The following is a 57671-nucleotide window of genomic DNA, read 5'->3' as shown; positions in this document are numbered from 1 at the left end:
TTATAGTTTTAAAATTATCATCTGCGGTCTATTCTTTTTACCATTATATGGCATTATTCTGAATTTTATCTTAAAAAAATTAATTATAAAATCGCAGTAAATTAATCGGTTAGCAATTAATAATTGCTGCAAGAATCATCATTTAGCGCTTATCTGATTCCTGATAAGTGCTAAATGTCAGTATTCCCCCCTTTAATATTTTGTTCCTCAATTTTTTCAATCGTATCAAAAGATTTGTCTATCACAGAATAAATTATCAATTTCATTGAAGATTTTTGCTAAAGTTTGTGTGATAATGCATATTATTAAAAATAATAACAAATAGATTCATTAGAATTAGAAATTGCAAGGATTGGGTGAAAGAATGAAATTCATAAAACCTTTATGTATGTTAAGTTTGTTTTTGACGTTATGCGCTTGTGATGATCAAAAAAAGAAAACTACTGATTCGGAAAATATCAATAAAAGTGAAGTAACTACCACCAAAAGCGAAGTAACTACGGCTAAAAGCGAGGTAACTACGACTAACACCGAAGATACGACTACGCAAGACACGGTGACAACCTTACCAATTAATAATGCTTTTAATCCTACTCCTGAATTAATTGAAAAATATAAAGGTAAAGATCTAAAGGTAATTGATAGTTCAGAAGTTATTCTGGATGGTTCAAGTACTTTAGTCGTGACTTTTTCAGTGCCTATCAATCCTAAATTGAATTTTTCAAATTTATTGAAATTGGTTGATAAAGAAACTGGTGTGGTTGATGGTGCGTGGGAATTGTCAGAAAATGGAACAGAATTAAGACTACGTTATCTCCAACCAAACCGTAAATTGACATTAACGATAGATAAAATGGTATCAGCCATCAACGATAGCCATTTACCAACGGTTTATCAAACCGAAATAACCACTCAAGATCGCCAACCAACAGTTGGTTTTGCAAGCACTGGATTTTTATTGCCAAGTAAGTCGATGAGTGGATTACCTATCACCACTTTAAATGTTAATAAAGTTGATATCAATTTTTTCAAAATTAAACCGGAACAATTATCTAGTTTTATTGATAATTATGGTTTTATTAACATGTTATCAACTTGGCGCTCACAAGAGATGAGAAAATATGCCGATTTAGTTTACTCATCAAAATTTGATCTTAATCCTAAACCTAATGCTCAAGAAACCATTATAGTTAATCTTGCTAATATTTCTGAACTTAACCAAGAAGGCGTTTATATCGCGGTAATCAATGAAGTTGGCGCTTATAATGAAACCAATCCAGCGACACTATTTTCCATTAGTAATATTGGCGTTTCGTTACATGGTTATAAAAATGGTAAATTGGTGGTAATGGCACATGCCTTAGATGATGGTAAACCACTTGATAATATCAATTTATCACTACTCTGTCAGATCAATGATAGTAACAAAAAATGTAGCAATGTTTCAGCAACCACCGATCAAGATGGTTATGCTGAATTTGACAAACCTAAAGGCTTTACATATAACATATTAACAGCTACCGATGGCAAACAAACGTCTTTTGTCACTATTGATCGAAATGCACTTAATTTAACGGATTTCAATTTATCTGGTAAACCTTTCTATCAAAAACAACTATTTGTTTTCGGTCCACGTGATCTCTATCGCCCAAAAGAAACTGTCTATTTTAATGCTCTTTTACGTGATGCCGATGGTCAACCATTACCGGATCAACCTATTTTAGCTGATGTGATTTCTAATAGTGGTCGAGTTGTTAAATCTTACCAATTAAAAAGCAGCGCTAATACCAATGGTTTATATCAACAAGAGTTTGTTATTCCTAGTGATGCACCGACCGGTATGTGGTCAATTCGTTTTAATTTAGGCGATGATAACTATCGCTATTGGCAATTCAAAGTTGAAGAATTTTTACCAGAACGCATGGCGATGGAAATTAACAGTTCATCGGATGTCCCAGTTCAAAATGATGAGGATGTTTCCTTTGAGATTAAAGGTTGGTATTTGTATGGCGCACCAGCATCAGGTAATAGCTTAGATGCCAACATTTATTTAAAGAAAGTGGATACTGTATCTGGACTAGATGAGTTTAAAATTGGTGCAGTTACGGATAATAATCCATATCGTGAACTTGATTCTTTAAATTTGAAGTTGGACAACGATGGTTTAACTCACATTAATGTTGATAAAGATTACTGGTCAGGAACACGTTCCCCTATGAAAGTAGTTTTACAAGCTAGTTTGCTAGATTCAGGTGGAAGACCAGTTACCCGTTACGCAACCCAAACTATTTGGCCAGCAGAAAAAATGCCAGCAATCCGTGCATTATTTGGCGATTCACCATACTATGATTGGAATAGTGATAACTATTATCAACGTCCTACTGTAGATATAAATAGTAATGCAGAGTTCGAAATTGCTTATGTCAATACTAATGGTGAAAAACTAGCGACTAATTCACTAAAAGCTAGAATAATTCGTGAGCGTAATAATTACTATTGGGTATGGTCAGACGAAGATGGCTGGCGTGAAAATTACACCACTAAGGAATTTTTGATTTCTGAAGAACAGTTATCTATTGAAAGGGGAAGTACCACAAAAATAACTTATCAACCAATGGATTATGGTTCTTACCGTGTGGAAATTGTTGATCCTAAAAACAATGTTGTGAGCAGTTTTCGCTTCTGGTCTGGTTATGATTGGGAAGATAATACTCGTGGCACCAAATCCGTACGCCCAGATCAAGTTAAGTTGAGTATTGATAAACCATCTTATAATCCTGGTGATGTCGCTAAAGTTAATGTTCAAGCACCTGTTGCTGGGTCTGGTTATATTTCACTTGAAACCAATGATGGTACTATCTGGAAAAAAGCAATAACGATTGGCGAAGAAGGTTTAGATGTCGAAGTTCCGATTGAAAATTGGGGTCGACATGATATCTACATCAACGCCATGATTGTTCGCCCATCGACCGATGCTTCAGTGCAAACCGTGAAACGAGCAATTGGTTTACTTCATTTACCGATTGATACGACTAACCGTCAATTAAAAGTGTCAATTGATACACCTGTACAAGTAGAACCTGAAAGTGTGGTACCAATTAAAATTAAAATGGATAAGCAATCTATCCAACAAAATAAAAAAGTTACTGTATTGATTTCAGCTGTTGATTCAGGTGTGTTAAATATCACCGATTATGTTACGCCAGATCCTTATGCCGAATTCTTAGGGCGTAAACGTTATGATGTCGATATCTATGATGTTTATGGCAAATTAATTGAAGGGATCGGTCGTAATGTTAACATGAGCTTCGGTGGTGATGCGATGGGTACCGGCGGTAAAAAACCGTCAAATGAAGTTAAGATTGTGGCACAACAACTAAAAACTATTGAATTAAATGATCAAGGTGAAGGAGTAATTAATTTATCCTTACCTGATTTCAATGGTGAACTACGTATAATGGCACAGGCCTGGGATGATAATCGTTTTGGTAAAGCTGAGAAAAAAATGAAAGTTGCAGCCCCGGTTGTAGCTGAATTAATAACTCCACGATTCTTGTCAGGTGGTGATAGCGCAGTATTAGCGTTAGAACTGCAAAATTTGACTGATAATACGCAAAATATGCAAATTGCTGTATCTACTAGTGGTTTGTTAACTCAAAATGAGATAAAAACGCTATCTGTCAAACTTGATAGTAAACAAAAAGATATTGTTCAAATTCCAGTAGTAGCTGATTATGGCTTTGGTACTGGTACAATAGCAATTGATGTCAAAGGAATTTTGCTTGATGAAAACACAAATGTTAACTTGCAACGTTCATGGTCAATTGGCGTAAGACCAGCATATGCTGGAACAACAAAATCTTATGTAGTAGCATTAAATCCAAATAAAAGTTGGCAATTACCAGATCAAGCATTGGTCGGATTAATTGAAAACACTATTGAAGGCCAATTGGTTATCTCTAATCAACCACCATTAAATATAGCTCAGTATATCAAACAGTTATATGCATATCCTTATGGTTGTCTCGAACAAACAACGAGTGGTTTATTCCCATCGTTATATGCTAATAGTGAGCAACTTGCAAAGTTAGGTATTAAAACTGATTCGGATAATGAGCGTCGTAAAAAAGTTCAAAAAGGTATCTCACGTATCTTAACCATGCAACGTAGTAACGGTAGCTTTGGTTTATGGAATAGCGATAGTGAAGAGGAGCATTGGCTAACGGTTTATGCAACAGACTTTTTATTGCAAGCTAAGGAACGGGGCTACCAAGTTAGTGATAAAGCGCTTGATTCAGCAATGACGCGTTTAGGTCAGTATATTTATGATAACTCTGCATTTAATAATCTTAATTACTACGGTGATTCAAATGTCCTTGAGTTTAATAAATTGTCAACTAAAGCTTATGCTTTAATGGTGCTGAGTAAACAAAATAAAATTACTTCAGCAATGCGTAATGAGATATATTATTTGACAGATAAGATTACTCAGAATAAATCATCTCTCTATTCACCGTTACCTATTGCCCAATTAGCGGTAACCGCGAAACTGATTGGTTATCAAACTACTTATGAAAAATTATTGCCAATGGTATTTAACACTTCATATAAGTACAAAGATGACTGGCTCGGTAACTATGGTAGTGTTATACGTGATGAAGCATTAATTCTCTCTTTATTGATAGAGAATAATATGGCTCAGAATACTCAAGCAAACTATTTAGTTAGATTATCAAATTTATTAAATGATAAAAACTATCTCTCAACGCAAGAGCTAAATTCCTTGTTTATTGCTGGTTGGTCAATAGAACAGCACAAGGGTGATAATAAATTTGACGTGTCAATAAATGGTGAAATTACTGAAGTTGATTCAGTGTTATCACGTTCTTATGATTATGCTGGATTAGCGCAAGGATTATCGTTGCATAATTCTGAATCAAAAGCCCCGCTTTATATTAAGTTTACTGTTAATGGTTATTCTAAAACACCACCGGCACCAACCTCTACTGATGGTTTCTTTAATATCAGTCGAACTTATTATGATTTGCAGGGTAATAGCATATCACCAGAAACTTTAGAAGTTGGTTCAATGATGGTCGTAGTGTTAGATGTATCAGCTCAACAGTCTGTTCGTGATGCGTTGATTGTTGATTTTTTACCTGCAGGTTTAGAACTTGAAAATCAAAACCTCTCTAACAGCAGTGTGAATTTATCATCAATTCCTGGCATTGCTCATTTAATAAAAGGCCAAGATATCAGTGATATTATATATCAGGAATATAGAGACGATAGATATGTTGCAGCGGTTAACCTTAAAAATTATATGGGACGTAATAAATATTATACCCGTATTGTTTATTTAGTTAGAGCGGTCACTACTGGTAATTATATGATTCCTTATCCTTATGTTGAATCTATGTACCGTCCAGAACGTTTTGCTATAGGAAATGCTCCTGATTTGATGACAATTTCAAATCCTAAAAAGGAAGAAAATTAAGCAACTATCGATAAAATCAAGCTTGACTGATCATTCCGCCAATCTATTTGGCGGAATTTTTATTTCTAAATACATTTAGCTGAGTAATTTAACAACGATAATGAAAAAATGCTTTTATAAACTACTCAAATTTTTATTGATATTATTAGTTTTAATGGTGGGCAGTTTTTTTATTGCTGACTATTTTTTTCCATTATCTATTTCACAAAATAAAACGACTCAAACGGTTGTCGCCGAAGATGAAACGCCATTATGGCGATTTGCTGATGAAAATGGAGTTTGGCGATATTCAGTCAGTCTCGATGAAGTTCCTGACTATTATCTCGAAGTTTTATTGAATTATGAAGATCGCTATTTTTATGATCATCTCGGTATTAATCCGCTTTCTCTATTTCGTGCAGCTTGGCAAAATATAACCAATGATAGAATCGTCTCTGGTGGTAGTACTATCTCCATGCAAGTGGCGAGACTTTTATATCCACACGATCGAACCCTGACCGGTAAGTTAAAACAAATTTTCCGAACCTTTCAACTTGAATTACATTATAGTAAAAAAGAGATCCTAACTTTATATATCAATCATGCGCCTTATGGCGGTACCATCGAAGGTATTGGGGCGGCAAGTTGGTCCTATTTTGGTAAACAACCCAAAGAGTTGACCAGAAGTGAGGCTGTATTATTAGCCGTGTTGCCTCAAGCACCGAGCCGATTAAGACCCGATCGATTTCCTGAAAGAGCTAAGCAAGCCCGAGACAAAGTACTAGATAGATTAGCTGAATATGAAGTGTGGTCAAAAGACTTAATAGAAACAGTTCGCCGTGATGAAGTTTGGGTCTATCCAAGAAAAGCACCACAATTAGCTCCGTTACTGGCTTACCGTTTAAAACGTAAATACCCTGATGAGGATATTATTCACTCGACGATCGATGTTGGCATTCAATATAATTTAGAAGATTTAGCCATTAATCGGGCAAAACAGTTACCACCTAAAACCTCATTGGCTATTTTGGTGGTGGATCACACGGATATGACCGTTAAAGGTTATGTCGGTTCGGCTGATTTTAATGATAACGAACGCTTTGGCCAAATCGATATGATTAGTGCACTACGCTCCCCCGGCTCGACATTAAAACCTTTTATTTATGCTTTTGCTATTGATGAAGGTATGATTCATTCTGAATCGTTATTACAAGATGTCCCACGTATTACAACCGACTATCGCCCAACAAATTTTGATGAAGGTTTTAATGGTCCGGTTAGCGCATCTGATGCATTAAGCAAATCATTAAATTTACCTGCGGTGCAATTAATTGAGTTATATGGACCAAGACGATTTACCGGCAAACTGGCTGCTGTTGGTTTACCTTTATCTTCAATAGCAAATGAACCTAATATCGCTTACATCTTAGGTGGTGCTTCATTAAGGTTGGATAATCTTGTTAGTGCGTATAGTGCATTTGCAAGACATGGTGAAGTGAGCCCTTTACGGTTTACCGCAAAAGAGCCATTAATTAATAAACCACTAATTTCCGATGGAAGTGCTTGGATAACCAAACAAATGCTGGCTAATAGTAATTTATTAGCATATAAAACCGGAACCAGTTATGGGTATCGTGATGCTTGGGCGGTGGGTATAAATCCAAGATATTTAATTGGTGTTTGGGTAGGGCGCCCGGATGGAACTCCCGTTGTGGGACAATATGGCTCAATGTCTGCCATGCCACTTTTACAACATATTAATTCAATGTTATTAAACCGGGAAAATCGTCTAAATCGACCATTTGTTAATTATGAAAAACCAGAATCAGTATCTTCTATGAAAATTTGTTGGCCTTTAGGGCAACCACTTGCCGAATCGGATATAAATTGTCATCGACAAAAAACGGCATGGGTTTTAAATAATATGGTACCACCAACACTCAGCACCTATAGTGAATTAAAAAATAATATTTATCGTTCTGGTTCGATAACTATTTGGGTTAATGAACGAGGCGAACGTGTTGCTGCTGATTGCCCGGGCGCACAAAAAAAACAACTCGCACTGTGGCCAGTTTCGTTAGAAAATTGGTTATTAACCAAAGAGAAAAGACATAATATTTTACCGCCAATTGATAAAAGTTGTCCGGTAATGGGGCAAGATGTTTTTGCCTCACTTAATATTGTTGGCTTGCGCGATAGACAACTAGTTAGAGCATTACCGGGAGCTAAACAAGTCACTATAGGTTTAACTCCTGAAGGTGGCTATGGCGAAAAATGGTGGTTTTTGGATGGTGATTTAGTCGCTAATTCCCAAGATAATGAAAAAATTGCTTTAACTATCACCAAAAAAGGCGTTCATCGTTTACTATTAGTGGATGAAAGCGGGCAAATTTTTCGATTAACGTTTATGTCCGATTGATCAAGATATTGCCGGAAACCTGATTCCATGCAGTTTAATTTCCTGAAAGTCTGTATATTATTGCTAATATTTATTGATTGAAAATTAGATAATTTATAATTAACCCACCCCAAAAATTATATTGTATATCATCATTGAGTAAGCTATTGGTCTTTTATACAATCTTGGTTAAATACCATGGATATAGATAAAATGGTAGAGTAAAAAGTATAATTGGTTTTCCGAATAACAATTGAACTAGACAAAAAGTGCTAGGAACACGTCACGAAATTACTTTTGGTGATTAATAAATTTCTATTAATTTTCGTGGTTATTGGTTGTTTAGTTAGCAATTCTCAAATAAAAGTTTCCAAAATCATTACTTAATTTTATAGATGCTGAACCTGATGAGACAGCAATTAGTATTAGCCTTTAAATTATTTTAAAAAGGTTATTTTACTTAGAAATTCAACTTTGCAAATCAGAATTCAAATTATCTTTAATTACATTTGTAAACGACAGCAATCATGCGTTGAATTTTTTTGTATTAATTAGATCTCCTTATTAAGTTGGAACAATTGTTATCAATGTTAAAAGTGCTACTTACGTTTCAGTGACTCAAGCAGAGGAGTTTGATAAAACTAACCATATTGAGGTTGAAGCATAATATACTGAAACAGCTGGTTAATTGGTTAATAACCTTGATATTACCGATAAATAGATTTTTTAGCTTATTTGTGGCATAGATTAACTGGCAATATGCAATTTAAATATCTGATTTTGAAGAACTTGTAATGTTTCTGTGTCCAAATGATTATCGGTAATAATGTCGGTAAAACGGTTTAGTGGAATAGAGGTAAATAAAGAGTAAGAGTTATATTTACTACTATCAGCAACCAGAACGACTTTATCAGCCTTCTCAGCAAAACCAGCTTTGATTAACGCTTTATCTTCAGTTGGTGCGGTTACTCCCTTACTTAAACTCCAAGAGTTACAACTAATAAATGAAATATCAGGATTAATTTGCAATAACAGGGAGCGACCATGTTCACCGATACAGGATTGGCTACTGTCATCAATTTTTCCACCAATAATGGTGACTTCAATTTGTTTGAATTCGGATAAAAATAGCGCAATATGTAAGTCAGAAGTAATCACCCTAACAGGCATCTGAGTAATTCTTTTGGCTATTTCTAAAGTTGTCGTTCCTGCATCAAGAGCGATTGAGTCACCAGGTTTAATTAGCTTGGCTGCTACATCAGCAATTAATTGTTTTTCATTAAAATTTTTATGAATTTTTTCAGAAGTCGTTGGCTGATTAGGAATAAAGCGGTTTAGTGTTACGCCACCATGGGTTCGACTAATAACGCCATGTTGATCTAATTTGATTAAATCTCGGCGAATTGTAGCAGGAGAGGCTTCAGTAGCGATGACTAACTCTTCGACTGTTACTAAATTATGAAGCTTTAAATAGTCCATGATTTGATCTAGTCGATTATATTTTCCCACTGAAAGTTCCCCCTTTGTATTTTTACTTAGATAACAGTTCCGCTAATCGAATTGATTCTATCATACTATCGGCTTTTGCAATACCTTGCCATGCAATATCGAATGCAGTTCCATGGTCAGCAGATGTTCTTATAAATGGCAGACCAGCAGCAATATTTACACCATCATAAAAACCTAATAGTTTAAGCGGTATATGACCTTGGTCATGGTACATCGCAACAACAATATCAAATTTACCTTGATGAGCCTGTAAAAAAACGGTATCAGGTGCACACGGTCCAATAGCATCAATACCACAACTCTGCATTTTTTCAATAGCTGGGGTAACGAATTTGATTTCCTCATCACCAAATAATCCATGTTCTCCGGCATGTGGATTAACGCCTGCTACTGCAATTTTAGGGGCAGATATTCCAACTTTTTTAAGAAAATCATCAGCTATTTTAATTACTTTTTCAATTCTATCACTACTTAATTTATCTAAAAAGTTTCGTAGTGAAACGTGAGTAGTAACATGAATCACTTTTAGTGAATCAGTATAAAGTACCATAGCAACATCTTTGCTATTAGTCAATTTAGCTAATAGTTCAGTGTGTCCAGGATACATATGTCCAGCCGAATGTAACGCTTCTTTGTTAAGAGGCGCTGTTGCAATTGCAGTTACTTCTCCAGCAAGTGCTAATTCGGTAGCTTTTTTGACACAACGATAGGCCAGATCACCCGCTTGAGGTTGAATTTTGCCAGGTTGCAATGCATCAATATCGGCTAACTTTACATCTATAATATTGATGACATTTTCTGAAAAATCAGCATCACTCATGTTGTTAATTATATTGAAACTAACATTATTAAATAGTCCCATTGTTAACTGTTTTTTTAATAAATCTGCCGAACCAATTACTACAGATTTTATGTTTTTTAAAATATCTGATTGTAATGCTTTGACAATAATTTCTGGTCCAATTCCAGCTGGATCACCCATAGTTATCGCTACGATTTTTGACACAATTTATCTCCTTAAATAAATCTTAATGATTTTAAAAAAATATCCTTTTTTCCAAACCCGCCAGCCTTGGTAAATACTCGATAATTTAAATTTTGGGTGCTTAATAATTTACCGTAAGGGACACCATCGCAAACTTGCCCTTCAATTCTAAAACCTATTGCACCTAACGATTTAGCAACTGAAATTGCCACATCACCACCGGTTAAAAATAAATTATCGAACTTCAAATGCTTAACCAATCTTGCTAATTCATTACAAATTTTTTCACCTAGTTCGGTTCTTGATAATTGATATTGTTGACAATATGAATCGATTTTTTCTCGTTCTTGTTTATCTGTACTGGTTCTAATAATACAATGTTGATTATCATCAAGTATTTCTTGAATTTTATTCCTATATCTTTCCAATGTATTTGCTGATAGTTCTGGTAATAGATCTTGAATTTTTAGATCAATGACCTTCCATTTATTATCATGTTGAATGGTATAATTTATCTGTTGTTGGGTAATTTCGCTCATTGATCCAGCAATAACTAACATCGGTTGTGAACTGGTATGTTCCGTTTTTGCTGCGTTATCGGTCATTGTTGGTGAAAGGAAATCAACCAATCCAGCCGAGCCAACTAACAAAATGTTATCTTCAAATGCCTGAATTTGTTCAATTATGGTTTTTAAATCATGATTTGTTTCAGCATCGATAATGATGATTTTTGTTCCTCGAGTTACAAAGTCTTCAATACGTTCTTCTAGTTGATGCGTTCTTACTTCATTTAGATTGATCTCTTCACATGGATAATCAGTTTGTTGTTCTATAATCGTTTTAATATTCGATGAACAGATAGGTGTTTTAGGGTCAGTTGCAAATTCAGTATGAATTAACTCTTTACCGTCAACATAACATTTCCCATGTTTAGTTATGCGGTTCATGTTGGGAAAAGCGGGTATAACTAAGGCAAATTTAACCTGAGTAGTGGCTAATAGTGTTTCTATTTCACAACCGATATTCCCCCTCATCGTGGAATCTATTTTTTTATAAATAGGCGATAAATGTACATTATTTAAGATGACCTGTTTTATTCTATCTTGTGCCTCGTGTCGCGAAATTGCTCTACTTTCCGTATTAATAACAACAACTTTATCATCACCATCATTTGTATTTAATAATTGATTAGACTTCCAATCAAAAACTACATCTACAGTAAATCCTTTGTTAACAAGTTGCACTCCAGCATCGTTAGAACCAGTGAAATCATCAGCAATTATTAATTTTATCATTGATTATTTTTGCTCAAAAAAAACTATTTTTGCGATTATACAGATTATTTTCCGAAAAAAACAACCCAAAGTGATTAAATTAAATCATTTTAATCATAATGTGATCTAGATCATAGTTTTGTAATCTAGAAATTGATCGTTTTGCCAACATAAAATAACATTAAATGATTAAATTAAGTCAATATGATTTTTAATACTCATTTTATTGCAAATTATTGGAGCAAATTATGCACATTAACAGTACTGTTTTAAGTGGACAAGGTGTACTAAATGATCTTAATTTTTTATTTACTCAAAGAAATCATGTAGTTTTTCTTACCGATAAGAATATTATTAATTTGCCGATTGTCAGCAAATTAATAAAGACCCTTGAAGATACCGTTGCGCATTTAACACTTATTGATGATATCCCGCCAGAGCCTAGTCATCATGATGTTACCAATTTATTAAATCGAATGAAAATAACTGACGTCGATTTAGTTGTTGGAGTTGGCGGTGGTAGCGTTCTTGATGTTGCTAAATTAATTTCAGTATTGTGTGCCAAGGACAATCAACTCACCCTTGAAAAATTATTAGCGGGTGAAAAACCATCTAAAAGATGTACATCGATTCTTATTCCTACTACAGCGGGAACCGGTTCTGAAGCTACGCCAAATGCGATTTTAGCTATTCCGGAAAAATCCACCAAACAAGGCATTATTTCACCGGTTATGCTGCCTGATTATGTCTGTTTGATTCCTGAATTAACTATTTCTATGCCGAAGCATATCGCTGCATCAACCGGAGTTGACGCCCTGTGCCACTTAATCGAATGTTTTACAGCCAATATCGCTAATCCTGTTGGCGATAATTACGCTTTGATTGGTATGGATAAATTATTTCATTCCTTAGAAAAGTCAGTCAATGACCAAACGGATATTGAAGCAAAATTGAATATGCTTTGGGCTTCATACTATGGTGGCGCTGCAATTGCTCATGCTGGAACACATTTAGTTCATGCAATGTCATATCCACTTGGTGGTAAATATCACATACCTCATGGTGTAGCGAATGCCATTTTACTTGTTCCATGTATGGAATTTGTTCGTGATGCGGTTGTTGACAAATTTGCTCAAGCTTATGACTTATTGCCTGATGCCAATTTAAGTTTAACAGACGAAGAAAAATCTCACGCACTAGTCAATTATTTTAGAGAGTTAGTGAAACGTTTAGCGCTACCTTCTAAGTTACAGGAACTGAATATCTCACCAGAACATTTACCTTATCTTGTTGATTCTGCTTTAGACGTAAAACGCCTCATGAATAACGTTCCTAAACAAGTGACCAAAGATGATGTTCTAACTATTTATCAATCACTTTTATAAACAATCCTACTTCTGGAGTAAAAATTATGAGCAAAAAAGTAGAGGGAATCTTAACCGCCATTGTTACAACTTTTGATGATAATGGTGATTTTTGCCCTAAACGAATGCGCAAACAAGTTCAACGGCAATTATCTAATGGCAATAGTGTTTTTTGTAATGGTACTAATGGTGAATTTTTTGTATTAACTCAGCAAGAAAAGATACAAGTTACAGAAGTTTGTGTCGATGAGGTTGCAGGACGCTCGCCGGTAATGGCTCACATTGGTGAAATCTCAACACGAGAAACAATAAAACTAGGCAAAGAAATAGCAAAATTAGGTGTCGATGCAGTATCAGTAATTGCACCATATTTCATCCCATTAAAACAAGAAGAGCTAATCTACCACTATTCTACCATTGCCGATGCTCTCACTGTCCCTGTATATCTTTATAACATTCCAGCCAGAACAGGTAACACTATTTTACCTGAAACCGCCGCAAAACTTGCTGAGCATCCTAATATCGCAGGAATAAAAGATAGTGCAGGAAGTGCTGAAAGTTTGCAAGCCTTTCTTGACGTAGCAAAAAACCTAGATGGATTTGATGTATTAACTGGACCTGACTCATTGATATATCAAGGTTTTGTAGGTGGAGCAGTTGGATCAATTTCAGGGTTGGCTAATGTTGCACCGGGATATATCAATGCAATTTGGAAAAATTTTAAAACGGGTGATCTGGAAAAATCTAAAGCAGCTCAAGACGCTGTGGGTGATTTAAGGAAAAATTTATACGCAACAGTGTTCTCACCTGCGGCTGTTAAAAAAGCATTAACTCTGATGGGGGAAGAGGTTGGGGTAAGTCGTTATCCAATAACGTTTACTGATGATCACATAACCACCATCAAGGCTATTGTTAAGCAATTATAACAACTATTTAACATGTAATTATAAGAGAAATAAAGGTGATATATGCATTACTTTGGAACAATGGACACAATAATAATAGTTAGTATTGTCGTCCTTTACATATTAGCTACATCATGGATGACTTATTTTTTAAGAAGTAAAAATAATAGCGATTTCATGGAAGGCTCCAGAACTGTACCTGCAATAGTCGTTGGAATATTATTAATGACTGAGTACATTGGCGCAAAATCAACAATTGGTACCGCACAATCTGCATTTGATAATGGGATTGCCGCATCATGGTCAGTCATTGGCGCGGCTATTGGTTTCCCACTGTTTGGATTATTGTTAGTAAAAAAAATCTACAATACTGGTGAAATTACCATTTCAGCTGCTATTGCCCAAAAATATGGTAATTCGACTAAAAATTTAATATCGATCATTATGATCTATGCCTTAATTCTTGTTAATGTCGGTAACTATATTAGTGGTGCTGCTGCAATTTCAACAGTTTTACAGATTTCATTACCAGTTGCAGCTTTTATTACCGCAGTAGTTAGTACTTTCTACTTCGCATTTGGTGGCCTAAAGGGTGTTGCTTATGTCACCATAATACATAGTGGTGTTAAATATTTTGGTGTGTTATTTATACTGGGTACGGCGCTATATCTTACTGGCGGTTTCGGACCAATGATTGAACAAATGCCACCACATTATTGGACATGGGATGGAACAATTGGCGCAAGCACTATTTTTGCTTGGTTGATTGGAACAATTGGTTCAATATTTTGTACACAGTTTGTTATTCAAGCGATTTCTTCAACTAAAGATGCTAAATCGGCTAAACGCGCATGTTGGTATGCATTCTTTTTCTGTCTTCCTATTGCGATCGCTATTGCGGTAATTGGTGTATGTGCAAAATTTTTGCATCCTGAAATCAAAAGTTTATATGCATTGCCAGTATTCATTCAAGATATGAATCCTTTCATGGCTGGTATTATTACCACATCATTAGTTGCTTCTATCTTCATTAGTGTAAGTACAGTTGCTTTAGCAATTGCATCATTAATTGTGAAAGATTTTTATGTTCCATACTTTAAACCAACACAAGATAAAGAATTTAAAGCAACCAAAATCATTTCAGTTATTGTTGGATTTGCCCCATTACTGTTAGTACTAGCGTTTCCAGAGGTTTTAAAACTATCGTTCTTTACTCGGGCTATTCGTTTATCAATTACTATCGTTGCAATGATCGCGTTTTATCTACCATTTTTAAATAGTACTAGAGCAGCTAATATGGCTTTAATTGGTGCAGCGGTTATCACTTCAACGTGGTTCTATTGTGGAGATCCGTTAGGTATTAATAATATGTATGTAGCATTACTTTCGCCAGCAATCATCATGTTATTAGATAAAATATTAATCAGTCCTTTTGTAAAATCTAACCAAAAAACTGATGCTTAATAGGGAGATAAATGAATGACGAAAATTACATTGGACTGTAACGGAAAATTGACCACAAATAGTTCTGATCCATTACGCATTGATGCTTATTTACCAACTGAATGTGTACAAAATCATGCTGCAAATTTATTACCATTACCAAATGGTGATCTACTTTGTACGTGGTTTGGTGGTACACAAGAAGGAATTGCCGATATTTCGGCTTATTATTCAAGGTTGAAGAAAGGTTCAGATACCTGGAGCAAAGCAATAAAACTATCTGATGATTCCACGCGTTCTGAACAAAATCCATTATTCTTTTTGGATCCAGACAATGTGTTATGGCTTTTATATACAGCTCAAGTTGCAGGTAATCAAGATACGGCAATCGTTCGTTATCGTAAATCAAATGATTTCGGTGAAACGTGGGGACCAATAAATACGCTTCTTGAAGACCCAGATAAAGGCATTTTTATAAGGCAACCTATAACAGTTATGCCAAATGGTGATTGGTTATTACCCGTATTTTATTGTATTGCTAAACCTGGTGAAAAATGGGTTGGTAGCTATGATACGAGTGGTGTAATGATATCAAAGGATAAAGGTAACACTTGGACTAATGTTGATATTCCAGACAGTCTTGGTTGTGTTCATATGAATATTATGATGTTACAGGATAATAGTTTATATGCTCTTTTCCGTAGTCGTTGGGCTGATCATATTTATGAAAGTCGATCTAATGATGGCGGATATACCTGGACAAAGCCAACTCCTACAAAATTACCTAATAACAATTCGTCTATTCAAGCAACCGTATTGAATAATGGTCATATCGCGCTAGTTTTCAATAATTCAAGTGCGAAGGATGCAAAAGAGAGACGAGTATCGTTATATGATGAAATTGAAGATAGTAGCAGCGCCAATAAAAAAGAAGCCGCTATCATTCAAGGACAAAAAAATGCTTTTTGGGGAGCACCAAGAGCGCCGATGTCTTTAGCTATTTCAACTGATAATGGGAACACATGGTCTTTTATTCGTAATTTAGATGAAGGCGATGGTTACTGTATGTCGAATAATTCTAAAGATAAATTGAATAGAGAGTTTTCTTATCCTAGTATTAAACAAGGTTTAGATGGCAAACTCCATATCGCTTATACCTATTTCCGCATGGCGATTAAATATGTCGTTGTTGATGAAAATTGGGTAAAAACAGGTAAATAATTTAATCAAGCCCATCAATTTTGATGGGCAATATTGGATTAAATATTATTTTAAACAATGTAATGGAGCGTAATGATGATTGCAGGGAATATGAATTTTTTGAAATTAGCAACACTACCAAAGTCGTTATATGATATTTTGTCTCAGCCAGAAACAAGCCTAAATTATTTAAAAAGTTTAGCAGATGGTCGTTATCAGCTAGAGGGTGAAAAATGGTTTTATAATATAGGTGATTCAATTACTTCACCAATTCAAGATAGACATACTGAATTTCACAAAAAATATTTAGATATTCAACTAATTTTAAACGGTGAAGAAATTATCCGTTATGGATTAAATGATTGTAGTTCTGATTCATATTTTGAGAAAAAACCAGATCTTTTTATTCTAGAACAGCCTTTGTTAACTAATTCTATTCATCTAAAAGAGGGGGATTTTGCTACTTTTTATCCAGGAGAACCACATCAAGCATTATGTATGGTTGATACGCCTAAAAAAGTTCGAAAAGCAGTATTCAAAGTTCCTGTAGAAATTATCTAATTGTAATTTCATAAAGATTAAGTTAATTCCTATTTAAGTTTATTGTAAACGCATTATTTGACTTTACAGTAGACTTATATGGCTATTTTTATAACAATTTTGTAAAGTCTCGGTTAAATTATCTCACTATCTATCCTCTTAACTCAATTAATTTTCAGGCTGATAACCACATATAACCAATAGTTATATGGATGTAAATTTTTGTTATTTAGCACTAAGAGTGTTTATTGGTAGACTTTTTATGTAAACACCAAATTACCTTATTGAGGATGTGTCATGAAATTTCTAACTAAATCGTTAACAGCTGTTGCTTTGATCGGTACACTATTGAATGTTAATTCTGCTTATGCAGATCGTTTGGATGATATTGAAAAACGGGGGGAGATTAAGATTGCTGTTTTTGATAGTAATCCTCCGTTTGGCTTTATTGATGAAAAAACCAATAAAATTGCCGGTCTTGATGTTGATTATGCCAATGAAATTGCCAAAGCATTAAAGGTAAAAGTCGAACTGGTTCCTACTAATCCAGCTAATCGCATTCCTTTACTGACTTCACAAAAAGCGGATTTAATTGTGGCAAACTTTACAGTTACTGACGAACGAGCTAAAACAGTTGATTTTAGTTTACCTTATTTTGCTACCGGTCAGAAGTTTGTAGCTAAAAAAGGGTTATTAAAAACTGCTGATGATCTTAAAAATCTTCGCATAGGAGCAGATAAAGGGACAGTAATGGAAATTACGTTACGTGAAAAGTTCCCAAGCGCTAAAGTGATCTCTTATGATGACACGCCTTTTGCTTTTGCCGCACTACGCAATGGTGTAGTACAAGCTATTACTCAAGATGATGCAAAGTTAATTGGTTTGCTAGCTAATCTTCCTGAAGAACAACGAGCTGCTTTTGAAATTTCACCATTTAGTATCACTCAAGAATATCAAGCTGTTGGTATTCCAAAAGGGGAAACTCGTTTGCAAGAGAAAGTTAACCAAATATTATTAAAACTAGAAAATGATGGTGAAGCCTTAACTATTTATAACCGTTGGTTTGGACCAGATACTAATTCAGCTATGCCTCGTGGTGATTTCAAAATTGGTAAAGGTCAATAAAGCATGTTTGAGCAATTACTAGCGCCACGTTATTGGTGGTGGTTGTGGGATGGTTTTTTAGTTACCCTTGCAATTTCAGTTTTAACCATCATTTTATCTACAATATTGGGATTTTTGCTGGTTATTGCTCAACAAAGTCATATCAAAATTATCAAAGGTGTTGTCATTGGTTATAACGCCATATTTCGTTATTCTCCATTATTACCGCAACTTTTCTTTTGGTATTTTGGTGTCGGCAATTTATTACCGGTGGAATTTAAAATATGGTTATTTGATGAACCACAAATCCAACTGCTGTTTTTCACACTAAAAATGCCTTCTTTTGAGTTTATTATTGGATTAATTGGCTTAACGTTTTACTCGAGTGCTTTTATAGCTGAAGAATTTCGTGCAGGAATTTTGGGCGTAAGTAACGGACAAGAACAAGCATCATTAGCTTTAGGACTTACTCGTTGGCAAAGTATGCGATTGATTATTTTACCGCAAAGCATTCGTATCGCATTCCCTCCGCTAATTGGTCAATATATGAATATTATCAAAAATTCCTCCCTAACAATGGCAATTGGCGTATTGGAGCTATCTTATGTTTCACGCCAAGTTGAAACCGAGTCGTTAAAAACATTTCAGGATTTTGCGATAGCAACATTTTTATATATTTTAGCTATCGTTATGGTGGGTACCTTTGGCAATATTTATCAAGCAAAGCGATTAAACAAGGTCTAATGCATTATGGATTTTAAAGGTTTTGAAGTTATTTGGAATAATTTAGATTACCTATTGTGGGGCAACTTCCCTGGCGGCATTATTTTGACATTGTTGATGAGCTTTGCGGCCATTATCTTTTCGACTATTTTAGGAATTTTCGCGGGTATCGGTTTGACTGTTTGGCGAGGTTTTTTACATCAACTTTTAGTTGTGGTATTGGGCTTTTTAAGAGCTATCCCTGTCATTATGCTGATATTTTGGACTTATTTTTTATTGCCCGTGCTATTAAATGTTGATGTGCCGGCCATTGCCACAGTTATTTTTGCTTTATCTTTGATTGGCGGGGCCTATATTGGACACTCTGTGCATGCGGGAATGGTTGCTATTGCCAAAGAACAATGGCAAGCAGCTTTTTCATTAGGTTTAAATAAAAAACAGGTCATCTTTTTTATTATTTTGCCACAAGCGTTAAAAATGATGCTACCATCATTTGTTAATCAATGGGTATCATTAATTAAAGATACCTCTTTAGCCTATATAGTTGGTGTTGCCGAGTTTACTTTTATTGCTACTCAAATTAATAATCGAAGTATGGTTTACCCAACTGAAATATTTCTGTTTGTTATTATTGTCTATTTTATTATTTGTGCTGCACTTGATTTTAGTGTATCGGTGTTACCGAGGCTTCATTTATTGACTCGAAGAAAGTAAACCAATACCTTAATATGGTTTTATGAATAAATATCAGCTATATAAAGCTTAAAGTTATTATTAAGGTTCTTTTAAGCTTTATTAGTTAAATTACAACTAAATATTGTTATATAGGTCGTTGTATGTTGCTTGATATGAACACTCATCTTTTTTTATTAATTAATGCTCAGGAAAAAGCTTCTAAATTATTTATTCTTTTTGCTATTTTTTGTGCTAATTATTTAATCTTAGCGCTTATCGGTATATTGGTAATATACTTTTTATTTAAACCTATATATAGACAGTTAATTATAAAGATGGTTTTAGGGTTAGCGTTAGCGTGTTTCTTAACCTTTATCATTCGACATCTATTTTATTCACCACGACCATTTGTACAAAATATTGGTACTAATTATTTAGCTCACGATAAAACCAGCTCTTTTCCTAGTCAGCATGCGGTTTTTGTTTGGACTATCTGTTTTTCAATTTATCTAAATTATAAAAAGCAGTTTAAGGCGTTAGCTTATTTATGTACGCTCGTGGCATTGCTAGTTTGTTGGAGTCGTATCTATCTAGGCGTTCATTGGCCACTGGATATGCTAGTGGGTCTGTTGTTAAGTTTTATATCAGTTTATTTAGTCAAAAAAATAGGGATTATACGTTCAAATAGTTTTAAATAGTTATTGCTGCATTATAAATATTTAAATGATATCAATTTCTTTAATAAACTCGGGGAATAAATTGTAAAGCGTATAATAGTTCTTAATGTTAATTTTAACATTTTTCAATTCTACATTAGGTAACATAATAATGAAAATTCTTATCGTAGAAGATGATAGTTTATTACAAAAAGGTCTATATGATGCGATAACTTCTAATGGCTATGTTTGTGAAGTTGCATCGAATGGTAAGCAAGCTGAAGAGCTTGTTGGGTTTGCCCAGTTTAGTTTAATTGTGTTGGATTTAGGACTGCCAGATTGTGATGGTTTAACGTTACTCAGCCGATGGCGTAAAAAAAATATCGATATTCCTGTTCTTATCTTAACTGCTCGCGACACAATTGAAGATAGAGTGGAAGGTTTAGACCTTGGGGCTGATGATTATTTAATTAAACCGTTTGCTTTAACCGAATTGTTAGCCAGAATAAGGGCGTTGATTCGTCGAAATCAAGGAACAGCTGATAATGTGGTTAATTATGGTCCTATTTCAATGGATATAAAACAGCAAAAAGTCACTTTAAATAATCAAGAGGTGGTTTTAACGCCTAAAGAGTTTATTTTATTATCTCGACTAATGTTAAAAGCCGGTGAAAAAGTGCACCGAAGCTTATTGCAAAATGACCTCTATGATTGGCAAAGTGATCCCAATTCAAATGTGCTTGAAGTTTATATTCATGCGCTGCGAAATAAAATTGGTAAAGATTTAATTAAAACCGTACGTGGATATGGTTATCAACTCAATATCAATAGTTAGTTCTTTTTTAACTTAATAAATGGCAAATTTATGATTGAAAAGTCTTTGAATAACATCCGTCATAGTATTCGTTGGAATCTATTTTTTACATTGGGTGCAATTATGTTAATTTGCCAAATCATTACGGTTTTTTGGTTATGGCATGAAAGTAAAGAGCAAATTGACGTTTTAGTTAATTTAACCTTGAGTAAAAATAAAATTGCAGAAGTGGTTGAGCATGAAGAGTTAGAAGCAATTTTCGCATTATTTTGTTCTGCATTTTCCATGATGGTGGTGACCCTATTTTTAGCTTATAAGGCAATTAAATGGATTACTAAACCACTCGAAATACTTGAAAAAGATCTTAATCAAAGAACCGAAGATAATCTGAAATCGATAAAACCAATTAGTAATATGCGAGAAATTAAGTCTATTACTGCGGTATTAAATAATTTGTTTGAAAGGCTTAATAATACGCTTTCCCAAGAACGTTTGTTTACAGCTGATGTTGCCCATGAGATGCGAACACCATTAGCCGGGATTCGTCTACATTTAGAGTTGTTAGAAGCTAAAGAAAACATAGATTGTCATGAATTAATTGAACGTATAGATCGCTTAGTTAGTACCGTGGAACAACTGTTAATGTTAGCTCGTGCAAGCCAAAAATTTACCTTAGGTCATTATCAAAAAATTAATTTTTATGATGATATTCAACTCCCTCTTTATGATGAATTAACTGAATTAACCGAACAAAAACAACAATCTATTGATTGGCAAATTGCGAGTAATAATATTACTTTTAATGGTGATGCGACCTTGATTCGTCTATTAATTCGTAATTTAGTAGAAAACAGTAATCGATATAGTCCGAATAAAAGTAAAATTATTATCAGTTTTTATAAAGATTCAGAAGAAATTATATTAGCGGTCAAAGATGAAGGACATGGGATTGATGAATCAAAAGCCGAGAAGTTAACCCAAGCTTTTTTCAGAATGGATCGTAAACATGATGGAATAGGGTTAGGATTAAGTATTGTTAACCGTATAACTAAATTACATCATGGGCAATTTACGTTAAGAAATCGGCAAGACCATAGAATGGGTACTATTGCCGAAGTCAGACTTAATGATTCACTTCATCAATTAACTTAGTAATTAGTGGGTTACGCTGATTTTCTCGAATAAGTGATGATAAAAATCGTTGCCATGTGCGTTCAATTTTGGCTTTGGCAAAAAATCCCACATAATTAGCGATAGGAATAAAGGTTGAATTACCAATGTTATCAATAATAATTAAGCGATTTTCTTCAGCTGATAGGTGCTGAAATAGAATATTTTTACTTTTGATTGTCATCGTAATAATGCGATCTTTTAGTAATGCTGTTTTTAATGCTTTAAGTGATACAACTAACGCTGCATAATATTGTTTGGTTAGCTTTTCATCGCAAAGGTATTTTTCTAATGGGGTAGAAATTTTTCCATCATAATCTCGAATAAGCTCAAAAACATGGCCTTGGCCAAAATTAGTGGTTACCGGGCCATAATATTGGGCTAATACATCCCATGAGATGTTGCGGTTTATAAGATGTTTATAATAAGCAATTTCACGGTTGGTCTCTTCTTCTGCGCCATCATTATAATTAACCTTGATACATTTATTAGGATCATCGGGATGATGATAGCATTTGCGGTGTAACCCTTTACTTATATAATCTTTCTCAGTAAGTTGAATTAAGTTTTCCATCAATCTTTATCGTATTAGTGAATGTTAGGTAAAAGTGTAGCAGTTACTGTTTTTTATCGCTATGCTTTTTTTATTATAAATCCTAGCGCTTTTGTATTATTTCTGTATAATATTGCCACCCACGTTACAACAGTGTTCTTCCCAACACTGTTTTCGATTGTCAACATTTAGTATAACAACTCGAAGGGGTTAGTTAGTTAAATAGTAGCGATCAAAAAGTGTAAATAAATCAATTGATTTATTAACGTGAGATTAATTAAAATTTGGATAAATACAAATGAGTACTTTTTCAGCTAAACCAGAAACAGTTAAACGCGACTGGTATGTTGTCGATGCAGCAGGTAAAACGTTAGGTCGTTTAGCTACTGAAATCGCAAGCCGTTTGCGTGGTAAACACAAAGCAGAATATACACCACATGTTGATACAGGTGACTATATCATCGTTATCAATGCAGAAAAAGTTGCTGTAACAGGCAAAAAACGCACTGATAAGATCTATTATCGTCATACTGGTTACATCGGTGGACTTAAAGAAGCGACTTTTAAAGAAATGATTGAACGTCATCCTGAACAAGTCATCGAAATTGCTGTAAAAGGCATGTTACCGAAAGGTCCTCTTGGTCGTGCAATGTACCGCAAACTTAAAGTTTATGCTGGTAGTGAGCACAATCATGCGGCACAACAACCGCAAGTATTAGATATTTAAGGGGATAGAAGATGGCTGATAATCAATATTACGGTACAGGTCGCCGCAAAAGTTCTGCTGCTCGCGTGTTTATTAAACCAGGTAGTGGAAATATCGTTATTAACAAACGTTCATTAGAGCAATACTTTGGTCGTGATACTGCTCGTATGGTTGTAATGCAACCTTTAGAGTTAGTTGAAATGACTGACAAACTTGATCTTTACATTACTGTTAAAGGTGGTGGTATTTCAGGTCAAGCTGGTGCGATTCGTCACGGTATTACTCGTGCATTAATGGAATATGATGAAACTTTACGCTCTTCATTACGTCAAGCGGGCTTTGTTACTCGTGATGCACGTCAAGTTGAACGTAAAAAAGTGGGTCTACGCAAAGCTCGTCGTCGTCCACAATTCAGCAAACGTTAATTGTTACGTTACAAATTTGTTTCAAAACCCAGCCTATGCTGGGTTTTTTTGATTATTTAATATTGCTCTATAAACTACCGTAATAATAATTTTACTTTTTTATTAATTGTAAATTATTCAATTAGATAATTATTTTATTTTATCTATTTTTCTTCTTTTAAACGCCGTTAACAAAAGTTTAAAAAGACTATTCTTAGAAAAAACAAAAAGAAAATACATTTTTTTTAACAAATTTGTTATCCAATTTGCTAGAATAGTAATCATATAATAACTTATTTTAAATTTGCATATTTGGAGTGAACATGGTTGTTGCTGTTAATAAACGTTCTGTAATGACATTATTTTGTGATACAACTGATATTTACGGCCATCAGATTCGTTTCGTGTTGGCAGAAAAAGGGGTAACCGCAGAGGTTGAATTTGTTACAGCAAATAATTTACCTCAAGAATTATTGGATCTTAATCCATATGGTTCAATTCCAACATTAATCGATCGTGACCTAACTCTATATGAACCACATATTGCCCTAGAGTATTTAGATGAACGTTTTCCTCATCCACCATTAATGCCGGTATACCCAATTGTTAGAGCAAATTCTCGCTTAACAATGTACCGTATTAAAAAAGAGTGGTACAGTGCTTACGAAACCATCTTAGCCGATCCTGATAGTAACGAAGCCAAAGAAGCGCGTAAAAATTTGCTTGATGATTTAGTTTCTATTTCGGTTATGTTTAAAGAAAAAGATTATTTTATGAGTGATGATTTTACTTTGTGTGATTGCTATTTTGCACCATTACTCTGGCGTTTACCAATGATCGGTATTGAATTACCAAAAATTGCTGAGAAAAATTATCTATCATATATGGCACGTATTTTTGAACGTCCTGCTTTTATAAGCTCGTTAACTGAAGATGAAAGAAAAATAAGAGCATAATATTTTATTTTAAATAATTACAGCTTAGCAACTCAACAAGGTAGCCGTTATGGAACTTGATAACATGACTCCTCGTCGTCCTTATATGTTTAGGGCGTTTTATGATTGGATTTTAGATAACGAATTAACTCCCTATATTGTGGTTAATACTTTAATTGATGGCGTATTGGTTCCACAAGAGTTTGTCAAAGATAATCAGATAGTACTTAATATTGCTCCTCATTCGGTTGGTCAATATTTGGCAAATAACGATCAAATTGAATTTAATGCTAGATTTTCCGGCGTTCCGCAACATATTGTGGTGCCAATGGCCGCCATTGAAGCTATCTATGCACGTGAAAATGGAGTGGGGATGGGATTTGAAGATGAACCACATTACAAAGCATTAAGAGACGGCATCAATAAACCATCAGAAAAAGCCAAACCGGATAATCCTTTCCGAGTAGTTAAATAATTATTCTTAACTATTCTTAATTATTTTTAACTACTCACCTAATTTTATTATCCTATTTTGAATGTTGCTAAAAATAGGATACCTTCCTTTCTAAGATAATATCTATCCTAATAATAGTGAAGATAAATCATACAATGTATGAAAGTAATTGTTATTTGATAATTTATAATTGATAATGATTATTATTTCAGTTATAAAGTGCTTATTCAATGAAAACAAGTAATCCCAGTTATCGGCTTTGGCAACTCACATTTAGATATAAGATAATAATTATCTTTTCTTGTTTATTTTCAATCCTGAGTGTGGCGACAGCTTTTATTCCCTTTATTTCAGTTTATTATATAGTTTACGAAATAATAACGGCGCTGGTTAATCATCAACTATTAAATAGTGAGCTTATCATTAATTATGGTTGGTTGGCTTTTATAGGTGCTGCTTGTTCAATCTTTTTTAATTTTCTTGCACTCTGTTTTTCACATATTGCCGCTTTTAAAACTCTCTATCATTTAAAATATAATTTTGTTCGTTATTTATCATGTTTACCACTTGGATTTTATACTGCACATTCGAGTGGAGAATTACGAAAAATTGTAGATGATGATATTGAAAAAATTGAGATTTTTATTGCCCATCAATTACCAGATATCATTGGATCATTTACAACACCTGTGATTATATTGATTATTTTAGCCTTTTTCGATTGGCGTTTAGGTTTAGCAACGTTAGTACCAATAATTTTAGCCTATATTGTGTTAATCAGCGGTTACCGTCGAAAAGGTATCAAAAACAATATGCAAGAGTTTCAAAAGCGACTTGTTGATATGAGCAATGCATCGGTGGAATATATTCGCGGAATAACGGTTGTCAAAGCTTTTAACCAAACGTTTTTCTCATTTAAACGTTTTTATGAATCCATTAAAGCCTATGAACAATATTGCCTTAGGTTTATTAATTGCTTCAAATACCATATGGCATTTTTCATTCTTATCTTAAATAACATTTATCTTTTTATTGTTCCAGTAATAATTTGGTTATTAGGTGTGACTGATAATTATGCGCATTTTATTTTGGCTTCTATTTTCTATTTGATCTTCTCATTGGCATTACCGGCACCATTTTTTAAACTTTTGTATGTCTCACAAGGTTTACAACGAGCAGTGAAAAGTGTTGAAAATATGGATAACATTTTAAATACCAAGCCATTGGTTGAGCCAGAATCGGGCCTTGAAGTCGATAATTATGATGTTTGTTTTAATGAGGTTACTTTCGCTTATGATACAAATGAGGCAAGCGATGCCCCAGAAAATAATGCTTTGAATCATATCTCTTTTGATGCCAAACAAGGAACCACTACCGCGCTAGTTGGACTGTCGGGAAGTGGTAAAAGTACAGTATCTTTACTTATTCCTCGCTTTTTTGATCCAAATAAAGGTTCAATCACGATTGGTGGTGTGGATATTAGGCAAATGAAGAGTGACTATTTATTATCGCTAGTAAGTTTCGTGTTTCAAGATGTTTTTCTTTTTAAACAAACTATTCTCGATAATATTAAAATCGGTAAACCCGATGCTAGTTTAGATGAAGTTATTGCCGCAGCTAAAGCTGCACAATGTCATGAATTTATTGAAAGACTGCCTGATGGCTATCAATCTGTAATTGGCGCCAAAGGAATGCATCTTTCAGGAGGGGAAATGCAACGTTTAGCGATAGCCAGAGCGCTATTAAAAAATTCGCCTATCTTGATTTTAGATGAAGCGACTTCTTTTGCCGACCCAGAAAACGAATATAAAATTCAACTTGCCTTGAAAGTTTTGATGGAAGGTAAAACCGTTATTATGATTGCTCACCGTTTATCGACAATAAAAGATGCAGATCAGATTGTAGTTTTAGATAAAGGTAACCTTGTTGAGAAGGGAACCCATGACGAACTTATTGATCGTCAGCAAACCTATTACAAAATGTGGCAATACTATAAACAAACGTTAGATTGGCAGATGGATGGTTCTAGTCACAATGATGAGGTGGCACATGTTTAAAAAAATCTTAATGTTGTCTGATATCGAAAGTAGAAATCTTAATCAAGCTATAATAGCTTGTAGCATTTCCAATTTGTCATTAATGTTACCTTTTGTCATTTTGTTACAAATAATCATACTGTTAATTGAACCATTAACTAATCAAATACCGGTAAATATTTATTATCTCTGGATGATGGCTGGCTTAGGAGGGCTATCAGCAATCTTGTTCTTACTATGTTATAAAAGAGAATATAAAAAAACTTATACTAATGCTTTTAGTCAAGCAGCTAATACCCGAATTGAAGTTGCTGAAAAGATGCGAAAATTACCGCTTAGCTTTTTCAATCGAAAAGATCTTTCAGAGCTCACTGCTAATATTATGGGAGACTGTGCGGTTATAGAAAACATGCTTAGCCATGTAATACCGCAATTGATTGGTTATTCATTAAGTAGCTTTATAACATGTTGTCTATTAGCATTTTATGATTGGCGTATGGCTGGCGCTATTTTTTGTACTTTGCCAATTGCCACTATTATTGTTGTTGTCGGTAAAAGGTTAGAGCAAAAATTAGGGGAAAAACATGTTCAATCCAAATTAGCTGTATCAGGCGAAGTTCAAGAATATCTTGAAGGTATAAAGATTATAAAAGGATTTGGCTTAAGTGGTAAAAAATTCCAGCGGTTAGATCAAGCCCTTAAAAATATGATGTGGGCATCAATTAAGTTTGAAGGAATAGGCGGCATTATTGTCACCTTGTCTACCATGGTCTTGCAGGTCGGTTTAGGCATTGTTGTACTCCTAGGCGTTAATTTGATGGTTACCGGTAGTTTGGATCCAATTACTTTTATTGCTTTTATCATTATTAGTTCTCGGATTTATAGCCCTTTGATATCGGTTTTAACATTATTACCTGAACTGTTTTATATGCTTGTCTCTATCGACAGAATGAAGAGTCTGCAAACTGAATCAATCATGGAAGGTAAAGATGATGTAACTTTTGATAATTTTACTATTAATCTTGATCATATTAACTTTTCCTATAACCAAACCAGTGTTATCAATGATTTAAGTTGTACTATTCCGGAAAATAAAATGACGGCATTAGTTGGACCATCAGGTAGCGGTAAAAGTACCTTATTGCAATTGATTGCTCGTTTCTGGGATGTCAATTCCGGTAAAATTACCATCGGTAATCAGGATATAAAACAGATTGATCCTGAAACCTTGATGCACTCCATGGCCTTTGTTTTTCAACAGGTAGTATTATTTGATGATACCATCATGAATAATATTCGAATTGGTAAGCATAATGCTAGTGATGAGGAAGTTAAACTAGCAGCTAAAATAGCCCGATGTGACGAACTTATAGCTCGATTACCAGATGGTTGGAATACATTAATCGGTGAAAACGGTAGTAAGCTTTCAGGTGGTGAAAGACAACGAATCTCAATAGCCAGAGCATTATTAAAAAATGCGCCAATCATTTTACTTGATGAAGCTACAGCTTCATTAGATCCAGAAAATGAGGTTTATATTCAAGAAGCAATTGCTAATTTAGTCAAAGATCGAACCGTGATTGTTATTGCTCATCGCCTAAAAACCATCGTCGGTGCGGATAATATTATTGTCTTAGATAAAGGTTTAATTGTTGAACAAGGTAATTATCATGAATTAATGGCAAGAAATGGTTTATTTACCAAGCTTTATAGTTTACAAAAACAGACATTTTCGATTACTTCATGACAGGCTATATTTATCAACTTAATCAGTATATCATATAGCAAAATAACTGATAAAAAACAGACAAATGAGTAACGAAATTGAATTAAAGTTTCAAATCAATCAAAGTGATATAGAGCAGTTACAAAATTACTTAAATCAATGGGTTTGTTGTGATGAAGCCGAGTTTTCATCGCAACAACATTTGGTTAGTCAATTAAATCTGACTAACACTTATTACGATACTGAAGATCATTTTTTACGACTTAATGGTTGTGGTCTTCGAATTCGAACTACAGAAACTGAGCAAAGTAAGTGTTTTGAAATTACCTTAAAATCAAAAGGTAATTCTGTAGGTGGATTACATGAACGCATTGAAATTAACCAACCTTTACCTAATGATAAGCTCGATTTAAGTGTCCTACCGAAAGAGGCATTACCTAATGGGTTAACGCAGTTAAGGCCTCTTTTTACCACCAATTTTAAACGGCAAACTTGGCTGATTTCATTTGCCAATAGCGAAATTGAAGTTGCTTTAGATTTGGGGCAAATTACCTCAAATGGTCAATCTATGCCAATACAAGAGGTAGAGTTAGAAATCAAACAAGGCAATAAACAAGATTTGCTCAACTTTGCTATCGAATTAAGTCGCTTTAATTTACATCTATTTTCTCAAAGTAAAGCTTCTCGGGGCTATCGTTTATTAGATAACTTAACCTTAACTCCTACTATTTTTTCCTCACAAATTGAGCAAGATTTAGCCGGTCTACTAAACTTTTGGCAACAAAATGAAGAATATGCTTTAGCAAATAATGATTTAATTTTTTATAAACAGCTACTTATTCAAATAAACGAGATACTTATTAACCAAAATCTGCAAATTGAGCCTGAATTTAAACAGTGGCAAATGGCGATACCATTTATTGACTCGATTAAACAGTTTGCTTATTGCGAGGTGAATAACAAGTTCAAGTTGTTGTTAATGGCTGAAATAAATAAAAAATAGGTATACGAATTAAAATGAAAACAACTCTCTTCAAATTACCACTATTATTAGTGGTATTTTATTGGTTATTATATAGTGTTTTTACCGTTATTTATCTTACCAAATTTGATAACGATTTTATATCGTTATATGTTGGGACTGATCAAATTGCCTTGAAAATTGTTAAGCAAGTTTTAATCAATTTTTTACTTCAAATACCTAATTCAGTAGTTCTTTTTACTATTTCCACAATAGCATTTAATCAGTATTCCATTTCCATAATTAATCGGAAAAACATTATTAATACCTTCTTAGTTGCCATATTTATTGTATTAAGCTACATGGTTTTTCGCTGGAGTTACTACTCTTATAGTTATGATTGGATTGTGTCTAAACTAAGATTTTTAAATATCAAAGATGGAGATAATTTTTCGGCATATATATTTCATCTCGCAGAACATCTCATTTTCTATTTTTTTATAACACTTTGTACTTATCTTAGTATTAAATTATTCAAAAAAAATTATATCTGTAACGAAATCATATTAACCGAAACAGAAAGTCAGAAGTTACATATGGTATTATTCATCTGTTTTTATAACTGTTTCTTTATTACCATGTCATATTTGTTGCTTTTCGATGGTATGTATTACAGTTTAAGTAACCTGATTTTCTCTATCGTCTTATTGGCGACATTTTTATCAATAGTAAATTTAATTGGTTATTTCTTGCTAAGAAAATGCTTTACAGCGGTAACAGAAATTTTGGCTTTAAAAAAGGTAATTTTTAGTTCGCTTATTACCTTTATATTAAACTGCCTTTTATTAGTACTTATTCTATACATTTACAACTATATCTATAATTTCCTACCATTCGATATTATCTCTAGTACTTTTAAATTGTTCTACTTATGGATGTTTTTAATTACTTTGTTGATTTCAAGTTGTCTATTGGTAAGAAAGATGACAAAGCTGTTTTTTGATAAACATTAACTCACTATTCCAATCAAAGAATATAACATTGTTATTGGCCGTTACGTTATAACCAATAACAATGATAAGGTAAACAAGTAATATAAGACCTAACGATAGTCAGCAGCTATAGTTTTATCGGTAAACAGATTGCGAAAAAGTATCAATACTGTTTTTCGCGATTTGTTTAATAAAAAGATAGGTGAACTTAAAAAGTCATTTATAATAGTTAATTAGGTGATTTCATCAACATGTAACTATTTTAAGTGAGTGCTTATTATGTCTCAGCCTATATCGCTAGCTTCACCATTAATTGATCAGCAAAAACAGAAAATTATCTCCCAATTATCACAATGTGATGCAAAAGAGGTGCTCGATAACCTTGATATTTTGCTGCAAAGTGACTTTATTGTTGATGCTGTTTATCGCTATCCAGAGTGGCTGACTGATATTGTTAACAATCCTCCGCAAGCTGATGAAAGAAATTACTATCAACCGTGGTTAACTGAAAAATTAGCATCAATATTTGATGAGTTAGCATTGATGAAAGCGCTAAGATTATTTAGGCGCTATATTTTGCTAAGACTCGAATGGTCACAATTAACTCGCACAAGTAGTGATGAGCAAATTTTATTGCAACTTTCTCACTTAGCTGAGGTGATTATTGTCACTGCACGAGATTGGCTTTATGAACTAAGTTGTAAAGAATGGGGAACTCCCTATAATTCACAGGGACAAGCTCAGCCATTACTCATCCTAGGTATGGGGAAATTAGGTGGTGGAGAACTTAATTTTTCCTCCGATATTGATCTTATTTTTACCTACCCTGAGCATGGTCAAACACAAGGTGGCCGGCGAGAATTAGACAATGCTGTCTTTTTTACCCGCTTGGGACAACGTCTAATAAAAGCTTTAGACCAAATTACCGAAGATGGTTTTATTTACCGCGTTGATATGCGTTTACGTCCGCTTGGCGATGGCGGTCCGCTCGTCTTGAGTTTTTCCGCGATGGAAGACTATTATCAAGAACAGGGCAGAGACTGGGAACGTTACGCTATGGTAAAAGCGAAAATACTAGGCGATCAGCAAGATCCTTACATCAAAGAACTCTACCAAATGCTAAAACCTTTTGTTTACCGCCGTTATATTGATTTCAGTGTATTACAATCATTGCGCAATATGAAAAGCATGATTGAACGCGAAGTTCGTCGTCGAGGTTTAACCAATAATATCAAACTTGGGGCAGGTGGTATTCGTGAAATAGAGTTTATCGTACAAGTTTTTCAACTTATTCGCGGTGGCCGAGTTGTTGGTTTACAAACTCGTTCCCTATTATCGGCGCTACAGGTGATTGAACAAGAATCCCTACTTAATGTTAACGAAGTAAATACGCTACGAGAAAACTACTTCTTCTTACGTCGCTGTGAAAATCTATTACAAGCGATACATGATGAGCAAACGCAAACTCTACCAGAAGATGAATTAGACCAAATACGTTTAGCAATCGGCATGAATTTTAGTAACTGGAACGAATTTGTAACGGAACTCACTCGAAGAATGCAATTTACTCGACAAATTTTCAATCAGCTTATCGGTGATGAATCAACAGAAACAGTTCATAACGTAAACAACGACCAATATGCTGATCTTTGGGTACCGGATTTACAATTAAGTGATGTTACTTCGGTATTAACCAACTATGCACATGATGATGCAGAAAAGCTCTATCAGATGCTTTGCCAATTTCGTGATGATATCGGTAAAAGGACGATTGGTGTTCGCGGCCGAGAAATCCTTGATCAGCTAATGCCAAGATTATTGGAATCGGTTTGTAATGATAAGCATGCGCTAATCGTATTGTCGCGGATTTTACCGCTATTAGTGAATATTGTTAGTCGAACAACGTATTTAGAATTACTGCTTGAATACCCAACCGCATTGAAGCAACTAATTCGATTATGTAGTGCTTCGCCAATGATTAGTGAACAGCTTGCACATTATCCAATCCTATTAGATGAACTAATAGATATTAACTCACTTTATCAAACTGTTGCACCTAATGAATACAAAAGTGAACTTTATCAATATTTACTGAGAATTCAGGTTGATGATGAAGAACAACAACTTGAGGCATTAAGGCAGTTCAAACAGATGCAACTACTGCACATAGCGGCGGCTGATGTTGAACAGGTATTAAATACCATGAAAGTTAGTGATCATTTAACCTATGTCGCTGAATCACTGCTTGATTTTGTCGTTCAAATGGCGTGGAATCAAATGGTGGCTCGTTATGGAATACCCGCACATTTAACCGATAATCAAAAAGGCTTAGTTATTATTGCTTATGGTAAATTGGGTGGCTTAGAATTAGGATATGGTTCTGATTTAGATCTGGTATTTCTTCACGACTGTCCTGTCGATAGCATGACCAATGGGGATAAACAGATTGATAGTCGCCAATTTTACTTGCGATTGGTGCAGCGAATCATTCACCTATTTAATGTCCGCACCAGCTTTGGTATTCTTTATGAAGTTGATGTTCGTTTACGTCCTCAAGGGGATGCAGGACTATTAGCCTGTAGCTTGAGTGCATTTTATGATTACCAAATGCATGAAGCTTGGACCTGGGAGCATCAAGCACTGGTTCGAGCAAGAGCTGTTTATGGTGAAGTAGATCTTATTAAACGCTTTAATCAAATCAGACATGATGTTCTATGTAAAAAGCGTGAGGAAAATGTATTAAAAACCGAAGTCCGAGAGATGCGTGAAAAGATGCGAGCCCATTTAGGTACTACTGAATCTCATCGGTTTAATTTAAAAATTGATGAAGGCGGTATTGGTGATATTGAATTCTTATCTCAATATCTGGTACTAAACTATGCACATCAATACCCTAAAATGACCACATGGAGTGATAACGTACGAATTCTAGAGTTAGCGGCAAATTATCAAATTATGGATAGTCAAGAAGCAGAGCAACTAACTAAAGCTTATATTGATATGCGTAATGAAATACATCAATTATCATTACAACTTTTACCTAGCACCGTTGATGATTCCTGTTTTAAATCAGAAAAACAGATTGTTAACCAAAGCTGGTTAAAATGGCTTAAATAATAGTTAGTCCAAATCTATTCTTGATTAATGTTGTTGATTTGATTAATAAGAAAAACTTATGGAGTTTAATATTTAGTGGCGACGATCAAAGATATTGCGAAACTTGCTGGGGTATCTCATGGTACTGTTTCAAATGTACTTAACGACCGTGGTAATGTTAGTGTAAAAAAAATTAAATTGGTTGAACAAGCGATTCAACAACTTGGTTATCAAATCAATTTATCAGCCAAAACTTTGAGAGAAGGTTCAACCAAATCTATTTCGGTAATACTGCCAAATATTACCTCAGAGCAGTATAGCAATTTATATGATGGTCTATTTAGTCAAGCTAACCGACTGGGTTATGAACTTTCCCTTTATCTAACTTATGATTCTAAAGAACTTGAATTACAATTAATACAAAAAATAGCGGCCAAACGTGATCATGCCATTATAGTGGTTAGCTCATTATCCGATGCTACTGACTATTACCAAAAAGTTAAATTACCTAAAGAAAAAATCATCTTTGTATATCGAAAACCTTTATCCGCACAGCAGTTTGTGTCCCTTGATTATGAAAAAGCCGGGCAAGATATTGCTAAAGAGTTAATGAAAAAATCCTATCGTCGCATTGGCCTATTTAGTAATTCAGAACATTATACTCATATCCAAACCTTCAAAAAAGGTTTACAAAATACCTTCAAAGAACAGCATTACGATATAACCCTGAATAACATTACCTCAAAACCTTCTAACGGTACCTATAACTTAGCCTTTAGTTTTTTTGCAGACGAGCAGGTTAATTATGATGCTATTATCACCATGGATATGGATCGAGCTCATTTTGTGCGCAATGCAAATTATTTTGGTAGTCTACAATCTTGTCCTGCAATTTATACATTAACTAATAATAGTTTTTTTTATGAAGATAATATTTACCAATACCATATGAATTATGGCATATTAAGTGAGCAAATTATTAAGTTGATTGAAGGAAAAACGGTTAACCAGATTGAGAATAAAGGATTTTCATTATTACCTGATTCAGGCTCTGATAACATCACTAAACATTCACAAACCATTAACTTTTTGATATTACCCAGTCCATCAACCCAAGCAGTTAAAAAACTATTGCCGCATTTTAAAAAGATGAGTGGCATTGATGTTAACTTAATAATAAAACCTTTCGATGAAATATATCCAGTTCTTAATCAACTTGAGCAGCATCAGCAAATTGATATCATTCGAATTGATATGGCCGGATTACCATGGTTCGCACCGTCGGTATTTAAACCCTTAACCAACTTAGATATTAACTTAAATCAGCTATTAGCAAAATATCCTCCAGAAATTGTTGAGCGCTTTAGTTATGTGAATGGCACCGCTTATGCTATTCCTTTTGATCCTAGTGTTCAGATGCTCTTTTATCGCAAAGATTTATTTAATGATCCGTTAATTAAACGGGCTTATTATGAAACATATCGGCAACATCTGGATATTCCTAAAAGCTTTAAAGAGTTTGACCAAATTGCAACTTTTTTTAATCGACAACAAAACCCCGAATCCCTCGTAGAGTTTGGCAGTTGTATTACTCTCGGTAATTATGAACTTATCGCATCTGAGTTTTTAGTTCGTTACTATTCTCAAGGTGGAAAGTTAATCAACGCTAATCAGTTTGGTTTAAATCCAGCTATTGCGCTAAGTACTTTGAATCAGATGCGATCATTTATAAGCGTGGCTAAAAATATACAATCAACTTGGTGGCAAGAGTCGGTAAATTTATTTGAACAAGGTAAACTTGCCATGTTAATTGTTTATATGAATTTATTTAGCTATATCAATCATCGTAATATTTTACCTTTAGTTGGATATGCCAAAGTACCTGGCAAAAAGTCACTATTTGGTGGTGGTTCCCTAGGGATATCAAAATATAGCTCTAAAGAAGAACAAGTAAAAACTTTTTTCAATTGGCTTTATTCCACCGAAATTAGCGAACAAATAGCTCTACTTGGCGGGGCAACTGCACAAAATACTATTTTTCAAAATCATCGAATTATTAAAAGTTATCCATGGTTACCAGTGGTACAACAACAATATGCCAATGGAATTCGGGAAAATAGCATGACAGGGAACGCGGTTAATTTAAGATTGATGGAAAACATTATTGGTAAACATCTCACACAATGGATCATCAATCAATATAGCTCAAAGCAAGTCATTGAGTTGATCAATTCGGAAATTGAAAAAAATATGGCTAATAAATAATTATTAGCCATGATAAATCTTTTAAATTAAAGCAATTATTTTACTTTAATATCTACTTCTGCTTGTTAGGTGTCATGATGACATCTTTATCTCTAAAGAAATACCAGAAACCAACAGCAACGATTGCGGCAACTACAGCAGGGTAGATCCAAAACTCTTGCCATTGTGGTCCAGCACTTGGTAGTGTTTTTTCGGTAACAACGCGATTATTGATAAATCCACATACTGATGCCGCCATAAATACCCCAAAGCCGTTAGAAACAATAAAACGTAAGCCTTGAGCTTGAGCTTTAATTTCTGGACCGGCTTTCTTATCGACATAGATATCACCCGCAGTAAAGAAGAAGTCCCAACAAATACCTTGTAATAACAAAGTACCAATAATATAGAAGAACATATTACCGTCAGATGTTGCTGCCAGCGATAACATCATGCTACGAATTACCCAACAAATTGCGCCGAATAAAATGATTTTTTTGAAGCCAAAACGACTTAATAAGAATGATAAAAGGAACATAAATAGTACTTCGGTTGCGATGGCAATTTGCATCATTGAAGCAGGCTCTAGACCTAATACAGGTAGATACACTGGTAAATAAGCACTATATGCAGTTTTAGTTATCATTAAGACAAAAGTCGAAAGCATGAAAATAGTGAAATATTTATCTTTGAAAAGTGATAATGCATCTAAACACATTGCATCACGGATTGAGAATTTTTTATTTCGACTGGTTGGCGGTGTATTTGGTAGGGTGAAACAATAGATCCCATAAACCACTGAGGCACCAGAAGCAAGTAAAAATGAGTTAATTGAACTTGAGAATCCGGTGTAACCAAGAATCAATCCGACAATCATAAAACCGATAGTACCAAATACCCGAATAATTGGGAACCAACGCACGCCATCTATATGTCTAAAGCTAACGCTATTCGCTAAAGCAGTTGTTGGATAGAATAATAACCCAACAATAAAAATCATAATTAAAAAGCCAGCTATATTACCACTTTCGACAAAATTAGGAATGATAAATAAAACACCAGCATTAAGAATATGTAATATCCCCATTACTTTTTGCGAGGCAATAAATCTATCAGCAATCATTCCAATAAAAAGCGGAGAGATAATGGTTGCGATCCCTAAAACAGAATAAGTCGAACCAACAATTTCTTTTAATCCATAAGCAGCAAGCACTGCCCCAATAACCATATTCCATGCACCTTGCACAAAATATTGTAAAAACATCATTACCAGTAAGCGTGGTATTTTAAACATATAAAACTCCATTTTAAATCGTCTTCGTCAAGCCATCATAGGCAACTTGAATATTGTAAGGTTTAAATATTTCAACCAATTCATCATGCATAAAACCACTGCTATGCGAGTGATGAGAAGTGATAAGTTGAGTGTTTGAATCGAAAATACCCTCATCTAACATACGCTTTTGCGTTGCAATAACGGTTTCAATACTCATGTGGTTATTGGTCTTATCATTCTGCTTGTAGCCGTAAGTACACTCAAAAATAGCCATATCAATTTTTTTACCGCTATCTTTTAACCACTGCCAAGTGAGTTCAGGGAAATAGCCTGAATCATGGCCATGCAGTAACGTTTTTCCATCTTTTTCGATTAAGTAAATAAAGCAGAATTCCCATTTAGCATGATTAGCCAGCAGAGCCGTAACGGTATAACCAGCAGAAGTCACAACTGTTTGGAAAGGCACTAACAAATTAAATACAAAACGCTCAGGACTATATCCTGGTAGGACATTTAAACAGCCATTAATAGCAATATCATTGCCATAGACATGTAGAGGATGGTCAATATTAAAACCATAATCCACCATACGACTAAATAGATCGCCGACATTAAAATGGTCAGGATGAGTGTGAGTAAACAATAAGTCCTTTATTTTGGTGACATCAATGTTTTCTCTCATAACTTGATAGCTATATTCTGGGGCAAAATCAATTTGCACAATATCATCAATAAGAATAGAACTGCGGGTTCTAATATTTTTTCCTTTTTCAATGCGTGTTTTTTCACAAATCTGACATTTACAAAAAGGATTTGGGATACCTTCCGATGCAGCCGTACCCAAAAACTGTAATTTCACATTGTTCTCCTAATTAAACTTTAAACACCGTTATTTTATAAAAATTGGAACGTTTCAATTTTATTTTAATGTTATTATAACCACAATAAAATTAATATTTTTTTTTGCTAATTCGTGAGCTGGATCAAATTTTATATATTAACGGTTACTGTTTTAATGCTCGGAGAGATTATCGACGATATTGATCATCGCCGATAATAGAGGAATTGAGCGGGAAGAGATAATCTTTAGTTGGCTTCTTTCCAAAGAATTAGATCTTGATCATCAAGTTCTGAGGCATCAAATCCCATCATTGGTGGTAAATCTTCACGGTCAAAAGCTAAATCGCCACCATTAACATCGATATCACCCTTCTTAATCCCTTTGAAATCGTAAAGATTCGTATCGCATAAATGCGAAAGGGTAATATTTTGTGTAGCACGAAACATGGTTTCGATACGGCCAGGAAACTTTTTATCCCAATCATTTAGCATCTCTTTGATCACTTGCCGTTGTAAATTAGGCTGTGAACCACAAAGATTACAAGGAATGATAGGAAACTGTTTTATTTCAGCATATTTGGCAATATCCTTCTCTTTGCAGTAAGCAAGAGGTCGAATAATAATATGCTCACCTGAATCATTCATCAATTTAGGTGGCATAGCCTTAAGTTTGCCACCATAAAACATATTTAAAAACAAGGTTTCCAAAATGTCATCACGATGATGTCCAAGCGCTATTTTGGTTGCACCAAGTTCAGTTGCAGTGCGATATAAAATACCACGTCGAAGCCGAGAACAGAGTGAACATGTAGTTTTGCCTTCAGGGATTTTTTCTTTAACAATACCATAAGTATTTTCTTGAACAATTTTATATTCAATACCTAAGGATTCTAGGTATTGAGGTAGAACATGTTCAGGAAATCCAGGCTGTTTCTGATCTAAATTAACGGCAACTAATTCAAATTGCACTGGAGCACTGATTTTTAAATTAATAAGAATGTCTAGCAATGTATAACTATCTTTACCGCCTGATAAACAGACCATTATACGATCGCCTTCTTCAATCATATTAAAATCAGCGATTGCTTCGCCAGTAAGACGACGTAAGCGTTTATGTAATTTATTTTGATTGTATGTATTCATCACGATTTAATTGATTATTCCGCTCGGCTCATATATCGGCGTTCAGCAATATGAATTTTAACTTTTTCGTGGTTATCAATATATTCAGGTACTTGAATAACAAGACCAGTAGAAAGTGTAGCCGGTTTAGTGCGTGCACTTGCCGACGCACCTTTAATACTTGGCGACGTTTCAATGATTTCAAGTTCAACTGTTTGTGGTAATTCTAAAGCCACCACTTCACTTTCAGCCATTAAAACTTGAATGCCATCCATACCACCTTCAGGGATAAATAGCAGTTCTTCTTCAATTTGATCCTTCTTAAAAATAAACGGCGTATAGTCTTCATTATCCATAAACACATATTCATCACCGTCAATATAAGAAAAGCTAACAGGGCGTCGAAATAATTCGATAGTATCTAAAATATCATCACCTTTAAAACGCTCTTCAACTTTGCCACCAGATTTAACATCGGTAAAACGCATTTTATAGAGTGTACTTGCACCACGAGCACTAGGGCTTTGTACATCAATTTCTTTTACCAGCAACAACTTGCCGTTATAGGTGACCGCATCACCACGTTTTATTTCATTTGCTTTAGCCATAATACATTCTTCATATTTAAAAGAGTTAAAAATTAGCTCGCTATTTTACTCTTAACTTGCTATTGTCACCAATAAAATTTATAAAACAATCTCAAATTCATCCAATTCTCATGACTGATTCATTTCAATGCCGTAAAAATTGTGGTGCTTGTTGTATCGCACCGTCGATCTCATCAGCTATGCCAGGTATGCCAAACGGCAAACCGGCGGGAGTCCCTTGTTATAATTTGGATGAAAATTTTCAATGCAAATTATTTGGTCAAGCAACCCGCCCTAAAGTTTGTAGTCACTTAAAGCCATGTTTTGAAATGTGTGGTACTAATCGTAACCAAGCATTCAATTATTTAACTCAATTAGAACAGTTAACTAGCAACTAAGTATTGCGAATATTTAACATATCCGCTGTATTATTAGAATTATTTATCTCGCAAATAAATTTTTTTGATACACTTCACGCACTTTATTAGCTAATGATAAATATCAAATAAATTAGCTTAAATCAGTTACTCATCTATAACACATTAGGTAGTAGCTAGGATATTTAGTAAATTTAATCTGTTTAATAAGAAGAAGATTGATATGACAAAAAAATTAAAGCGTGATTTGAAAGCTCGCCATTTAGCAATGATCGCTATTGGTGGCTCAATCGGTACCGGGCTATTTGTTGCCTCTGGAGCTACGGTTGCACAAGCGGGACCAGGTGGCGCCTTACTCTCTTATGCGATTATTGGCATAATGGTTTATTTTTTAATGACTAGCCTTGGTGAGCTTGCAGCTTATCTTCCTGTTTCAGGAACTTTTGCAACTTACGGCGCTCGCTATGTTGATGAGGCCTTTGGTTTTGCCATTGGTTGGAACTATTGGTACAACTGGGCGATTACCGTTGCGGTTGACTTAGTTGCGGCACAATTAGTGATCTCCTATTGGTTTGATGCAGGTGCTTATAGTTGGTTATGGAGTTTATTGTTCCTAAGTATCATCTTCTGCTTGAACTATATTTCTGTAAAAGGCTTTGGTGAAGCTGAATTTTGGTTCTCATTAATCAAAGTGGTTACTGTCTTATTATTTATTGTGATTGGCTTATTGATGATAATTGGCATCTTAAAAGGTGCTGAAAATGCTGGTTGGCAAAACTGGGAAATAGGTGATGCACCATTTGTTGGTGGATTTTCCTCAATGATCGGTGTTGCGATGGTTGTAGGCTTCTCATTCCAAGGTACCGAACTGATTGGAATTGCCGCGGGAGAATCAAAAGATCCAGAAAAAAATATTCCCAAAGCCATGAAACAAGTCTTTTGGCGTATACTACTATTCTATATTTTTGCGATTTTAGTGATTAGTTTAATTATTCCCTACACTGACCCTAATTTACTGCGTAATGACGAAACGGATATTAGTGTTAGCCCATTTACTTTAGTATTCCAACATGCAGGGTTATTATCAGCAGCAGCTATCATGAATGCAGTAATTTTAACCTCAGTCCTCTCCGCAGGTAACTCCGGTTTATATGCTTCAACACGTATGCTATATGCCTTAGCTAAAGAGGGGAAGGCTCCTAAAATCTTCAGTCGATTATCTTCATCAGGTGTACCGGATATGGCGCTGTTTGCCACAACATTAGTGGCTATGCTGTGCTTTTTAACTTCACTATACAAAGACCAACAAGTTTATTTATGGCTACTTAATATGTCTGGAATGACCGGGTTTATTGCATGGCTTGGTATAGCTATTAGCCACTATCGTTTTAGAAAAGGTTATGTGTCACAAGGGCGGGATCTGAATAAATTACCGTATCGCTCAAGTTGTTTCCCATTTGGTCCTATTTTTGCCTTCGTACTCTGTTTGACTATTACGCTAGGTCAAAATTATGAAGCATTTTTACAAGATACCATTGATTGGAATGGTGTTATTGCCACTTACATCGGTATTCCATTATTTCTTGCAATTTACTTTGGTTATAAGATTGTTAAAAAGACAAAATGGATAAAATACGATCAAATGGATTTTTCTCAAATGGATTAATCTAATCACATCTAAATTAGCATTGCGCTTCCGTCGACATCTGTCGACGGAATTGTATTAAAAAAGAGAAAATAACCTATAAACTGGTTAACGATATACAAACAACAAGTGTGATAACGGTATTAGCGACTACGGAATATGATACGCGCTTTTGAAAGATCATAAGGTGTCATTTCAACCGTTACTTTATCGCCAGTCAGAATACGAATATAGTTCTTTCTCATCTTTCCAGAGATATGTGCGGTAACAACATGACCGTTTTCAAGTTCAACACGAAACATCGTATTCGGAAGAGTATCAAGAATAGTACCTTGCATTTCAATGTTATCTTCTTTTGCCATTGGGGCCTCTTAATATTAAATACAAATTAAATACACTCAAATCAATTAATATTACTTCGATTTTCTTTATGCTTAAATTAGAAAAGCGAATTTATCAACTTAATCACCAATTTTTGGTGTGTGTAAATTCATTGATTTGAGTATAAACACAGAACAGCTATAAATAGAATATCTAAATATAGCGGCGAAATAATGCCGAAAAAACTCTCAGATGTAAAGTCATTTCTAACATTTCTTTGAATTATAAAGTCCATGCTCATGAATATACTGCCAAACTTTGGGCGGTAATAACTTTTTACACCTTTGTGGGTCATCAATATTTTGCCTTATTTCTGTCGCAGAAATCGCTTCAAGTGGCGTATTAGCAAAATAGATATAACCGTTAGGGCTGTGGTGTAATGTTTGGATATCATTGGTTTGATGTTGATTGATCCAGGTTTGTAAATTGCTTTCGAAAGTGGGTTGAGCATAGCCAGGTCTTTTACATATAAGCAAATGGCAATAATCGACAAGTTTTTGCCACTCTTTCCACGTTGGTAAACTAAGTAAAGAGTCTTGCCCCATAATAAAAGCCAAGGCTGATTGAGCACCATTTTGCTCACGCCATGCTTTAAGGGTATCTATGGTAAAAGAGGGTTGATCCATCAGTTGCGGTTGTAATTCACGAGTATCAATTGTAAAAAGCGGATAATCAGCAATTGCCAATTTCAACATAGCTAAACGTTGCTCAGTTGTGGTCCCTGGTTGAGGTTTATGCGGCGGTATCCGATTAGGCAACAAACTGATATTACTCAATCCTATCTCTTCGGCTAAAGCTAAAGCAGGGCGCAAATGACCATAATGAATGGGATCAAAAGTACCACCAAATAACGCAGTTAACACTTTTCTAACCCCATAAACTGCATAGTTAAACTTAACAGCGCATCCCAAATAGATAAATCATTATTCTGCTTTAAGCTAATCTCGATGTCAGTTAAAGTCGCCAGTAACGCAAATAGACTTTTAATATCAAAGCGATTTAAATAAGCACTATACATCGATCTTCTATTTTGCCAGACTCGATATTCATCAAAAACCTGTCGTGGGGATTTGTCTGCTAAAGCCAATTTTAAATTGATTAATAAAATCAATTCACGTTGAACAATACGCATCAATATCAATGGCTCAAAATCATTCATCTTAAGCTGTTGTAACACATGCATTGCACGCTTAGCTTTATTGGCGATCATTGCATCAATCCAATGAAAAGGCGTAAATATTGCCGAATCGTTGATATTAGATTCAACCTGATCATAAGTAATAGTCTGGTTTGGATAAAGTAACTTTAATTGCTCGATAATTTGTGTTAAAGCCAGTAAATTACCTTCATAATAGTAACTAAGCAATTCAATAGCAGGTTGTTCAATAGTCATTTGCATTTGTTGCAAATAGGCTCTTATCCATTGAGGTAATTGTGCTGCATCTGGTGTTACGCAATTCACCACTACTAATTTATCCGATAAAACCTTATACCATGGTGCATTTTCCTGAGTTTTGGTTATCTTAACTAAACTGATTATCAAGCCAATATCAGGAGTTAACATTTCACATAACGTATTTAACTTTGTGGCAACTGAAACATTAAGTACGCCTTCACCAATATCTAAACAGAGCAGGGTTTTACTTGAAAACAGATTCATTGCCTGACAACAATCATACATTGCAGTCCAATCGGTTTGGGCATTGATAGTAAAAGAGAGTTGCTCGTCATAGTGAGCTCGTTTAAATGCACTACGTAATTCAGTTAGTACATAGTGTTTCAAGTAAGGATCGCTATCTAAAATTAAATAATAGGGCGATCCTAAATGCTGGGTTACTTTTTCCGCACTAATTTTAATCATAGTATCTGGTTAATTAACGGTATCAACCGATTTTAATTTACCGATGATCTGTTTTGCAGCTTGTTTATACATTTCATCTTCAATTAAATTTTGTTCTACCGTTTTCGCTAGTGCTTCGGCTGGATTATCAAAGAATGTGCGGAAAACACGAACGTTAATTGGGTGAATTTGTTCACCTGCAATTACCACTTGAGCTTGAACCGCTAGTACCAGTTGATATTCTGCCGCTTTACCATCTTGATAGATTGATATAGTACTTTTATCCAAAGAATCACCAACTATTCTTAGTGATGGATATTTTGCCACATCATTAACATCAGCCAAAATTACGCCATTGTCACGCAGTAACTCTTTAATATCTCTAGACAAACGACCATAAGGGTCGCCGCTAATATAAGAGAGTGTTTTAAATCGAGCTGGAACCTCTGTTTCATGCTGCAAATGAAAGCCACAACCAGTTAGTGATATTGTCAATAACATCAGTAAAGCTAAATATTTTTTCATTGGTATTACCGCCTATATCTCAATTATCCAACAATATTAACTTACCACTAGATTCAATAACTTACCTGGCACATAAATGACTTTGCGAATTGTGGTATCAGTTAAGTATTTTTGAATATTGGGTTCTTGTTTTGCTTGCTCGACAACAAAATCTTGTTGAGCATCTGCGCTTACTGTAAATTTACCGCGTACTTTACCATTAATTTGCACCACAATTAATTTTTCGTCTTCAACCATTGCTGATTCATCGGCAACCGGCCATGAAGCATTATCAATTGTTTCACTATGACCTAATGCTTGCCACATAACAAAACAAGCGTGAGGCATCATAGGGTAAAGTAATCGAACCACCGCATTTAAAGATTCATTCATTAATGCTCGATCTTGATCTGTCTCTTGCGGGGCTTTTTGTAAGCGATTCATCAATTCCATTACTGCGGCAATAGCAGTATTGAAGGTTTGACGACGACCAATATCATCACTCACTTTCGCAATCGTTTTATGTAATTCACGACGTAACGCTTTTTGATCAGCATTTAATTTAGCAATATCAAGCGCGCCTGCTTGACCACCTTGAGCATGTTCATATACCAAACGCCATACACGTTTAATAAAGCGGTTAGCCCCTTCAACCCCTGACTCTTGCCATTCAAGGGTCATGTCAGCAGGTGAAGCAAACATCATAAATAGACGCACAGTATCCGCACCATATTTATCCACCATCTCTTGCGGATCAATACCATTATTCTTCGATTTAGACATCTTAGTCATACCGGCGTGAACCAGCTCATTGCCTTTACTATCTGTTGCTTTAGCAATACGACCTTTATCATCACGCTCAATAGTCACTTCAGTTGGTGACACCCAGATACGTTCATTAGTTGGGCTGGTATAATAAAATGCATCGGCTAACACCATACCTTGGCAAAGCAGACGTTTTGCTGGCTCATCAGATTTAACCAAACCGAAATCTCGCATCAATTTATGGAAAAATCTGAAATAAAGTAAATGCATAATTGCATGTTCGATACCGCCAACATATTGATCAACTGGCAACCAATAATTGGCTGCGTTTTCATCTAACATACCTTTGTCATAATGAGGACAAGTATAGCGAGCGTAATACCATGATGACTCCATAAAGGTATCAAAGGTATCCGTTTCTCGTAGCGCAGGTTGACCATTAACAGTGGTTTTTGCCCAATTAGGATCGGCTTTAATAGGACTGGTGATACCATTCATCTCAACATTTTCAGGTAAAATCACCGGAAGCTGATCTTCAGGGGTTGGGATAGTTGTACCATCTTCAAGGGTCACCATTGGAATTGGCGCGCCCCAATAACGTTGACGAGAAACCCCCCAATCACGTAATCGATAATTTACCTTACGGTTACCAATACCTAAAGCAATAAGTTTATCGGCAATGGCATTAAATGCTTGCGCAAAATCAAGGCCATCAAACTCGCCAGAATTAAATAGTTTACCGTGTTCAGTATAAGCTTGCTCAGAAAGATCGGGAGCTTGTCCATCTTGATTTAAGATAACTGGTTTAATTGGTAGATTATATTTTGAGGCAAATTCATAATCACGTTCATCGTGACCAGGAACCGCCATTACTGCACCAGTACCATATTCAATTAAAACAAAGTTTGCAATCCAAACTGGAACTTTATCACCGGTTAATGGATGGATGGCAAAAAATCCAGTCGCCATGCCTTTCTTTTCCATAGTTGCCATATCGGCTTCAGCAGTTTTGGTGGTCTTACATTCAGCAATAAACTCAGCAATTTTAGGATTATTTTGCGCAGCTAATTGTGCAAGTGGGTGTTCCGCTGCCACCGAAACAAAACTGACACCCATTAAGGTATCTGGGCGAGTAGTATAAACACGTAACTTATCATTATAGTTTTCAACTGCAAAATCAAATTCGACACCTTCAGAACGACCGATCCAATTACGTTGCATGGTTTTAACTTGTTCTGGCCAACTTTCAAGCGTATCTAAATCATTCAATAATTCATCGGCATATGCAGTAATTTTAATAAACCATTGTGGAATCTCTTTACGTTCAACCGGAGTATTACAACGCCAACAACAACCTTCAACTACTTGCTCATTCGCAAGAACGGTTTGATCGTTAGGGCACCAGTTAACCGCCGAAGTCTTTTTATAAACTAAACCTTTTTCAAATAGTTTAGTAAAGAACCATTGTTCCCATTTGTAATACTCAGGACGGCAAGTTGTCACTTCACGATCCCAATCATAACCAAAACCAAGTAATTGCAATTGCTTTTTCATATAAGCAATATTTTCATAAGTCCATTTAGCCGGCGCTGTATTATTTTTAACGGCCGCACCTTCTGCTGGCAAACCAAATGCATCCCAACCGATAGGTTGCAAAACATTTTTACCATTTAAACGTTGATAGCGTGAAATCGTATCCCCGATTGTATAGTTTCGCACATGACCAAGATGCAGACGACCGGAAGGATAAGGAAGCATCGACAAACAGTAATACTTCTCTTTAGATGGATCTTCAGTAACGTGGAAAGTTTTCTCTTCTTGCCAATGTTTTTGTACTTTGGCTTCAATTTCATCTGGGCGATATTGTTCTTGCATGACGAATTAATGTCCTATCTATTATTGCTAATAAAAATAATTTGCTAATTGTATTGGTTATTGACTTGTTTTACAAACGTTATATGCTTTATCAAGCGTGAATTATTAGTAGATGAATTACTGATTTCGACCACTTAATTACTAAATAAGTAATAGAATAGGAAAGGATATTCTATAAGTTATATAAATGAAGCTAAGTAAAAAATGTAACAATTTCAATTTCACTGTCTAACCAAACGTTCTACTATATTATTGCTGTGTTCAATGCTAACGATAGCATTTATTGTTGCATGTGGTGTAATTTGCTTTTTATTTATACAGTTTTTATATTTATTCACTCACTCTGGATTTATGATTGTCTTTTCGGATGCCACTATAGTGATTTGCGTTTTATTTGGCTGCCTATTTGGGCTTGCTGATAGTTAAAGCATTACGTAAAAATATGACGATTGAGTTAACGCCCTATGGCATAAATATAAGTGATCATATTAACTCAAAGCAGTTTTCCAATAGTCAACATTGAAGCAGATTATTGTTTTTAAGGCATATTTACCTCGTGGATATTCCCAAAACATTATATTGCAATTTGAAAAAACACCAATCGAAATGTTAATGGTAGACGCAATAATTCCACTATTATCGAAAAAAGATAATCAACAATATATTGGATTTATAGAATATTTATCTAAATATGTTATAGAGTCAGAATTTACTTTGTTATCTGCTAAAAAACTGTCTCAACGATAATAGCCGAATGTTCGACAAATATTAATGTTCAAGAATACCGTTTAGTCTTTGAAAGAAAATAGTTTAAATCAATAATAACTCAGAATAAGAGTAAAAAAATGGCTATTTACAATTAAATAGCCATTGATTTATAAATCATAAATAAGGGATTTATCTACCTTGATTTAACAATTACCCACCATTGAATACACTTAAAAAGCGAGAAAAGTAGGATTTTTTCTCTTCAACTGGCATATTATCAAGGTTAGCTTGAATAAGCTTCTCGACTTTTTGGCTCTCCTCAGTCAAGCCCAATTCATTATAAGCATTGTGCATTAACAGTAACCCTTTCTTTGTTGCATCAGTATCTGGGAACAATGATAGCATTTGTGTTACGCGATTAATCACCGCAACATAGGCGCCACGTTTCGTATAATATTGAGCAACTTTTAGCTCATATTGCGCGATACGATTTTTCAAATAGATCAAACGTTTTTTCGCATCAGCAGCATAAGAACTATTTGGAAAACTAGAAACTAAATAGGTAAAATCTTTAAATGCTGCCATTGCAAATTCAGGATCACGATCTGAGCGATCAACATTAAACCAACCCTGAATAGTATTATCACTTTGAGCCATATTACTAATACCGCGCATATAAATCACCCAATCAATATTAGGATGGATTGGATTTAATTTTAAAAAACGGTCAATTGATGCAATGGCTAAAGGATAATCAGCTGTTTTATAATAAGCATAAATTAAGTCAAGTTGAACTTGTTGAGAAAAAGGTCCAAAAGGATAATTTTTATCGATAGTCTCTAAAACAGTAATACTGGATTTTATATTGCCACCTTCAAGCTCATTTTTAGCTTTATTGTATAGCTCAATTTCTGGCACACTTTCAACATCAGGCTTTGAGCTTGTACAGCCAATTAGTACGCTACTTAAAGCGATGACTAATAAAGTATGTAAACGCAGTTTCATTCGATTTCAATCCAAAATATAATTAAACATTAAAGGCAATGATTAGTATATAATACTCTAAAACATAACAGCTTAAAATAGATAAATTACACATGTATAAGTTAAAACTTTCATCTGATATCGAACCAACACAACTTGGAATGCGTTTGGATCAGGCTTTATCAGAGCTTTTTCCTGATTATTCAAGGTCAAGAATTAAAGAATGGATTATTAACAACAAAGTATTGGTTAACAATAATATTATAAATAAACCCAAAGAAAAAGTATTGGGCGGTGAAAAAATAACCATTGAAGTTGAAGTTGAAGAAGAAACTTTTCATCAACCTGAAAATATCCCATTAAATATTGTCTATGAAGATGATCATATTTTGGTTATCAATAAATCCCGTGATCTCGTTGTTCATCCAGGAGCGGGTAACCCAAATGGCACGGTATTAAATGCGTTACTTTATCACTACCCTGACATCGCTCGAGTGCCGAGAGCGGGTATTGTTCATCGCTTAGATAAAGATACAACAGGACTTATGGTGGTAGCTAAAACCATAGAAGCACAAACACACTTAGTTGAAGCGCTACAGTTGCGTGAAATTACCCGTGAATATGAAGCAGTGGCAATGGGTATAATTACCGCAGGTGGAACAATCGACCAACCGATAACTCGTCATCCAACCAAACGAACCCATATGGCGGTGTTTCCTACAGGTAAACCTGCCGTCACTCATTATCGAGTCATGGAAAAATATCGACTTCATACTCGATTACGGTTAAGACTTGAAACTGGTCGTACTCACCAAATTAGGGTGCACATGGCACATATAGCCCATCCTCTTGTCGGCGATCCACTTTATGGTGGACGACCAAGGCCACCAAAAGGTGCGAGTGACTCTTTTATCCAAACATTACGTGATTTTGATCGTCAAGCTTTACATGCAACCATGTTACGTTTATATCATCCGATCACTGGCGAACTAATGGAGTGGCATGCGCCAATACCTGATGATATGTTAAAATTAATCCATGCGTTACAAGAAGATACCGAACTTCATAAAGATGAACTTGATTGGTAATTATTATGATTAAATCTATCTATCCTTATTGGCCTGCACCTAGTAATATTCGCGCTTTCACCTCCACTCGAAGTGGAGGGGTAAGCCTTGCTCCTTTTGATAGTCTTAACTTAGGCAGTCGAACAGGAGATGAGCTAAACAATATTGTCGAAAATCGCAGTCGTTTAATAAAATCTGAAAAAATTCCAAGCGAACCTTATTGGTTAAATCAAACCCATAGTACCACTGTACTGGATATTTCAGAAATACAATTAAAACCAGCAACAGGGATGATAGGTAGCACGGAACGATTTGAAGCTGATGGCTCGTATACTAGTCAAGTTAATCAGGTTAGCGTGGTATTAACTGCCGATTGCATGCCTGTACTTTTTTGTTCACTCCAAGGCGATCAAGTTGCGGCAGCACATGCTGGCTGGCGAGGATTATGTCATGGCATTTTGGAAGAAACCGCGAAAAAATTTCAATGTGCGACCAATGAAATTCTTGTCTGGCTAGGACCCGCAATTAGTGCACAAAAATTTGAAGTAGGGGTTGAAGTTAAAAAACAGTTTGAAGAACAGGATGCCAATGCGCATTATGCATTCAAATTAATTGACGGCAAACAACAAAAATATCTTGCCGACTTGTATATGATAGCTAAACAGCGATTAAATGCTATCGGCATAACGCAAATTTATGGTGGTAATTATTGCACCTATACCGAACAAGATCTGTTCTACTCATATCGTCGAGAAAACAAAACGGGAAGAATGGCAACTATGATCTGGTTTGAAAAACATTAAACCAACGGTGATAATCATTACCAGCTTTGATATTGTAACTTGAACCAAGATATCTATTCATTATCTTCTTCGTGATGACTAATAAACAGTGGTAAAATCCATTTACCGCCAGCTAGCGAATAATCGCCACTAACAGTGTTTTTTTCGCGTAAAACAAAGTCAGCACCATCCCATTGCAAAACAGCAGTAGGAATGTATCCATCTCCGTCAAAACCTAAATCTAGGCATGGTTCCTCATTTATTAAACCATTATTATAGTTCATACCATGGCGAGTAATGAGTTTAAGTTCTTGATTTGAAGAATCACCGTTGGACTTGTTAACCAACCAATACGCATTCGATTGATTTCTGGTCGTACTCGCTGAACAGAGTACTTCAAGCAATTGATAATTATCATCTAAATTAAAAAGTTTAGGCAAATAATCGTTATCAACAAAAAAGTTGTTAGTTTTATTTCCGGTTAACTCATCAAGCGCATCACACTCCTCTACCTCTCCAGCGCCTTTATTCATATAAACTTCAGGAAAATGAGGAAATTGCTCTAACAGTTGGGTATAAGTTATTGGTATAGCTTCGTAGGAATTGGAGATCGCAGCTCTATTTATCACGGGTATAGCAACAGCCGGATAAACCTCTGACTCATCTTTAGCACCTTTTTTAATAATAGCCCCAACAGTCCCAACCCGACCTTGCACATCATCCATTTTTAACATAGTCGCATTAAAACCTCTTGCGGACAAATTAATCTTTTGATCTTCAATAACCAACATCACAACATCATCTACACTTTTTAATGAATTAATAATTACATTAACTTGATTTTCATTAAGTTTATATTGATAGTTGTCAAATGTTAATGGCCCATATTGATGATCATTAATCAATAAATCCACCTGCGTACCGCTAGGGTAATCAACATTTATCTTGATTACCCCATCGATAGACTGTTTTTCACCTGCGTGACGAATAAGGAGTAAATTTGCTTTGCTGACAAAGGCATCATCACTATCATTGTTAATGGCATAACCCACCGCATAACAAGTTAACGTATTGTCACAAGTTATATGCCAATCAGCATGATGAAACTCAACCGATGCATTGGCATGCACTGAATAAACACATAAGAATAATAAGCCGACTAAAACACGATAAAACATAACTATTTCGACCTCTATTTTACCTGAGTGACCCTAAGTGGCAGTCGCCAAGTGCCTCCTGCAAAACCGTTACATGAGCCAGTGGTGTTTTCGGCAGAAGGTACAAATTTATATCCATCCCAAGTTAGCTCTTCATATAGCCAACAATCTCCCAATCCACGCCCTTTGCTGTTGCTTTTTATTACACCATTACTATATTCAGGAAACACATAGGTTCCTACATAATTGATTTTATTATTATTTGTTTTTTTCTTAGGGATAACCCAATAAGCATCACTAAAATTATAAGCACCAGTTAAACACGATGCTTCTAATAAATCGTTGTGCTTATCTAATTTGTATAGATAAAATTGCGGTTTAAAGTTAACTTCTTCTTCATCTAAATCATAAGAAAAACAATCAGCTTCTTTTTCGTCACTATAGCGTGTTTTAAATTCAGGAAAAATTGCTACAACTTCTTCAAGTGTTAAATTTTTGCGTTCATCAGACTTAATCACCGCCCCTTTTTTTATAACAGGAGCAGGTATCGGTTTATAAACATGGTTTTCGTTTTTTTTACCCGGTTTTATAATTGCGCCAATTGTACCTATACGACCCTGTACTTCATCCATTTTTAACATTACTGCATTATAGCCTTTATCAAATAACTCCCAATATCTGTCGCCTTGCTTGAAAATAATTTCATTATCAGTTTTTTTTAATACTTTAAGGAGTGCGCTTAATTGATGAGGTTTTAATTGATAAATAGAATTGGGTTTCTTTGTTAGTGTACCCAAGTCTTTATTATTTATAACTAGGTTGATTGGCTGATTCTTTAGTATTTGCTCTTTCTTGTCATCGTCTTCATATTTATAAGATTCGTATTTAAAATAACCACCAGTAATAGGTTGATCTGCACCTGCTTTACGTTCGAGTAGGATTGATATAGGGCTTTCACCATCATCAACCTCTCGACCAAAACCCGCTACACGACAAGTTAACGTATTGTCACAAGTTATATGCCAATCAGCATGATGAAACTCAACCGATGCATTGGCATGCACTGAATAAACACATAAGAATAATAAGCCGACTAAAACACGATAAAACATCACTATTACTATTACTAATAAAAAATATTGGCAAATAATAACGCTATCTTATTAAATTTTAAAGCCTAACTTATGGATAAGATTGCTTTTTTATATTTAGTCGTTAATCGTAAAAGATTATTCAATATTAGCAAACTTGTGCGTTTGCAAACTTAACAGCCACTTATTATCAACACGATTATGGTTAATCAGACCTAACAACTCTATGGTATCAAACATATTCATCTCGCCATTGATTTCGCAAGGCGACAAATAATAACGCTTAGCTTGAATATGCTGCTCAATATAGTAACAAAAATCGATAAATCCTGTCTGTTTTTCTGCGACAATTCGCACTTCATTTGCCGACGGTTGCACAATTTTATGATAACGACTTTGATAACAAAATTTCGGGCTCAATGCGATATAATCAATCAAAGGGTCGACTTTACCTAGCCCATTACTCTCAATAGCAATAAAGTAACCAGCCTGCTTCAACCGAGACAACAGTAAGGGTAAATCTCTAACCATAGTAGGCTCGCCACCAGTGATAATAATATTAGAACTGTTAAATTGCCCAACTATAGCCATTAATTGCTCTAAAGTAAGGCGTTTAAACTGACGAAAATTAGTATCACACCAACTACAATTTAAATTACAACCCGCAAAACGAATAAAAATAGCAGGCATGCCGGTGTTATAACCTTCGCCCTGTAAAGACTCGAAGATTTCAACAATGCGATAGTCAATCATTTTTCGCTCCGCTGATACTCGCAATAAGAGGTTGGTGTTTCCCAAAGCTTAATCATCGATACTGGCAAAAAATGTGACAAACGATCGAAAATAAACTTACTCATCCCCTCGGCAGTGGTACGGCAAGGAAAAGCAAAAACTTTACGTTGCATCTGCTGTAAAAGTGTAGCGATTTGACATTCATTAGCACTATCTTGATGATAAAGGAAAGCATGATCTAACTGATCGACAATCTGTTGATTTACAATCAACTTTAGATCTGCATAATCCATTACCATATCGGCACTTGAACCATTGGTAATAAGCTCATCGCTGATCTCGACTAATAAACGGTAGGTATGACCATGAAGGTTATGACATTTGCCATTATGCCCGTCTAACATATGACAGGCATCAAATTGAAATTCTTTAGCAATTTTGAACATACATATTCCTAGTTTTTTTACGTGGGATGGATCACGAACCACGGTTAGTTAACTTAAAAACGTGGCCAATATAAAGGATAAACACCATTGTGTCATCTTAATTTTGTCAACATAACTGATTAATTGATGATTTTTCAAATCACTTTATCTTTTGCTAAGGCGCGAGTAAAATAACAGCGTATATGTTGCAAAAAATCATCAAAAATATTGTTAATCAGCTCTTGAAATTTATTCTTCCACACTTATTTAGTGATTATGCAAATGGATTGAATGTTTTATACATTTAATCCAAATTTATTGCTTAGGAGATGAATAATATGAGGTTAGATAAACTCACAAACAAGTTTCAACAAGCTTTAGCTGATGCGCAATCAATCGCATTGGGTAAAGACAATCAATATATAGAGCCTGTACATGTGCTATCAGCCATGTTAAACCAAGAAGGGAGCAGCATAAATCCCTTACTAGCTGCATCAGGCGCCAATGTTCAGACATTACAACAAGAACTAAATCAAGCAATTGAACGTTTACCGCAAGTTCAAGGTATTGGTGGCGAAGTTATCCCATCACAAGAATTTGTCAGAATTTTAAATCTTTGTGACAAATTATCGCAAAAAAATGGCGATAGCTATATCTCGTCTGAATTATTTATATTAGCGGCATTAGACGAAAAAGGTAGCTTAACAGATATCCTGAAAAAGGCGGGTGTTACCAAAGAAAAATTTAGTCAAGCTGTCAATCAAGTAAGAGGAAATGATAACGTGAACGATCCTAATGCTGAAGAGCAACGTGGTGCACTAAAAAAATACACCATAGATTTAACAGAACGCGCCGAACAAGGCAAGCTTGACCCGGTCATTGGTCGTGATGAAGAGATTCGCCGTACAATACAAGTATTACAACGTCGAACCAAAAACAACCCAGTGCTTATTGGTGAACCAGGCGTAGGTAAAACGGCTATCGTTGAAGGATTAGCGCAACGAATTGTCAACGGTGAAGTGCCAGAAGGCTTACGTAACAAACGCGTATTATCCTTAGATATGGGTGCACTAATTGCTGGTGCAAAATACCGTGGTGAATTTGAAGAACGTTTAAAGGCTGTATTAAAAGATATTGCCAAAGCCGAAGGCAGTATCATCTTATTTATTGATGAAATACACACTATGGTTGGTGCCGGTAAAAGTGACGGCGCAATGGATGCGGGCAACATGTTAAAACCAGCTTTAGCGCGTGGTGAACTTCACTGCGTTGGGGCAACCACTCTTGATGAATATCGTCAATATATTGAAAAAGATCCGGCATTAGAACGCCGATTCCAAAAAGTCTATGTGGCCGAACCAACTGTTGAAGACACGATTGCAATCTTACGTGGTTTGAAAGAGCGTTATGAACTGCATCACCATGTACAAATTACTGATCCGGCAATTGTAGCTGCGGCAACCTTATCGCATCGTTATATATCCGATCGTATGTTACCAGATAAAGCCATCGACTTAATTGACGAAGCAGCATCAAGCATCCGTATGCAAATGGACTCAAAACCAGAGTCATTGGATCGACTTGAAAGGCGTATTATCCAACTCAAACTTGAACAACAAGCGCTCAAGAAAGAGTCTGATGATGCAAGTAAAAAACGACTTGAGATGTTAAATGATGAACTTGCTGAAAAAGAAAAGGCTTATGCATCACTTGAAGAAGAGTGGAAGTCAGAGAAGGCTGCACTTTCGGGCACTCAAAATATCAAGGCCGAGCTGGAAAAAGCGCGTACCGAGATAGAACAAGCTCGCCGAATCGGTGATTTAAACAAGATGTCCGAATTACAATATGGTAAAATTCCCGAGTTAGAAAAGAAATTGGCTTCTGCAACGCAGTTAGAAGGCAAAACCATGAAGTTATTGCGTAACAAAGTCACCGATAACGAAATTGCCGAAGTATTATCAAAAGCAACAGGTATTCCCGTATCAAGAATGCTCGAAAGCGAAAAAGATAAACTACTTCACATGGAAGACGCTTTACATAAACGCGTAATTGGCCAAGACGAAGCTGTTGTTGCTGTTGCTAATGCGATTCGTCGTAGTCGGGCAGGGTTATCTGATCCGAACAAACCGATTGGATCTTTCCTATTCTTAGGACCAACCGGAGTTGGTAAAACTGAACTTTCTAAAGCATTGGCTAACTTTATGTTTGACAGCGATGATGCCATGGTTCGAATCGATATGTCCGAATTTATGGAAAAACATTCTGTGGCTCGCTTAATTGGAGCGCCTCCGGGATATGTAGGTTATGAAGAAGGTGGTTACTTAACTGAAGCGGTAAGACGTCGACCATATTCTGTCATCCTCCTTGATGAGGTCGAAAAAGCTCATCCGGATGTATTTAACATCTTATTACAAGTATTGGATGATGGACGATTAACTGATGGGCAAGGTCGAACTGTCGATTTCCGCAACACGGTAATCATCATGACATCTAACTTAGGTTCAGACCTCATTCAAGGTCAAATTGAACTTAGTTATGATGAAATGAAAGCTTTAGTCATGACAGTGGTAACCAAACACTTCAGACCGGAATTTATCAACCGAATTGATGAAACAGTGGTATTCCACCCACTAGGCCAAGAAAACATTAAAGTAATTGCCAAAATACAATTAGCACATGTTGAAAAACGCCTAGATGAACGTGGATATGAAATGGATATCTCTGACGCTGCACTTGAACAACTTGCCAAAGTTGGCTTCGACCCAATTTATGGTGCAAGACCGTTAAAACGTGCAATTCAACAAGAGATTGAAAACCCACTCGCGCAACAGATTTTATCTGGCAAATTGGTACCGGGTAAAAAGATTCATCTCGACGTAGATAATGGTAATATTGTGGCAAAACAATAACTTTATATAGTTGATAATTGGTGGTCGAACACCCCAATATATTAATAACCCCAAAAGCCTGAAATGACAATTTCAGGCTTTTTTTATCTATAGCTTTAGTATTTTTAACATTTACAAAATGAAATCAATTACATTTATTTGAATAAAAAATTGAGGAATAAGGTTTTAAAGGTTTGTTAAAATTGACTTATAGATAGGTCAAGCAAGACTAACTGATTTAAGACTCAGGATATAAAGGCCTGACTCCGGTTGAATATCGAA

General features: G+C 35.1%; 46 protein-coding genes, 1 pseudogene and 1 riboswitch (1 of these 48 cut by a window edge). Of the genes and pseudogenes, 29 read left to right on the top strand and 18 right to left on the bottom strand.

Annotation, left to right across the window (positions count from 1 at the left end):
• The 3 genes from DKK70_RS10885 to pbpC all read left to right on the top strand — a co-directional run.
• Nucleotides 1-100, top strand: partial view of a 7-cyano-7-deazaguanine/7-aminomethyl-7-deazaguanine transporter gene (locus DKK70_RS10885; RefSeq protein WP_110434015.1) — the 3' end only. 572 nt of this gene lie to the left of the window's left edge; 100 of the gene's 672 nt are visible here — the last part of the coding sequence; the start codon falls outside the window, past its left edge; its stop codon occupies nt 98-100.
• A 264-nt stretch (nt 101-364) separates the two neighbouring features.
• The gene (locus DKK70_RS10880) at nt 365-5497 is read left to right on the top strand and encodes an alpha-2-macroglobulin family protein (RefSeq protein WP_110434014.1); all 5133 of its coding nucleotides are present in this window, start codon (nt 365-367) and stop codon (nt 5495-5497) included.
• 100 nt (nt 5498-5597) lie between these two features.
• Complete coding sequence (gene pbpC / locus DKK70_RS10875; RefSeq protein WP_110434013.1) at nt 5598-7895, top strand: penicillin-binding protein 1C; 2298 nt, start codon at nt 5598-5600, stop codon at nt 7893-7895.
• Nucleotides 7896-8621: 726 nt separating this feature from the next.
• Here pbpC and DKK70_RS10870 read toward each other — a convergent pair.
• Genes DKK70_RS10870 through dtnK form a run of 3 tightly spaced genes read right to left on the bottom strand, consistent with a single transcriptional unit; the run spans nt 8622 to nt 11663 of the window.
• A complete protein-coding gene (locus tag DKK70_RS10870) occupies nt 8622-9383 on the bottom strand; it encodes a DeoR/GlpR family DNA-binding transcription regulator (protein ID WP_181415990.1) in 762 nt (253 codons plus the stop codon).
• Between the two features lie 22 nt (nt 9384-9405).
• Entirely contained in the window at nt 9406-10389 is a 984-nt protein-coding gene (gene pdxA / locus DKK70_RS10865) for a 4-hydroxythreonine-4-phosphate dehydrogenase PdxA (protein ID WP_110434012.1), read from the bottom strand.
• An 11-nt stretch (nt 10390-10400) separates the two neighbouring features.
• Nucleotides 10401-11663 (bottom strand): D-threonate kinase, encoded by a 1263-nt coding sequence (dtnK, locus tag DKK70_RS10860; protein ID WP_110434011.1) that lies wholly within the window; start codon nt 11661-11663, stop codon nt 10401-10403.
• A 227-nt stretch (nt 11664-11890) separates the two neighbouring features.
• On the opposite strand from dtnK, the gene DKK70_RS10855 reads away from it, so the two are divergent.
• The 11 genes from DKK70_RS10855 (at nt 11891) to pmrB (ending at nt 22218) form a co-directional block, all read left to right on the top strand.
• Nucleotides 11891-13027 (top strand): iron-containing alcohol dehydrogenase, encoded by a 1137-nt coding sequence (locus DKK70_RS10855; RefSeq protein WP_110434010.1) that lies wholly within the window; start codon nt 11891-11893, stop codon nt 13025-13027.
• Nucleotides 13028-13053: 26 nt separating this feature from the next.
• Entirely contained in the window at nt 13054-13932 is an 879-nt protein-coding gene (locus tag DKK70_RS10850; protein WP_110434009.1) for a dihydrodipicolinate synthase family protein, read from the top strand.
• Between the two features lie 42 nt (nt 13933-13974).
• Nucleotides 13975-15375 (top strand): sodium:solute symporter family protein, encoded by a 1401-nt coding sequence (locus tag DKK70_RS10845; protein ID WP_110434008.1) that lies wholly within the window; start codon nt 13975-13977, stop codon nt 15373-15375.
• Nucleotides 15376-15390: 15 nt separating this feature from the next.
• Nucleotides 15391-16575 carry a sialidase family protein gene (locus DKK70_RS10840; protein ID WP_110434007.1) on the top strand — a complete coding sequence of 395 codons (1185 nt, stop codon included), beginning with the start codon at nt 15391-15393 and terminating at the stop codon, nt 16573-16575.
• A gap of 75 nt (nt 16576-16650) precedes the next feature.
• Nucleotides 16651-17115 carry a YhcH/YjgK/YiaL family protein gene (locus tag DKK70_RS10835; protein WP_110434006.1) on the top strand — a complete coding sequence of 155 codons (465 nt, stop codon included), beginning with the start codon at nt 16651-16653 and terminating at the stop codon, nt 17113-17115.
• Nucleotides 17116-17391: 276 nt separating this feature from the next.
• Nucleotides 17392-18219, top strand: a complete 828-nt coding sequence (locus tag DKK70_RS10830; RefSeq protein ID WP_110434005.1) for an ABC transporter substrate-binding protein — start codon at nt 17392-17394, stop codon at nt 18217-18219.
• Between the two features lie 3 nt (nt 18220-18222).
• On the top strand, nt 18223-18942 hold the full coding sequence (locus DKK70_RS10825) for an amino acid ABC transporter permease (protein WP_110434004.1): 720 nt from the start codon (nt 18223-18225) through the stop codon (nt 18940-18942).
• Nucleotides 18943-18948: 6 nt separating this feature from the next.
• Nucleotides 18949-19635, top strand: coding sequence for an amino acid ABC transporter permease (locus tag DKK70_RS10820; RefSeq protein ID WP_110434003.1), 687 nt, complete (start codon nt 18949-18951; stop codon nt 19633-19635).
• Nucleotides 19636-19757: 122 nt separating this feature from the next.
• The gene (locus DKK70_RS10815; protein ID WP_110434002.1) at nt 19758-20294 is read left to right on the top strand and encodes a phosphatase PAP2 family protein; all 537 of its coding nucleotides are present in this window, start codon (nt 19758-19760) and stop codon (nt 20292-20294) included.
• Between the two features lie 130 nt (nt 20295-20424).
• On the top strand, nt 20425-21087 hold the full coding sequence (gene pmrA / locus DKK70_RS10810; protein ID WP_110434001.1) for a two-component system response regulator PmrA: 663 nt from the start codon (nt 20425-20427) through the stop codon (nt 21085-21087).
• A 30-nt stretch (nt 21088-21117) separates the two neighbouring features.
• Nucleotides 21118-22218, top strand: coding sequence for a two-component system sensor histidine kinase PmrB (pmrB, locus tag DKK70_RS10805; RefSeq protein ID WP_110434000.1), 1101 nt, complete (start codon nt 21118-21120; stop codon nt 22216-22218).
• Here the strand turns inward: pmrB and DKK70_RS10800 are convergent.
• Nucleotides 22190-22810, bottom strand: a complete 621-nt coding sequence (locus DKK70_RS10800; RefSeq protein WP_110433999.1) for a YrbL family protein — start codon at nt 22808-22810, stop codon at nt 22190-22192. The genes pmrB and DKK70_RS10800 overlap by 29 nt on opposite strands.
• Before the next feature lie 277 nt (nt 22811-23087).
• On the opposite strand from DKK70_RS10800, the gene rplM reads away from it, so the two are divergent.
• The 9 genes from rplM to DKK70_RS10755 all read left to right on the top strand — a co-directional run bounded on the left by rplM (nt 23088) and on the right by DKK70_RS10755 (nt 36364).
• On the top strand, nt 23088-23516 hold the full coding sequence (rplM, locus tag DKK70_RS10795) for a 50S ribosomal protein L13 (RefSeq protein ID WP_034901369.1): 429 nt from the start codon (nt 23088-23090) through the stop codon (nt 23514-23516).
• Nucleotides 23517-23527: 11 nt separating this feature from the next.
• The gene (gene rpsI, locus DKK70_RS10790; RefSeq protein ID WP_034901366.1) at nt 23528-23920 is read left to right on the top strand and encodes a 30S ribosomal protein S9; all 393 of its coding nucleotides are present in this window, start codon (nt 23528-23530) and stop codon (nt 23918-23920) included.
• 302 nt (nt 23921-24222) lie between these two features.
• Nucleotides 24223-24855, top strand: coding sequence for a stringent starvation protein SspA (gene sspA, locus DKK70_RS10785; RefSeq protein WP_110433998.1), 633 nt, complete (start codon nt 24223-24225; stop codon nt 24853-24855).
• A 49-nt stretch (nt 24856-24904) separates the two neighbouring features.
• A complete protein-coding gene (locus tag DKK70_RS10780; protein WP_110433997.1) occupies nt 24905-25309 on the top strand; it encodes a ClpXP protease specificity-enhancing factor in 405 nt (134 codons plus the stop codon).
• 209 nt (nt 25310-25518) lie between these two features.
• On the top strand, nt 25519-27345 hold the full coding sequence (locus DKK70_RS10775; protein WP_110433996.1) for an ABC transporter ATP-binding protein: 1827 nt from the start codon (nt 25519-25521) through the stop codon (nt 27343-27345).
• Complete coding sequence (locus tag DKK70_RS10770; RefSeq protein ID WP_110433995.1) at nt 27338-29071, top strand: ABC transporter ATP-binding protein; 1734 nt, start codon at nt 27338-27340, stop codon at nt 29069-29071. The genes DKK70_RS10775 and DKK70_RS10770 overlap by 8 nt, the downstream gene beginning before the upstream one ends.
• 64 nt (nt 29072-29135) lie before the next feature.
• On the top strand, nt 29136-30053 hold the full coding sequence (locus DKK70_RS10765; RefSeq protein WP_110433994.1) for a CYTH domain-containing protein: 918 nt from the start codon (nt 29136-29138) through the stop codon (nt 30051-30053).
• A 1229-nt stretch (nt 30054-31282) separates the two neighbouring features.
• Entirely contained in the window at nt 31283-34120 is a 2838-nt protein-coding gene (gene glnE, locus DKK70_RS10760; protein ID WP_110433993.1) for a bifunctional [glutamate--ammonia ligase]-adenylyl-L-tyrosine phosphorylase/[glutamate--ammonia-ligase] adenylyltransferase, read from the top strand.
• Nucleotides 34121-34195: 75 nt separating this feature from the next.
• Nucleotides 34196-36364: an extracellular solute-binding protein gene (locus tag DKK70_RS10755; RefSeq protein ID WP_110433992.1), complete on the top strand. Its 2169-nt coding sequence runs from the start codon at nt 34196-34198 to the stop codon at nt 36362-36364.
• Between the two features lie 52 nt (nt 36365-36416).
• Here the strand turns inward: DKK70_RS10755 and DKK70_RS10750 are convergent, their stop codons facing one another.
• From DKK70_RS10750 to yeiP, 4 genes are all read right to left on the bottom strand, one after another.
• Nucleotides 36417-37637: an MFS transporter gene (locus DKK70_RS10750; RefSeq protein ID WP_110433991.1), complete on the bottom strand. Its 1221-nt coding sequence runs from the start codon at nt 37635-37637 to the stop codon at nt 36417-36419.
• A 13-nt stretch (nt 37638-37650) separates the two neighbouring features.
• A complete protein-coding gene (locus DKK70_RS10745; RefSeq protein WP_110433990.1) occupies nt 37651-38478 on the bottom strand; it encodes an MBL fold metallo-hydrolase in 828 nt (275 codons plus the stop codon).
• 227 nt (nt 38479-38705) lie between these two features.
• Nucleotides 38706-39602 carry a tRNA 2-thiocytidine(32) synthetase TtcA gene (gene ttcA / locus DKK70_RS10740; RefSeq protein WP_110433989.1) on the bottom strand — a complete coding sequence of 299 codons (897 nt, stop codon included), beginning with the start codon at nt 39600-39602 and terminating at the stop codon, nt 38706-38708.
• A 14-nt stretch (nt 39603-39616) separates the two neighbouring features.
• Nucleotides 39617-40189: an elongation factor P-like protein YeiP gene (yeiP, locus tag DKK70_RS10735; protein ID WP_034884126.1), complete on the bottom strand. Its 573-nt coding sequence runs from the start codon at nt 40187-40189 to the stop codon at nt 39617-39619.
• A gap of 110 nt (nt 40190-40299) precedes the next feature.
• On the opposite strand from yeiP, the gene DKK70_RS10730 reads away from it, so the two are divergent.
• Both DKK70_RS10730 and DKK70_RS10725 read left to right on the top strand, forming a co-directional pair.
• Nucleotides 40300-40566 carry a YkgJ family cysteine cluster protein gene (locus tag DKK70_RS10730; RefSeq protein WP_146210871.1) on the top strand — a complete coding sequence of 89 codons (267 nt, stop codon included), beginning with the start codon at nt 40300-40302 and terminating at the stop codon, nt 40564-40566.
• A gap of 178 nt (nt 40567-40744) precedes the next feature.
• Complete coding sequence (locus DKK70_RS10725; RefSeq protein WP_258363941.1) at nt 40745-42211, top strand: amino acid permease; 1467 nt, start codon at nt 40745-40747, stop codon at nt 42209-42211.
• Between the two features lie 122 nt (nt 42212-42333).
• Here DKK70_RS10725 and infA read toward each other — a convergent pair whose 3' ends face one another.
• From infA to leuS, 5 genes are all read right to left on the bottom strand, one after another.
• Entirely contained in the window at nt 42334-42552 is a 219-nt protein-coding gene (infA, locus tag DKK70_RS10720; RefSeq protein ID WP_025315083.1) for a translation initiation factor IF-1, read from the bottom strand.
• Nucleotides 42553-42777: 225 nt separating this feature from the next.
• Entirely contained in the window at nt 42778-43434 is a 657-nt protein-coding gene (gene nadD / locus DKK70_RS10715; protein WP_110433986.1) for a nicotinate-nucleotide adenylyltransferase, read from the bottom strand.
• On the bottom strand, nt 43428-44432 hold the full coding sequence (gene holA, locus DKK70_RS10710; RefSeq protein ID WP_110433985.1) for a DNA polymerase III subunit delta: 1005 nt from the start codon (nt 44430-44432) through the stop codon (nt 43428-43430). Before holA ends, nadD begins: the two co-directional genes overlap by 7 nt.
• Before the next feature lie 9 nt (nt 44433-44441).
• Nucleotides 44442-44936, bottom strand: a complete 495-nt coding sequence (lptE, locus tag DKK70_RS10705) for an LPS assembly lipoprotein LptE (RefSeq protein WP_110433984.1) — start codon at nt 44934-44936, stop codon at nt 44442-44444.
• 36 nt (nt 44937-44972) lie between these two features.
• Nucleotides 44973-47555, bottom strand: coding sequence for a leucine--tRNA ligase (leuS, locus tag DKK70_RS10700; RefSeq protein ID WP_110433983.1), 2583 nt, complete (start codon nt 47553-47555; stop codon nt 44973-44975).
• Nucleotides 47556-48167: 612 nt separating this feature from the next.
• On the opposite strand from leuS, the gene DKK70_RS17260 reads away from it, so the two are divergent.
• Nucleotides 48168-48302 carry a hypothetical protein gene (locus DKK70_RS17260; RefSeq protein WP_258363938.1) on the top strand — a complete coding sequence of 45 codons (135 nt, stop codon included), beginning with the start codon at nt 48168-48170 and terminating at the stop codon, nt 48300-48302.
• Nucleotides 48303-48545: 243 nt separating this feature from the next.
• Here the strand turns inward: DKK70_RS17260 and bamD are convergent.
• A pseudogene (gene bamD, locus DKK70_RS10695) lies at nt 48546-49268 on the bottom strand (outer membrane protein assembly factor BamD); the annotation flags it as partial.
• 92 nt (nt 49269-49360) lie between these two features.
• Between bamD and rluD the strand changes: the two are divergent.
• Both rluD and pgeF read left to right on the top strand, forming a co-directional pair.
• On the top strand, nt 49361-50335 hold the full coding sequence (gene rluD, locus DKK70_RS10690) for a 23S rRNA pseudouridine(1911/1915/1917) synthase RluD (RefSeq protein ID WP_110433981.1): 975 nt from the start codon (nt 49361-49363) through the stop codon (nt 50333-50335).
• A gap of 8 nt (nt 50336-50343) precedes the next feature.
• On the top strand, nt 50344-51117 hold the full coding sequence (gene pgeF, locus DKK70_RS10685; RefSeq protein WP_110434120.1) for a peptidoglycan editing factor PgeF: 774 nt from the start codon (nt 50344-50346) through the stop codon (nt 51115-51117).
• Nucleotides 51118-51170: 53 nt separating this feature from the next.
• On the opposite strand, the gene DKK70_RS10680 is transcribed toward pgeF, so the two are convergent.
• The 4 genes from DKK70_RS10680 to queD all read right to left on the bottom strand — a co-directional run bounded on the left by DKK70_RS10680 (nt 51171) and on the right by queD (nt 54522).
• Nucleotides 51171-52274, bottom strand: coding sequence for a DUF1176 domain-containing protein (locus DKK70_RS10680; RefSeq protein ID WP_110433980.1), 1104 nt, complete (start codon nt 52272-52274; stop codon nt 51171-51173).
• Nucleotides 52275-52288: 14 nt separating this feature from the next.
• On the bottom strand, nt 52289-53365 hold the full coding sequence (locus tag DKK70_RS10675) for a DUF1176 domain-containing protein (RefSeq protein ID WP_110433979.1): 1077 nt from the start codon (nt 53363-53365) through the stop codon (nt 52289-52291).
• A 117-nt stretch (nt 53366-53482) separates the two neighbouring features.
• Entirely contained in the window at nt 53483-54097 is a 615-nt protein-coding gene (locus DKK70_RS10670; RefSeq protein ID WP_110433978.1) for a 7-carboxy-7-deazaguanine synthase QueE, read from the bottom strand.
• Nucleotides 54094-54522, bottom strand: a complete 429-nt coding sequence (queD, locus tag DKK70_RS10665) for a 6-carboxytetrahydropterin synthase QueD (protein ID WP_110433977.1) — start codon at nt 54520-54522, stop codon at nt 54094-54096. Before queD ends, DKK70_RS10670 begins: the two co-directional genes overlap by 4 nt.
• A gap of 2 nt (nt 54523-54524) precedes the next feature.
• Nucleotides 54525-54570, bottom strand: a riboswitch (PreQ1 riboswitch).
• Between the two features lie 269 nt (nt 54571-54839).
• Here queD and clpB point away from each other — a divergent pair.
• Complete coding sequence (gene clpB, locus DKK70_RS10660) at nt 54840-57410, top strand: ATP-dependent chaperone ClpB (protein ID WP_110433976.1); 2571 nt, start codon at nt 54840-54842, stop codon at nt 57408-57410.
• Nucleotides 57411-57671: the final 261 nt, after the last annotated feature.

It is taken from the genome of Gilliamella apicola (genome assembly GCF_003202655.1).
Taxonomy (GTDB): Bacteria; Pseudomonadota; Gammaproteobacteria; order Enterobacterales; family Orbaceae; genus Gilliamella; species Gilliamella apicola_R.
Note: the sequence above shows the minus strand (reverse complement) of the source record. Positions and strands in the feature narration are given on the sequence as shown.

Coding starts and splice junctions, on each gene's coding strand:
- lptE (WP_110433984.1), bottom strand. CDS start 44,936: ATGAAAAAATATTTAGCTTTACTGATGTTATTGACAATATCACTAACT.
- yeiP (WP_034884126.1), bottom strand. CDS start 40,189: ATGGCTAAAGCAAATGAAATAAAACGTGGTGATGCGGTCACCTATAAC.
- ttcA (WP_110433989.1), bottom strand. CDS start 39,602: ATGAATACATACAATCAAAATAAATTACATAAACGCTTACGTCGTCTT.
- DKK70_RS10775 (WP_110433996.1), top strand. CDS start 25,519: ATGAAAACAAGTAATCCCAGTTATCGGCTTTGGCAACTCACATTTAGA.
- pbpC (WP_110434013.1), top strand. CDS start 5,598: ATGAAAAAATGCTTTTATAAACTACTCAAATTTTTATTGATATTATTA.
- DKK70_RS10880 (WP_110434014.1), top strand. CDS start 365: ATGAAATTCATAAAACCTTTATGTATGTTAAGTTTGTTTTTGACGTTA.
- clpB (WP_110433976.1), top strand. CDS start 54,840: ATGAGGTTAGATAAACTCACAAACAAGTTTCAACAAGCTTTAGCTGAT.
- pmrB (WP_110434000.1), top strand. CDS start 21,118: ATGATTGAAAAGTCTTTGAATAACATCCGTCATAGTATTCGTTGGAAT.
- glnE (WP_110433993.1), top strand. CDS start 31,283: ATGTCTCAGCCTATATCGCTAGCTTCACCATTAATTGATCAGCAAAAA.
- DKK70_RS10780 (WP_110433997.1), top strand. CDS start 24,905: ATGGAACTTGATAACATGACTCCTCGTCGTCCTTATATGTTTAGGGCG.
- DKK70_RS10770 (WP_110433995.1), top strand. CDS start 27,338: ATGTTTAAAAAAATCTTAATGTTGTCTGATATCGAAAGTAGAAATCTT.
- holA (WP_110433985.1), bottom strand. CDS start 44,432: ATGATTAAAATTAGTGCGGAAAAAGTAACCCAGCATTTAGGATCGCCC.
- DKK70_RS17260 (WP_258363938.1), top strand. CDS start 48,168: ATGGTAGACGCAATAATTCCACTATTATCGAAAAAAGATAATCAACAA.
- DKK70_RS10820 (WP_110434003.1), top strand. CDS start 18,949: ATGGATTTTAAAGGTTTTGAAGTTATTTGGAATAATTTAGATTACCTA.
- DKK70_RS10850 (WP_110434009.1), top strand. CDS start 13,054: ATGAGCAAAAAAGTAGAGGGAATCTTAACCGCCATTGTTACAACTTTT.
- DKK70_RS10765 (WP_110433994.1), top strand. CDS start 29,136: ATGAGTAACGAAATTGAATTAAAGTTTCAAATCAATCAAAGTGATATA.
- DKK70_RS10680 (WP_110433980.1), bottom strand. CDS start 52,274: ATGTTTTATCGTGTTTTAGTCGGCTTATTATTCTTATGTGTTTATTCA.
- DKK70_RS10815 (WP_110434002.1), top strand. CDS start 19,758: ATGTTGCTTGATATGAACACTCATCTTTTTTTATTAATTAATGCTCAG.
- DKK70_RS10675 (WP_110433979.1), bottom strand. CDS start 53,365: ATGTTTTATCGTGTTTTAGTCGGCTTATTATTCTTATGTGTTTATTCA.
- DKK70_RS10840 (WP_110434007.1), top strand. CDS start 15,391: ATGACGAAAATTACATTGGACTGTAACGGAAAATTGACCACAAATAGT.
- DKK70_RS10830 (WP_110434005.1), top strand. CDS start 17,392: ATGAAATTTCTAACTAAATCGTTAACAGCTGTTGCTTTGATCGGTACA.
- DKK70_RS10855 (WP_110434010.1), top strand. CDS start 11,891: ATGCACATTAACAGTACTGTTTTAAGTGGACAAGGTGTACTAAATGAT.
- rplM (WP_034901369.1), top strand. CDS start 23,088: ATGAGTACTTTTTCAGCTAAACCAGAAACAGTTAAACGCGACTGGTAT.
- dtnK (WP_110434011.1), bottom strand. CDS start 11,663: ATGATAAAATTAATAATTGCTGATGATTTCACTGGTTCTAACGATGCT.
- rpsI (WP_034901366.1), top strand. CDS start 23,528: ATGGCTGATAATCAATATTACGGTACAGGTCGCCGCAAAAGTTCTGCT.
- DKK70_RS10750 (WP_110433991.1), bottom strand. CDS start 37,637: ATGTTTAAAATACCACGCTTACTGGTAATGATGTTTTTACAATATTTT.
- rluD (WP_110433981.1), top strand. CDS start 49,361: ATGTATAAGTTAAAACTTTCATCTGATATCGAACCAACACAACTTGGA.
- DKK70_RS10835 (WP_110434006.1), top strand. CDS start 16,651: ATGATTGCAGGGAATATGAATTTTTTGAAATTAGCAACACTACCAAAG.
- sspA (WP_110433998.1), top strand. CDS start 24,223: ATGGTTGTTGCTGTTAATAAACGTTCTGTAATGACATTATTTTGTGAT.
- pmrA (WP_110434001.1), top strand. CDS start 20,425: ATGAAAATTCTTATCGTAGAAGATGATAGTTTATTACAAAAAGGTCTA.
- infA (WP_025315083.1), bottom strand. CDS start 42,552: ATGGCAAAAGAAGATAACATTGAAATGCAAGGTACTATTCTTGATACT.
- queD (WP_110433977.1), bottom strand. CDS start 54,522: ATGTTCAAAATTGCTAAAGAATTTCAATTTGATGCCTGTCATATGTTA.
- DKK70_RS10845 (WP_110434008.1), top strand. CDS start 13,975: ATGCATTACTTTGGAACAATGGACACAATAATAATAGTTAGTATTGTC.
- DKK70_RS10670 (WP_110433978.1), bottom strand. CDS start 54,097: ATGATTGACTATCGCATTGTTGAAATCTTCGAGTCTTTACAGGGCGAA.
- DKK70_RS10825 (WP_110434004.1), top strand. CDS start 18,223: ATGTTTGAGCAATTACTAGCGCCACGTTATTGGTGGTGGTTGTGGGAT.
- DKK70_RS10730 (WP_146210871.1), top strand. CDS start 40,300: ATGACTGATTCATTTCAATGCCGTAAAAATTGTGGTGCTTGTTGTATC.
- leuS (WP_110433983.1), bottom strand. CDS start 47,555: ATGCAAGAACAATATCGCCCAGATGAAATTGAAGCCAAAGTACAAAAA.
- DKK70_RS10800 (WP_110433999.1), bottom strand. CDS start 22,810: ATGGAAAACTTAATTCAACTTACTGAGAAAGATTATATAAGTAAAGGG.